General features: G+C 71.5%; 51 protein-coding genes, 1 pseudogene and 1 riboswitch (2 of these 53 cut by a window edge). Of the genes and pseudogenes, 16 read left to right on the top strand and 36 right to left on the bottom strand.

Annotated features, from left to right (window positions below; genetic code table 11):
- The 4 genes from recA to ACIBF5_RS10665 all read right to left on the bottom strand — a co-directional run.
- Nucleotides 1–68 carry the start of a recombinase RecA gene (recA, locus tag ACIBF5_RS10680; protein ID WP_396810239.1) on the bottom strand. The gene continues 979 nt to the left of window position 1, outside the view, so only the first 68 of its 1047 coding nucleotides appear in the window; the start codon lies at nt 66–68; its stop codon lies off the left edge, out of view.
- Between the two features lie 184 nt (nt 69–252).
- A complete protein-coding gene (locus ACIBF5_RS10675; protein WP_121159082.1) occupies nt 253–453 on the bottom strand; it encodes a DUF3046 domain-containing protein in 201 nt (66 codons plus the stop codon).
- A 161-nt stretch (nt 454–614) separates the two neighbouring features.
- Nucleotides 615–1316 carry a UdgX family uracil-DNA binding protein gene (locus ACIBF5_RS10670; protein WP_396810237.1) on the bottom strand — a complete coding sequence of 234 codons (702 nt, stop codon included), beginning with the start codon at nt 1314–1316 and terminating at the stop codon, nt 615–617.
- A gap of 163 nt (nt 1317–1479) precedes the next feature.
- Nucleotides 1480–2820 (bottom strand): aminotransferase class I/II-fold pyridoxal phosphate-dependent enzyme, encoded by a 1341-nt coding sequence (locus ACIBF5_RS10665; protein WP_396810235.1) that lies wholly within the window; start codon nt 2818–2820, stop codon nt 1480–1482.
- A 39-nt stretch (nt 2821–2859) separates the two neighbouring features.
- On the opposite strand from ACIBF5_RS10665, the gene ACIBF5_RS10660 reads away from it, so the two are divergent.
- Together ACIBF5_RS10660 and leuE are read left to right on the top strand one after the other, a co-directional pair.
- Nucleotides 2860–4107 (top strand): bifunctional pyridoxamine 5'-phosphate oxidase family protein/GNAT family N-acetyltransferase, encoded by a 1248-nt coding sequence (locus ACIBF5_RS10660; RefSeq protein WP_396810233.1) that lies wholly within the window; start codon nt 2860–2862, stop codon nt 4105–4107.
- Entirely contained in the window at nt 4104–4775 is a 672-nt protein-coding gene (leuE, locus tag ACIBF5_RS10655) for a leucine efflux protein LeuE (RefSeq protein WP_396810230.1), read from the top strand. The genes ACIBF5_RS10660 and leuE overlap by 4 nt, the downstream gene beginning before the upstream one ends.
- Before the next feature lie 105 nt (nt 4776–4880).
- Here leuE and ACIBF5_RS10650 read toward each other — a convergent pair whose 3' ends face one another.
- From ACIBF5_RS10650 to ACIBF5_RS10595, 12 genes are all read right to left on the bottom strand, one after another.
- Nucleotides 4881–5756 (bottom strand): sporulation protein, encoded by an 876-nt coding sequence (locus ACIBF5_RS10650; RefSeq protein ID WP_396810229.1) that lies wholly within the window; start codon nt 5754–5756, stop codon nt 4881–4883.
- 110 nt (nt 5757–5866) lie between these two features.
- On the bottom strand, nt 5867–6931 hold the full coding sequence (locus ACIBF5_RS10645; protein WP_396810227.1) for a hemolysin family protein: 1065 nt from the start codon (nt 6929–6931) through the stop codon (nt 5867–5869).
- Entirely contained in the window at nt 6928–8301 is a 1374-nt protein-coding gene (locus tag ACIBF5_RS10640; RefSeq protein WP_396810225.1) for a hemolysin family protein, read from the bottom strand. Before ACIBF5_RS10640 ends, ACIBF5_RS10645 begins: the two co-directional genes overlap by 4 nt.
- A gap of 274 nt (nt 8302–8575) precedes the next feature.
- Nucleotides 8576–10132 (bottom strand): M28 family peptidase, encoded by a 1557-nt coding sequence (locus ACIBF5_RS10635; protein ID WP_396810224.1) that lies wholly within the window; start codon nt 10130–10132, stop codon nt 8576–8578.
- 258 nt (nt 10133–10390) lie between these two features.
- Nucleotides 10391–10723 (bottom strand): monovalent cation/H(+) antiporter subunit G, encoded by a 333-nt coding sequence (gene mnhG / locus ACIBF5_RS10630; protein WP_396810431.1) that lies wholly within the window; start codon nt 10721–10723, stop codon nt 10391–10393.
- Between the two features lie 11 nt (nt 10724–10734).
- Nucleotides 10735–10995 carry a monovalent cation/H+ antiporter complex subunit F gene (locus ACIBF5_RS10625; protein WP_396810223.1) on the bottom strand — a complete coding sequence of 87 codons (261 nt, stop codon included), beginning with the start codon at nt 10993–10995 and terminating at the stop codon, nt 10735–10737.
- A complete protein-coding gene (locus tag ACIBF5_RS10620; protein ID WP_396810221.1) occupies nt 10992–11672 on the bottom strand; it encodes a Na+/H+ antiporter subunit E in 681 nt (226 codons plus the stop codon). The genes ACIBF5_RS10625 and ACIBF5_RS10620 overlap by 4 nt, the downstream gene beginning before the upstream one ends.
- Complete coding sequence (locus tag ACIBF5_RS10615) at nt 11669–13174, bottom strand: Na+/H+ antiporter subunit D (RefSeq protein ID WP_396810219.1); 1506 nt, start codon at nt 13172–13174, stop codon at nt 11669–11671. The genes ACIBF5_RS10620 and ACIBF5_RS10615 overlap by 4 nt, the downstream gene beginning before the upstream one ends.
- Nucleotides 13171–13713, bottom strand: a complete 543-nt coding sequence (locus ACIBF5_RS10610; RefSeq protein ID WP_396810217.1) for a Na(+)/H(+) antiporter subunit C — start codon at nt 13711–13713, stop codon at nt 13171–13173. The genes ACIBF5_RS10615 and ACIBF5_RS10610 overlap by 4 nt, the downstream gene beginning before the upstream one ends.
- On the bottom strand, nt 13710–16559 hold the full coding sequence (locus tag ACIBF5_RS10605) for a Na+/H+ antiporter subunit A (RefSeq protein WP_396810215.1): 2850 nt from the start codon (nt 16557–16559) through the stop codon (nt 13710–13712). Before ACIBF5_RS10605 ends, ACIBF5_RS10610 begins: the two co-directional genes overlap by 4 nt.
- A 264-nt stretch (nt 16560–16823) precedes the next feature.
- Nucleotides 16824–17219: a hypothetical protein gene (locus tag ACIBF5_RS10600; RefSeq protein ID WP_396810214.1), complete on the bottom strand. Its 396-nt coding sequence runs from the start codon at nt 17217–17219 to the stop codon at nt 16824–16826.
- Between the two features lie 213 nt (nt 17220–17432).
- A complete protein-coding gene (locus ACIBF5_RS10595) occupies nt 17433–17795 on the bottom strand; it encodes a hypothetical protein (RefSeq protein ID WP_396810212.1) in 363 nt (120 codons plus the stop codon).
- Nucleotides 17796–17966: 171 nt separating this feature from the next.
- Here ACIBF5_RS10595 and ACIBF5_RS10590 point away from each other — a divergent pair, with 171 nt between their 5' ends.
- The gene (locus ACIBF5_RS10590; protein WP_396810210.1) at nt 17967–22568 is read left to right on the top strand and encodes an ATP-dependent helicase; all 4602 of its coding nucleotides are present in this window, start codon (nt 17967–17969) and stop codon (nt 22566–22568) included.
- A 58-nt stretch (nt 22569–22626) separates the two neighbouring features.
- On the opposite strand, the gene ACIBF5_RS10585 is transcribed toward ACIBF5_RS10590, so the two are convergent.
- The 3 genes from ACIBF5_RS10585 to ACIBF5_RS10575 form a co-directional block, all read right to left on the bottom strand.
- Nucleotides 22627–25539, bottom strand: a complete 2913-nt coding sequence (locus ACIBF5_RS10585; RefSeq protein WP_396810208.1) for a hypothetical protein — start codon at nt 25537–25539, stop codon at nt 22627–22629.
- A 161-nt stretch (nt 25540–25700) separates the two neighbouring features.
- A complete protein-coding gene (locus tag ACIBF5_RS10580; RefSeq protein WP_396810206.1) occupies nt 25701–26438 on the bottom strand; it encodes an ABC transporter permease in 738 nt (245 codons plus the stop codon).
- A complete protein-coding gene (locus ACIBF5_RS10575) occupies nt 26419–27360 on the bottom strand; it encodes an ATP-binding cassette domain-containing protein (RefSeq protein WP_396810204.1) in 942 nt (313 codons plus the stop codon). The genes ACIBF5_RS10580 and ACIBF5_RS10575 overlap by 20 nt, the downstream gene beginning before the upstream one ends.
- A gap of 99 nt (nt 27361–27459) precedes the next feature.
- On the opposite strand from ACIBF5_RS10575, the gene ACIBF5_RS10570 reads away from it, so the two are divergent.
- Nucleotides 27460–28119: a TetR/AcrR family transcriptional regulator gene (locus ACIBF5_RS10570; RefSeq protein ID WP_396810202.1), complete on the top strand. Its 660-nt coding sequence runs from the start codon at nt 27460–27462 to the stop codon at nt 28117–28119.
- A gap of 116 nt (nt 28120–28235) precedes the next feature.
- Here ACIBF5_RS10570 and ACIBF5_RS10565 read toward each other — a convergent pair whose 3' ends face one another.
- Both ACIBF5_RS10565 and ACIBF5_RS10560 read right to left on the bottom strand, forming a co-directional pair.
- The gene (locus ACIBF5_RS10565; RefSeq protein ID WP_396810200.1) at nt 28236–28598 is read right to left on the bottom strand and encodes a hypothetical protein; all 363 of its coding nucleotides are present in this window, start codon (nt 28596–28598) and stop codon (nt 28236–28238) included.
- Nucleotides 28599–28860: 262 nt separating this feature from the next.
- Nucleotides 28861–29805: a diacylglycerol/lipid kinase family protein gene (locus ACIBF5_RS10560; RefSeq protein ID WP_396810198.1), complete on the bottom strand. Its 945-nt coding sequence runs from the start codon at nt 29803–29805 to the stop codon at nt 28861–28863.
- 161 nt (nt 29806–29966) lie between these two features.
- On the opposite strand from ACIBF5_RS10560, the gene ACIBF5_RS10555 reads away from it, so the two are divergent.
- Nucleotides 29967–30683, top strand: coding sequence for a pentapeptide repeat-containing protein (locus tag ACIBF5_RS10555; RefSeq protein WP_396810197.1), 717 nt, complete (start codon nt 29967–29969; stop codon nt 30681–30683).
- 21 nt (nt 30684–30704) lie between these two features.
- On the opposite strand, the gene ACIBF5_RS10550 is transcribed toward ACIBF5_RS10555, so the two are convergent.
- Complete coding sequence (locus ACIBF5_RS10550; protein ID WP_396810195.1) at nt 30705–31127, bottom strand: VOC family protein; 423 nt, start codon at nt 31125–31127, stop codon at nt 30705–30707.
- A gap of 194 nt (nt 31128–31321) precedes the next feature.
- On the opposite strand from ACIBF5_RS10550, the gene ACIBF5_RS10545 reads away from it, so the two are divergent.
- On the top strand, nt 31322–32002 hold the full coding sequence (locus tag ACIBF5_RS10545) for a hypothetical protein (RefSeq protein WP_396810193.1): 681 nt from the start codon (nt 31322–31324) through the stop codon (nt 32000–32002).
- 35 nt (nt 32003–32037) lie between these two features.
- Nucleotides 32038–33261, top strand: a complete 1224-nt coding sequence (locus ACIBF5_RS10540; RefSeq protein WP_396810191.1) for a hypothetical protein — start codon at nt 32038–32040, stop codon at nt 33259–33261.
- Nucleotides 33262–33328: 67 nt separating this feature from the next.
- Here ACIBF5_RS10540 and ACIBF5_RS10535 read toward each other — a convergent pair whose 3' ends face one another.
- Nucleotides 33329–34267, bottom strand: coding sequence for an LLM class F420-dependent oxidoreductase (locus tag ACIBF5_RS10535; RefSeq protein ID WP_396810189.1), 939 nt, complete (start codon nt 34265–34267; stop codon nt 33329–33331).
- Between the two features lie 87 nt (nt 34268–34354).
- Here ACIBF5_RS10535 and ACIBF5_RS10530 point away from each other — a divergent pair, with 87 nt between their 5' ends.
- From ACIBF5_RS10530 to ACIBF5_RS10515, 4 genes are all read left to right on the top strand, one after another.
- Nucleotides 34355–35143, top strand: coding sequence for an S-adenosyl-l-methionine hydroxide adenosyltransferase family protein (locus tag ACIBF5_RS10530; protein ID WP_396810187.1), 789 nt, complete (start codon nt 34355–34357; stop codon nt 35141–35143).
- Nucleotides 35088–35453: a CPCC family cysteine-rich protein gene (locus ACIBF5_RS10525; RefSeq protein WP_396810185.1), complete on the top strand. Its 366-nt coding sequence runs from the start codon at nt 35088–35090 to the stop codon at nt 35451–35453. Before ACIBF5_RS10530 ends, ACIBF5_RS10525 begins: the two co-directional genes overlap by 56 nt.
- 27 nt (nt 35454–35480) lie before the next feature.
- On the top strand, nt 35481–36284 hold the full coding sequence (locus ACIBF5_RS10520) for a zinc finger domain-containing protein (RefSeq protein ID WP_396810183.1): 804 nt from the start codon (nt 35481–35483) through the stop codon (nt 36282–36284).
- Between the two features lie 133 nt (nt 36285–36417).
- On the top strand, nt 36418–40053 hold the full coding sequence (locus ACIBF5_RS10515; protein WP_396810181.1) for a fibronectin type III domain-containing protein: 3636 nt from the start codon (nt 36418–36420) through the stop codon (nt 40051–40053).
- A gap of 7 nt (nt 40054–40060) precedes the next feature.
- On the opposite strand, the gene ACIBF5_RS10510 is transcribed toward ACIBF5_RS10515, so the two are convergent.
- The 7 genes from ACIBF5_RS10510 to ACIBF5_RS10480 all read right to left on the bottom strand — a co-directional run bounded on the left by ACIBF5_RS10510 (nt 40061) and on the right by ACIBF5_RS10480 (nt 46382).
- Entirely contained in the window at nt 40061–40843 is a 783-nt protein-coding gene (locus tag ACIBF5_RS10510) for a hypothetical protein (protein WP_396810180.1), read from the bottom strand.
- Between the two features lie 36 nt (nt 40844–40879).
- Nucleotides 40880–41740: a PspA/IM30 family protein gene (locus ACIBF5_RS10505; protein WP_396810178.1), complete on the bottom strand. Its 861-nt coding sequence runs from the start codon at nt 41738–41740 to the stop codon at nt 40880–40882.
- A gap of 257 nt (nt 41741–41997) precedes the next feature.
- On the bottom strand, nt 41998–42471 hold the full coding sequence (locus ACIBF5_RS10500) for a helix-turn-helix domain-containing protein (protein WP_396810176.1): 474 nt from the start codon (nt 42469–42471) through the stop codon (nt 41998–42000).
- A gap of 193 nt (nt 42472–42664) precedes the next feature.
- Nucleotides 42665–43186 carry a CinA family protein gene (locus tag ACIBF5_RS10495; protein WP_396810174.1) on the bottom strand — a complete coding sequence of 174 codons (522 nt, stop codon included), beginning with the start codon at nt 43184–43186 and terminating at the stop codon, nt 42665–42667.
- Between the two features lie 94 nt (nt 43187–43280).
- The gene (gene pgsA / locus ACIBF5_RS10490; RefSeq protein ID WP_396810172.1) at nt 43281–43874 is read right to left on the bottom strand and encodes a CDP-diacylglycerol--glycerol-3-phosphate 3-phosphatidyltransferase; all 594 of its coding nucleotides are present in this window, start codon (nt 43872–43874) and stop codon (nt 43281–43283) included.
- A 4-nt stretch (nt 43875–43878) separates the two neighbouring features.
- Entirely contained in the window at nt 43879–45393 is a 1515-nt protein-coding gene (rimO, locus tag ACIBF5_RS10485; protein ID WP_396810170.1) for a 30S ribosomal protein S12 methylthiotransferase RimO, read from the bottom strand.
- Nucleotides 45394–45458: 65 nt separating this feature from the next.
- Nucleotides 45459–46382, bottom strand: a complete 924-nt coding sequence (locus tag ACIBF5_RS10480; protein ID WP_396810430.1) for an ornithine cyclodeaminase family protein — start codon at nt 46380–46382, stop codon at nt 45459–45461.
- Nucleotides 46383–46485: 103 nt separating this feature from the next.
- A riboswitch (guanidine-III (ykkC-III) riboswitch) is annotated at nt 46486–46552 on the top strand.
- A 7-nt stretch (nt 46553–46559) separates the two neighbouring features.
- Between ACIBF5_RS10480 and ACIBF5_RS10475 the strand changes: the two genes are divergently transcribed.
- Nucleotides 46560–46823 carry a hypothetical protein gene (locus tag ACIBF5_RS10475; RefSeq protein WP_396810168.1) on the top strand — a complete coding sequence of 88 codons (264 nt, stop codon included), beginning with the start codon at nt 46560–46562 and terminating at the stop codon, nt 46821–46823.
- A 34-nt stretch (nt 46824–46857) separates the two neighbouring features.
- On the opposite strand, the pseudogene ACIBF5_RS10470 reads toward ACIBF5_RS10475, so the two are convergent.
- Nucleotides 46858–49035: pseudogene (locus ACIBF5_RS10470) on the bottom strand (DNA translocase FtsK 4TM domain-containing protein); the annotation flags it as partial.
- 459 nt (nt 49036–49494) lie between these two features.
- Between ACIBF5_RS10470 and ACIBF5_RS10465 the strand changes: the two are divergent.
- From ACIBF5_RS10465 to ACIBF5_RS10455, 3 genes are read left to right on the top strand one after another with little or no spacing between them, the layout of a single operon-like run.
- Nucleotides 49495–49965: a YbjN domain-containing protein gene (locus ACIBF5_RS10465; RefSeq protein WP_396810166.1), complete on the top strand. Its 471-nt coding sequence runs from the start codon at nt 49495–49497 to the stop codon at nt 49963–49965.
- A 17-nt stretch (nt 49966–49982) separates the two neighbouring features.
- Nucleotides 49983–51821 carry an HSP90 family protein gene (locus tag ACIBF5_RS10460; RefSeq protein WP_396810164.1) on the top strand — a complete coding sequence of 613 codons (1839 nt, stop codon included), beginning with the start codon at nt 49983–49985 and terminating at the stop codon, nt 51819–51821.
- Complete coding sequence (locus ACIBF5_RS10455; protein ID WP_396810162.1) at nt 51818–53392, top strand: YbjN domain-containing protein; 1575 nt, start codon at nt 51818–51820, stop codon at nt 53390–53392. Before ACIBF5_RS10460 ends, ACIBF5_RS10455 begins: the two co-directional genes overlap by 4 nt.
- A 63-nt stretch (nt 53393–53455) precedes the next feature.
- Here ACIBF5_RS10455 and ACIBF5_RS10450 read toward each other — a convergent pair whose 3' ends face one another.
- Genes ACIBF5_RS10450 through ACIBF5_RS10440 form a run of 3 tightly spaced genes read right to left on the bottom strand, consistent with a single transcriptional unit; the run spans nt 53456 to nt 54998 of the window.
- Nucleotides 53456–53845 (bottom strand): DUF2784 domain-containing protein, encoded by a 390-nt coding sequence (locus ACIBF5_RS10450; protein ID WP_396810161.1) that lies wholly within the window; start codon nt 53843–53845, stop codon nt 53456–53458.
- Between the two features lie 59 nt (nt 53846–53904).
- A complete protein-coding gene (locus tag ACIBF5_RS10445) occupies nt 53905–54618 on the bottom strand; it encodes a hypothetical protein (RefSeq protein ID WP_396810160.1) in 714 nt (237 codons plus the stop codon).
- Between the two features lie 2 nt (nt 54619–54620).
- A complete protein-coding gene (locus ACIBF5_RS10440) occupies nt 54621–54998 on the bottom strand; it encodes a PadR family transcriptional regulator (RefSeq protein ID WP_396810158.1) in 378 nt (125 codons plus the stop codon).
- Nucleotides 54999–55096: 98 nt separating this feature from the next.
- On the opposite strand from ACIBF5_RS10440, the gene ACIBF5_RS10435 reads away from it, so the two are divergent.
- Nucleotides 55097–56095, top strand: coding sequence for a DUF5954 family protein (locus tag ACIBF5_RS10435; RefSeq protein WP_396810156.1), 999 nt, complete (start codon nt 55097–55099; stop codon nt 56093–56095).
- A 12-nt stretch (nt 56096–56107) separates the two neighbouring features.
- Here the strand turns inward: ACIBF5_RS10435 and ACIBF5_RS10430 are convergent, their stop codons facing one another.
- On the bottom strand, nt 56108–56521 hold the full coding sequence (locus ACIBF5_RS10430; RefSeq protein ID WP_396810154.1) for a VOC family protein: 414 nt from the start codon (nt 56519–56521) through the stop codon (nt 56108–56110).
- A 10-nt stretch (nt 56522–56531) separates the two neighbouring features.
- Nucleotides 56532–56759 carry the 3' portion of a helix-turn-helix domain-containing protein gene (locus ACIBF5_RS10425; RefSeq protein ID WP_396810428.1) on the bottom strand. Its footprint extends 204 nt past the window's final position, so 228 of the gene's 432 nt are visible here — the last part of the coding sequence; the start codon falls outside the window, past its right edge; it ends in the stop codon at nt 56532–56534.

Genomic DNA, 56759 nt, shown 5'->3' with positions numbered 1-56759 from the left:
CCGAACTGCTTGTCGATCTGAGCGAGAGCAAGGTCTAGTGCCTTCTCCCGGTCAGGTCCTGGCGCCATGGTTGCCACCCCTGCCTTCGCCGGCGTCTTTGCTGAACTTTTCGTCACGCGGACACGCTAGGCGCTAGGTCCGACAGAAAACAGCCGACCGGCCGTGAGCTGTGGACGAGCACCCCAGCTGTGGACAATAGCCGAACATGTGTACGACAGCATGCACGACACGCCGCATTGGCATAACGGCAGCTCAGCGTAGTCGGGCCGGCACTCGATCGGGGTACGCGGCGACCACCGCGCGCCACACGACCACCGTCTCCTCGCCCTCGGCGAGCGCCTGCCGAACCGTTCGGCCGCCCAACTGGGACAGCACCTGATCAGCGGCGATGCTGGTCGCGTACGCCCGGCCGAACACCTGCTCCAGACGCTCCCAGAAGTCTGTCAGCCGCACCGGTCCAACCCCCTCGCGTCCAGGCCCGGCTCCACCGCCGGCACCACCGCGCCACCATCGGACGCGGTCGCCAACGCTAGCGCCATCGGCACCGTCACCGCGAACGGACGCGGCGACGACGACCAGGCCCCGCCCGGATGCCCCGGACCGGCCGGCGTACGTCAGGCGGCCAACGCCCGGGCGACCACGGTCAGGTCGGCGACCAGACCGGCGTACGCCTCCTCCCGGTCGTCGGCGCGCAGCACGGCCGACGGGTGGATGGTGGCCAGCAGCCGGGTGGGTTCCACCGGCCCGACCCGGCCGTTCGCGGCGGCCGGCGGCCGGGTGAAGTCGGCCGGGCGCTGGGCCGACTCGGGCCACGGCAGCAGCACCCCGCGCTCCCTGGTCACCCGGAACGACGGGCCGAGCAGTGCCTTCGCCGCGATCGCCCCGAGCACCACGATCACCCGTGGGCGCAGCAGGGCGAACTCGGCGACCAACCAGGGCCGGCAGGCGACGATGTGCACCTGGTCCGGGGTCTGGTGCAGCCGCCGTTTACCCCGCACCGTGTGCCGAAAGTGCTTCACCGCGTTGCTGAGGTAGAGCTGGCGCGGCTCCAGTCCGGCGTCGTCGACCGCCCGACGCAGCACCTTCCCGGCCGGGCCGACGAACGGCACCCCCTCCCGGTCCTCGACGTCGCCGGGCTGCTCGCCGATCATCACCACCGGAGCGCGTGCGGCACCCCGACCGAAGACCGTCTGGGTGGTGTCGGCGTACAGCTCGCAGCCCCGACAGGAGGCGGCGGCCTCGCGCAGTGCGGTCAGGCTGCGTACGCCGGGCGGGACGAACTCCTGTGCGCCGGGGGCGGTCCGGGTCTGCGCCATGGGTGCTCTCCTACCCCGTTGCGCCGCAGTCACGCCCACATCCGCCTCGCCGTCCCCCACCGGCCGACCGGACCGCCGCCCGGTCCCCCGCTCACCGATCCCCCGCTCACCGATCCCCCGCTCACTGGTCCCGACGCCCGCCGGTCACCGGCACGACCGCGCCTCAGGCGCCGAAGGGGGACGGTGCGTCGACGGCGGTCGCCCGCAGCAGCGCGTCGGCGAGCGGCTCGATGTCGTCGTCGGTGAGCGGGCTGATGGTGATCCTGACGGCCGGTCCGGTGCCGAGCCGGTAGAGCGCACCGGGAGCGACCGCGTACCCGGCGTCCCGGAGCCCGGCGACCGCGCGGGTCTCGTCCGGCACCGGCAACCAGACGTTGATTCCGGTCTCGCCGTGGCTGGTCACGCCGCGCCGCGCCAGCGCCGCCCGGAGTGCCTGGCGGCGGCGCTGGTAGCTCTCCCCCGCAGCCCGCACCTGGGCGTCCACCGCCGGGTCCCGCCAGAGCCGGATCGCGAGCCGTTGCAGCAGGGTGGAGACCCAGCCCGCACCGACCCGCATTCGGCCGGCCACCCGGGCGACGGTTGCCTCGTCCCCGGCGAGCACGGCCAGGCGCAGGTCCGGGCCGTACGGCTTGCTGACCGACCGGACGAAGGCCCAACTCCGGGTCGTCGCGGCGAGGCTGTGCAGTGGCACCTGGGCGAGTTCGGCGGCGTGGTCGTCTTCGACCAGCAGCAGGTCGGGCCGGGTCCGGAGCAGTTCGCGCAGTTCCGTCGCCCGGTCGGCGGTGACGGTCGCACCGGTCGGGTTCTGCGCCCGGCTGGTGACCACGAGGGCGCGTACGCCGACGGCGAGCGCGGCCCGTACGCCGTGCGGGGTGGGTCCGTGGTCGTCGACCGGCACCCCGACCGGTCGCAGCCCCAGCGCGGCGACCAGGTCGAGCAGGTTGGCCCAGCCGGGATCCTCGACCCCGACCGGGTCGCCGGGACGTAGGTGGGCGGTGAGCAGCCGCTCGATCCCGTCGAGGGCCCCGTTGGTCGCGGTGACCGCGTCCGTCGGCACGCCGTCGGCCGCGAGTCGCCGGCTGGCGAGCCGGACCAACTCGGGCAGCACGCCCGCGTCGGCGTAGCCGATCGGGTCGCCGGTGGTGGCGGCGAGGTCGGCGAGGTGCGGGCCGAGTGAGGGGAGCAGCCGGTGGTCGGGTTCGCCGGTGGAGAGGTCAAGTGCGCCGGCTGCGGGTGGCACCCGCAGCGCCGAGCGGGCTGCGGCGACTGGTGGGCGGTGCCGTATCCGGGTGCCGTGCCGTCCGGCGGTCTCCACCAGTCCGCGCTGGCGCAGCGCCTGGTACGCCTTGGCCACGGTGGCCGGGCTGACGGCGAGGCGTTCGGCGAGAGCCCGCACCGACGGCAGGACGGCGCCCGGGGGGAGCGCGCCGGTGCGTACGCCGGTTTCCACGCTGGCTGAAATCTCGGCTGCCGTACCACCCTCGACCTGATAATGTGCTGCCACAGTTAGCAGATTGTACTAGAACAATGGGGGAGGCGCCAGGTGTACCAGCAGACGGAACGGACCACCGCCAGCCGAGGCCGAAACCGGATGGACTATCAGCGGGCCGCCGCGCACGAGATCCTGGACGAGGCGTACCACTGCGCACTGGCCTTCACCGTGGACGGCGAACCCCGGGTGCTGCCGACCCTGCACGTCCGCGTCGACGAGACGGTCTACCTGCACGGCTCCACCGGCAGCCGGCCACTGCTCGCCGCCCGGGGACCGGACGGGCTCCCGGTCTGCCTCAGCGTCACGCTGCTGGACGGACTGGTCTACGGCCGCTCCCAGTTCCACCACAGCGCCAACTACCGCTCGGTCATCGCGCACGGCACCGCACACCTGGTCACCGACGAGGCGGAGAAGCGGGCCGCGATGACGGCGCTGGTCGAGAAGGTGGGCCGGGGCCGGGCGGCGCAGAGCCGACCTCCGACCCGGAAAGAACTCGCCGAGACCGCGGTGCTCGCCCTGCCGCTGCGCGAGGTCTCGGTCCGGGCCCGGGTCGGCCCGGTGGTCGACGAACCCGAGGACTACGCCCTGCCGTACTGGGCCGGGGTGGTGCCGCTGCGGATGGTGTCCGGCCCACCCGAGCCGGACACGGGAGTCAGCGCCCCGATCCCCGACTACCTGCGCCCTCCCCGTTCGCCCTGGCACACCCCGACCATCATGACCGGCGCACACGTCCGGCTGGAACCGCTCGACCCGGCCCACACGGACGAGCTCCACGCGGCCACCGACGACGAAGAGGTCTGGCGCCACCTCGCACACCCACGCCCCCGACACCGCGACGAACTGGCCGCGATCGTCGCGGAAGCGCTCCGCGCCCACCACACCGGCCAGCGGGTGCCGTGGGTGCAGCGCTGCGCCCGGACCGGCGCGATCGTCGGCAGCACCTCCTACTACGAGATCGACGAGGCCCGCCGGACGGTCGCGATCGGGCACACCTTCCTGGGCCGGGCGCACTGGCGTACCGGGATCAACACCGAGGCCAAGCTGCTGCTGCTCACCCGCGCCTTCGAGGAACTGGGAGCGGAACGGGTCGCCTGGCACACCGACATCCGCAACGCCCGCTCCCAGCAGGCGATCGCACGACTCGGCGCCCAGCGCGAAGGGGTGCTGCGGCGCCACCGGCAACGGCCCGACGGCTCGTGGCGGGACACCGTGCTCTATGCGATGACCGCCGACGAGTGGCCGAAGGCACAGATCACGCTCCAGGAAATGCTTCGCCGGAAAGCACCGGAGGCGCGATGATGGCGCCCGTGCTGGGGATCACCGACATCTGGACGTACGTGCTGGGCACCGTCGCCATCGTGCTGCTGCCCGGGCCGAACTCGCTCTTCGTGCTCTCCACCGCCGCCAAAAGCGGCGTACGGGTCGGCTACCAGGCGGCGACGGGGGTGTTCCTCGGCGACACCGTGCTGATGGTGCTCTCCGCCGCCGGTGTGGCCTCGCTGCTCCAGGCGTACCCACCGATCTTCATGGTGATCAAGTACGGCGGTGCCGCGTACCTCGGTTATGTCGGGTTGACCATGCTGCGCGGCGCGTGGCGGCGCTGGCGGTCCCGCAACGACCCGTCGGCGCCCCGGCTGATCGACGCGGCCGAACCGACCGCGGCCCGCAGCCCGTTCCGGCGGGCCGCCGTGATCAGCCTGCTCAACCCGAAGGCGATCCTCTTCTTCATCTCGTTCTTCATCCAGTTCGTCGACCCGACCTACTCCTACCCGGCGTTGTCGTTCCTGGTGCTCGGGCTGATCGCGCAGGTCGCCAGCGTGCTCTACCTGACCGTGCTGATCCTCACCGGCACCTACCTGGCGGCCCAGTTCCGCAGGCGGCGGCGATTGGCGGCGGCGGTGACCAGCGGCGTCGGGGTGCTCTTCCTCGGCTTCGGCCTGAAACTCGCCACCGCCAGCGCGGGCTGAACCACCGCCAGCGCGGGCTGAGTCCGCACGGGCAGGCTGAGTCCGCACGGGCAGGCTGAGTCCGCACGGGCAGGCTGGGTCCGCGCGGCGGCCTGCGAGGGTGGGTCAGATGCCGCTCCCGCCGCCGGCGGTGCCGGAGATGCCCTCGCCCTCCGGCGGAAGGTCCGGCGGCCGGGAAGTGTCGACCGACTCGGGTAGCGGCGGGCCATCCTTGGCTCCAGAGCGGACCGCGGCGTGTCGGGCCGCTGCGTGCCGGACCCAACTGTCCACCACCCTGACCCAGTTGAGCTGGTCCACGTCGGCGTGCCGGACCCGGAACCGGGTCACGCTCACATGGCTCGCCCCGGCAAGCGCGAGCCGGCGGTCCAGGACGAATACCACCTGCAATTCCTCGGCGCCGGCCAGGAAGGTCAGTTCGATCTCGGAGAACGGACCACCGTAGAGCGGTGCCGCCCAGTAGCCGATCTTCTGGTGGAACGGCAGGGTCTGCTCGACCCCGGGCAGGTTCCCCTGCTGCAACCCGACCTGACGCAGCGTGAAACCCAGTTCACCGAACATCTCCAGGATGCGCTCCTGGGCCGGCAGCGGATGGACGAAGATCCGGCTCAGCCCGCCCCGGTCCAGGCACCGGCCGAGGGCCACCTCCGTCCGCAGATCCATCGGCAGGTTGAGCCGGGGACGGCCGTCGACCACGGTGACCGGCAGTTCCCAGGGCATGGGTACGGCGAAGGTGACCGCCCGGCACTCCCCCGGTGCCAGCACCACCGCCCCGGCAACCGGCACCCGACCGAACTCCACGTCGACGTAACCGTCGCCGCCGTCGGCCGGTTCGACCCGGGTCACCAGGCCGAGCACCACGTGGTCGACCGGCACCGCCTCGCTGCCGCCGACGATGGTGACCTGTCCCGACAGGAGCAGCCCGGGACGGGTGCTCGGATTGGTCAGCACGGTACGGACGGCGAACCCCGCATCCGGTGGCACATCCCCGATCCTCCCCCAGCGGGTAAGGAAGGGCCCCTTGTTATCGGATTCCGATGTACAAGGGGCCCTTCCTAACGCCGTGCCGGGCGAGCGGGGTCAGCCGGAGCCGGTCAGCGGAGTCGGCGGCCTCGGGGGACCGGATCGGTCTCGTCGTCGAACTCCCCGATGACCTCCTCCAGGAGGTCCTCCAGAGCCACGAAGCCGACCGGCCGACCCACCCCGGCCCGATCGGTGACCAACGCCAGTTGCGCCTGGCGGGCCCGCATGGCGGCCACCGCCTCGGTCACCGTCGCGGTGGCGGCGAGGCTGAACACCGGCGTCATCAGCTCCCCCGCCGTCGCCGGCCGGCCGGCCGTGGTGGCCCGTACCGCCTCGCGGACGTGCACCATTCCGGCCACCACACCCGGCCGGTCCAGTACGGCCAGCCGGGACCGGCCACTGTCCCGGCTCACCGCCTCGATCCGGTCCGCGCTGTCGTCCCGGCGTACCGAGACGATCCGGTCGACCGGCTCCATCACGTCGGCCACCGTGGTGCCCTGCAACTCCAGCATGCTGGTGAGCAGTTGCTGCTGGTCGGCGGCGAGCAGCCCGTGCTCGGCCGACTGTTCCAGCAGCATCCGCAGTTCCTCCGGCCCGTGCACCTGGGCCAACTGGTCCTGCGGCCGTACCTTCGCCAGCCGCAGAGTCGCGTTGGCGAGCCCGTTCAGCGCGGTGAGCACCGGGCGGGCCACCCGGGCGAAGCCCCGGAACGGCAGCGCCAGCAGCACCGCCGAGCGCTCGGCATCGGTGATCGCCCACGACTTCGGCGCCATCTCACCGACGACCAGGTGCAGGAACGTGACCAGCAGCAGCGCGAAGAGCAGGGCGATCACGTGACTCGGCGCCTCGGGCAGACCGACCGCGCCGAGCACCGGGCTGACCAGGTGTTCGATCGCGGGTTCGGCGAGCGCACCGAGTCCCAGCGTGCAGACGGTGATGCCGAGCTGTGCCCCGGCGAGCATCAGGCCCAGTTCGCGTACCCCGTCCAGGGCCGCCTTGGCGGCGCGGCCACCGGAGGCGGCGGCCTGTTCCAGTCGGTAGCGCTTGCTCGCGACCAGCGCGAACTCGGCCGCCACGAAGAAGCCGTTCAGCGCGAGCAACAGGATGGAGATGAGCAGTGCCCAGGTCGTACTCATGCCTTCACCTCGGGCTGCTCGGACCCGGCGCCGAGCGCGCCGACCACCGCCAGGCGGACCGAGTCGGCGACGTGCCGGTCGACCGCGAGCACCTCGACCAGTGCCTTGGGCTGCTGCGGACGCGGGTGGTCGGACTCGGCCGACAGGTTGATCTCCAGCCGGTCACCGACCTCCGGCACCCGACCCAGCTCCCGCATCACCAACCCGGAGAGGGTGTCGTATTCGGGGGCCTCGGGCAGGGCGATGCCAGTGCTGTCGGCGACCTCGTCGATCCGCCAACGGGCGGGCACCACCCAGGAGCCGTCCGGCTGCCGGGTGGGGGTCGGCTCGGGCGGGTCGTCCTCGTCCCGGATCGGCCCGACCAGCTCCTCGGCGATGTCCTCCAGCGTGATCACGCCGGCGAAGCCGCCGTACTCGTCGACCACGCAGGCGAGCTGGCGGTGCCCGGACCGGAGCCGGTCCAGCACCGTCGGCAGCGGCAGCGTGGTGGGGACCAACAACGGGGGTACGGCGACCTCGGCGACCGTGGTGGTGGCCCGCCGCTCCGGTGGCACCCCGAGTACGTCGGAGATGCCGGCGACTCCGACCACGTCGTCCACACCCTCGGTGCCGCGTACGGGGAACCGGGAGTGGCCGGTGTCGAGCAGCTCGACCAGGCGGCTGACCGGTTCGTTGGCCTGTACGGTGTGCACCGCCACCCGGGGCACCATCGCCTCGGCGGCGGTGAGCTGGCGGAAGTCCAGTCCCCGGTCGAGCAGGGTCGACATGGCCACGTCGAGCTGCCCCTCCTCGCGCGACTCGGCGATGATCTGTTCGAGGTCCTCCGGGGTCGCGCCGCTGGGCAGTTCCTCGATCGGTTCGATGCCGACCCGGCGCAGCAGTCGGGTGGCGGCGGCGTCGAAGAGCCGGATCGCCGGTCCGGCAATGGTCAGGTAGATCAGGGTCGAGCGGCTGAGCCCCATCGCCAGCGCCTCGGCACGGGCAATGGCGAGGTTCTTCGGCGCCAGCTCGCCGAGGACCATCTGCACGACGGTGGCGATGACCAGGGCGAGCACGACGGAGAGCGGCATGCTGATGCCCTCCGGTACGCCGGTGACCCCGAACAGGTCGGCGAGTCCGTCGCCGAGGAAGGGCTCGGCGACGTAACCGACGAGCAGGGCGGTCAGGGTGATGCCGAGTTGGGCGCCGGAGAGCATGAAGGAGAGCCGTCCGGTGACCTTGAGGGCGCGGGCCGCCGAGGCGTCGCCCGCGTCGGCGAGTTGTTTGAGTTTGCCGCGGTCGACCGCGACGTAGCCGAACTCCTGGGCGACGAAGTAACCCGTCGCGGCAGTGAGCACGATGATCAGAAGAAGGCCGATCGCGATCAACACGGAGGGCTCAGGGCTCCCCGGTTCGCCGGTCGGTATGAGAAATGCCGGGTCTGTCCCGGCTGGCTACTACTGCCCTCCTGGGCAGAGGAGTCGATCATGCCGACAGTTTATCGGGGTGGGCTGGGTATTCGGACGAACCCCTGCCACTCGGCCCGGTGCATAAGACACGATAAACGGCAGAATGCCGGAGAACGGGCCACACCGGGCGCCCGGATCCGTACGGTGTCCGGGCACCCGGTGCCGGGGTCAGCTCTGGACGATCTTCGTGCCGGGGTCAGCTCTGGACGATCTTCACGTCGTCCACGGCCGCCTCGACCAGGCTCGCACCGCTGGCGTCCGCCGCGTCGACCAGGATCCGTACGCTCTGCCCGGCGAAACCCGAGACGTTGACGCTGGCGCTCTGCCACGCGGCAGCCCGGTTGGTGGCCGCACCGGTCACGTTCAGCACCGTCGACGTACTCCCGCCGACCACCCGTACCCGCAGGTAGTCCGCACTGCTGGCGTTGTTGAGGTGAGCCAGGTACCAGGAGAACGAGAGCGTCAGGGTGCCGCTGCCCGGCAGGCTGATCGGCGGCGACTGGATGCTGCTGACCCCGCCGTCCAGGTCGTGATCCCCCGCGCTGGCGCCGGCGAGCGGGCCGGTCACCAGGTCGAGCGTGCCACTGACCGTGGTGCCGAGCTGGGTGGCGACACCGGAGCTGGTCGCCGCCGGGTCGGCACGTACCCACTGGCCGAGGGTGGCGGTGTCCGTACCGGCCGGGTTCACGGTCCAGCCGGTCGCGGTCTCGAAGGTGTCGCCGTAGACCGTGGTCCCCGGCGGTGGGGCGGTCGCGGCCAGTTCCCAGACCGCGTACGCGATCGCGTCGGCGTTCCGGTCCAGCGCGGTGTCGTTGATGTTGGTGGTGGTGTCACAGGAACGGTGGTAGCAGGGATCGAACGCGCTGCCCGCGGTCCCGCCCCAGAGCGTGGCCTGGGCGCTGGACTTGACGCCCTCGGCGCCGGTGAAGGTACCGCCGGCCGGAATGCCGACGGCGATGAACGGTCCGTAGTCACTGCGCCCGTCGAAGTCGGTGCCCCGGGTCGGCACCCCGATGGAGGTGAAGTACGCCTGGATGGTCTGCTCGATCTGCGCCGAGCCGGTCGGCCCGGGGCCCGAGCCGACACCGTCGGAGTTGTCCCCGTCGTACACGAAGTAGCCGGCGTTCGGCGAGCCGACCATGTCGAAGTTGAGGTACTGCTTGATCCGCGTACGTTCCGCCGCCGGCAGGTTGTTGACGTAGTACTGCGACCCGCGCAGCCCCAACTCCTCCGCACCCCACCAGCCGAAGCGCAGATGCTTCGCCGGGGTGAGGTTCGCCCGCGCCACCGCGAGCGCCACCTCCAGAATCGCCGCCGAACCCGAGCCGTTGTCGTTGATGCCCGGTCCCGCGGTGACGCTGTCCAGGTGCGCCCCGGTCATCAGTACGTTGTTCGGGTCACCGCCGGGCCAGTCCGCGATCAGGTTGTAGCCGGTCGCCCCGCTGTACGTGAACGACTGCACCGAGGTGGTGAAGCCGACCGCGTCCAGTTGCGCCCGGACGTAGTTGACCGAGGCGAGGTACCCGGGGCGCCCGTGCGCCCGGTTGCCGCCGTTGGCGGTGGCGATCGACTGGAGTTGGGTCAGGTGTGCCTTCACGTTGGCCAGCGGGATGTCCGGGGCGGCGAGCACGCCGACCGGGTCCCCGACACCGGCCGGGGTCGCCGACGCGTACGGGGCGGCACTGGTCGACGCGAACGCGGCGGCGACGACCAGTGCGGGAATGCCGACGGCTCGGAGCAGGCGGGATCTCACATGTCCTCCAGGGCTGAGGGGGTGGCTCGCTCCGGCGACGCCGGTGGGCCGACACCGGAGCCGATCGCCTCGCTACATCGACGATCACCACTGGATAGGTTCGCGATCCGGTCGCACGGCGGCAATACGTCCTCGCCCAAATCCCCACCTGCCCCAAATTGGGACGCTCCCTCGTCCCACCCACGCACCGCCCGGCAAGCCCCTCCCGGTTAAGAAGGGCCCCTTCCTCTACCGAATCCGATAACAGGGGGCCCTTCCTTACGAGTCGGGGGTGGTGGGGGCGGCGGCGGCGAGTTCGTCCACCACGAGCAGGTCCGGACGGTGGCGACCGGAGCGGTAGGCCGCCCGCCCCACCATCTGCGCGGCCACCGGCGCGGTCGCCAACTGGAACACGCCGACCAGGACCAGGGTGGCGACCTCCGCGCCGCTACGCAGCCGCAACCCCACCCCGATCAGGATCAGCAGCAGCCCGAGGATCTGCGGCTTGGTCGCCGCGTGCATCCGGGAGAGCACGTCCGGGAAACGCACCACGCCGATACCCGCGGCGAGGCTGAGCAGCGCCCCGGCGACCATGAAGACTCCGGAGAGCATGTCCACGGCGGTCACGAGTTCTCCCGGGCGGCGAACCGGACCACGCCGACCGAGGTGGCGAAGCCGAGGATGGCGAGCACCACCAGGATCGGCAGGGTGGTCGCGTGCCGGTTGACCGCGGCCTCGGTGCCGACCGCGCCGACGATGATGGCCAGCAGCAGGTCGGTCGCGACCACCCGGTCGAGCAGGGACGGTCCGCGCACGATCCGGAACAGGGCCAGCAACGCCGCGGCGCTGAGCAGCACGGTGACGATCATGACGACGACGGTCATTCGGACGCTCCTTCATCGGTACGTGTGGTCGGTGGTGCGCCGGAAGCCGGCCCATCCGGTGACGGGCCGGAAGCGGGCGGGTCCGAAGCGGGCGGGTCGGAGAAGGGACCGGGTGCGTTCACCAGGCGCAGTTCGGCGGCGGACCCGGTGGCCCGGATGATCCTTCGTTCCAGGGCGAGGACGTCACGCCGTGCCCGCTCGACGTCGACGGTGTCGCGTACGTCGAGCACGTGTACGTAGAGCGTGCCGGTGTCGCGTACCGCCTCGACGATGAGGGTGCCCGGCACCAGGGAGAGCGCCTCGGCGGTGAGGGCCAGGTTCAGGTCCGATCCGACCCGCAGCGGTACGGCGAGGATCGCGCTGCGCGGTGGCGCACCCGGCCGTACCGCGACGAAAGCGACCTGGCAGCTCGCGGTGACCAGTTCGACGAGGAACCGGCCGGCGAACCGGAGCACCGCGACGGGCCGGATCCGCCCATCGAAGGTCACCCGGGGCAGCGGGAAGAAGAGCAGTACGACCAGCGCCACCAGCGTGCCGCCGAGCACGTTCCCCCAGGTGAACTCCCCCCACAGCAGGTTCCAGACCAGCACCAGCCAGATCACGGTGACGAGTTGGTCGCGCCACCGGCCCCGGCTCGTCATCGTCCGGCCGGTGGTGGTCGGAGGTGGGCCGCTCATCGGACGCTCACCGGGAAGACCGCCTCCACGTACGGCGTACGTTGTCTCAGGTCGTCCGCCGCGTCGGTGCTGATCCGGTAGAGCGGCCCGGCGACCACGGTGAGTCCGATGCCGAGCGCGACCAGGGCGAGGGTGGCCCCCACCATGATCGGCGACAGCCCGGCCGGTGCGTCCGGGTCGGCCAGCCGGGGCGCCCGCCAGAAGGCGAGGTTCCAGACCTTCATCGTCGCGTAGAGGGTCAGCAGACTGGTGAGGGTGCCACCGATCACCAGCAGCCAGGGCAGCAGACCCCCGGCGGCGATTCCGGCCTGGAGCAGGCCGAGCTTGCCGAGGAAGCCGGAGAAGGGCGGGATGCCGGCGAGGTTGAGCGCGGGTACGAGGAACAGGATGCCGAGCAGTGGCGCCACCCGGGCCAGTCCGCCCAGCCGGTCGAGGTTGGTGCTGCCGCCGCGTCGTTCGACCAGGCCGGTGGCGAGGAAGAGGGTCGTCTGCACGGTGATGTGGTGCACCACGTAGAAGATCGCCCCGGAGAGCCCGGCCAGCGAGGTCAGCGCCACCCCGAAGATCATGTAGCCGATGTGGCTGAGCAGGGTGAACGAGAGCAGCCGTTTGATGTCCGACTGGGCCACCGCGCCGAGGATGCCGATCACCATGGTGAGGAGCGCGACGATCAGCAGCAGGTCGTCCACCTGCCCGTCGGGGAAGAGCAGCGTCTCGGTACGGATGATCGCGTAGACACCGACCTTGGTGAGCAGGCCGGCGAAGACCGCGGTGACCGGGGCCGGCGCGGTCGGGTAGCTGTCCGGCAACCAGGCCGACAGCGGGAAGACGGCCGCCTTGATCCCGAAGGCGAGCAGCAGCATCAGGTGCAGGACCAGCCGGAGTTCCGCCGGGAGGGCGTCGAGCCGGCCGGCGAGCTGGGCCAGGTTGAGCGTGCCGGTGGCGGCGTAGATCAACCCGATCGCGCTGAGGAAGATCATCGAGGAGAGGAGGCTGACCACCACGTACGTCGTACCGCCACGGATCCGGACCCCGGTCCCGCTCAACGTGATGAGTACGTAGCTCGCGGCCAGCAGCATCTCGAAGCCCACGAAGAGGTTGAACAGGTCGCCGGAGAGGAAGGCGTTGGTCACGCCGGCGGTCAGGACCAGGTAGGTCGGGTGGTAGATGGCCACCGGGCTCGCCTCGTGCCCGTCCGCCCGACCCTCGCCGATGGAGTAGAGCAGCACGCAGAGGGTCACCGCCGCGGAGACCACCAGCATCAGCGCGGAGAGCTGGTCGGCGACGAGCACAATGCCGACCGGCGCCGGCCAGCCGCCGACGTACACCACCAGCGGGCCGTCCCGGGTGGCGAGCGCCAGCAACGCGATCGCGACGGCGAGCGTACCGGCGAGGGCGGTGACGCTGACCATCCGCTGGACGACCGGGTAGCGGGCCAGGACCAGGGTCAACGCGGCGGCCAGCAGCGGGATGACCACCGGCAACGGAACCAGGTGCCTCATCGGGCACCTCCGGGGCGGCGGTGTGGACCGGCCGGCGGTTGACCGTCAGACGGGACGGGACCGGGGCCGCCGGGGGCGGCGGGGTCCGGGCGGGTGAACGGACCGGCCGGACCAGGTACCTGTTCCGGATCGGGGCCGTCGTCCGCACCGGCGACCCGCTCGTCCGCACCGGTCACCTCGTCCCGCTCGGCGAGCACCATGATCCGCTGGTCCTCCAGGTCGTCCTGGACCTCGTCGTGCCCGAACAACTGCCAGCTTCGGTACGCGACCGCCAGCAGGAACGCGGTGATGCCGAGGGTGATCACGATCGCGGTGAGCACCATCGCCTGGGGCAACGGATCACTCATCGCCGCCTCCGGCGTGACCCCGACGATCGGCGGTTCCCCCGACCGACCGCCGAGCAGGATGAGCAGGTTGACCCCGTTGCCGAGCATGATGACGCCGAGCAGCACCCGGGTCAGGCTGCGTTCGAGCAGGAGGGTCACGCCGGCACCGACGAGCACGCCGACGGCCAACGCCTGCACCAGGTTGGGGATCATGTCAGCTCCCGCTCACGCAAGGGTTCCAGCTCCGTTTCCGGTCCGATTCCGGCCTCGATCTGCCGGTCCACCTCGGCGCCGAGGCTGCGCAGGACATCCAGCACCAGGCCGACCACGATCAGATAGACGCCGAGGTCGAAGAAGAGCGACGTGACCAGGTGCACCTCGCCGACCACCGGCAGGACCAGGTCGACCACGGCGCTCTGCAACACGTCGACGCCGAGCAGCAGGGCCAGGACGCCGGCGCCGACCGAGACGAAGAGCCCGGCGCCGAGCACCATGCCGGCGTCGACCGGTGCCGCCTCGTCCAACTCGAAGCGCCCCCCGGCGAAGTAGCGCACGGCGAGGGCCAGCCCAGCGACCAACCCGCCGCTGAACCCGCCGCCGGGTGCGTTGTGCCCGGAGAAGACCAGGTACAGCGAGAAGAGCACGATGGTGTGGAAGATCAGCCGGGTGACCACCTCGAAGACGATCGAACGACGACGGTCCCGCAGGGTCGGTCCGGCCCGCAGCCAGACCCGTTCCCGCCGTCGGTCGGAGCGGCTGTGCGCACGTCGACCCACATTCGGCCGACGCGGGCCGGGGCCGGCCCGAGGTCGCTGGAAGATCAGGCTCGCCACCCCGGTCGCCGCCACCACCAGCACCGCGATCTCTCCCATCGTGTCCCAGGCCCGGATGTCGACCAGGGTCACGTTGACGATGTTGCGGCCGTGACCGTACGAGACGGCGAGTTCAGCGAAGTCGACCGAGATCGGCACCGCCTTCCGGCCACCCGCCGCGACGAGCGCGAGTCCGGTCATGACCAGCCCGACCGCCGTACCGATGGCGACCCGCAGCCACCGGCTGCGACGCAGCGGCCGGGCCGAGAAGTTGGCCGGGAACCGGCGCAGGACCAGAACGAACATCACGATCGAGACGGTCTCGACGAGGAACTGGGTGAGCGCCAGATCGGGAGCGCCGTTGAGGACGAACATCATCGCCGTGCCGTAACCGGTGACCCCGACCAGGATCATCGCGGTGAGCCGGCGACGGGCCCGGACGGTGAGTACGGCGGCGGTGATGAGCACTCCTGCGATCATCAACTGCACCGGGCTCTGCCAGAGCGTGATCCGTTCCGGCCAGGGACGGCCGAGCAGCAGCGCACCGCCCGGCACGACCACCAGGACCACCAGGATGGTGCCGAGGTACTGCGGCAGCGAGCCGCGCTGGGTGGCGCCGGTGACCTCCACCGCGACCCGGTCGAGCCAGTACGTGGTCCGCTCGTAGGCGACCCCGCCGTCGAACGGGGCGCGCAGCCGGGCGACGATCGGCGCGAACCGGTCGCGCAGCGCGAAGAGCAGCCCGCCCGCGGCGAGCGCGACCAGGGAGAGAGCGACCGCCAGGCCGGGTCCGTGCCAGATCCCGAGGTGGTACTTTCCCGGACCGAACCGCCCGGCGTACGGGACGAGCAGGACGTCGACCGGCCCGGCCAGTACCCCCGTCACCAGCCCGGCCAGGGCGAGCACTGCGACCGGGGCGAGCATGGTCGGCGCCACCGGTCGGGTCGGGGTCGGCGGCTGGCCGGTCTTGCCGGCGAACGCGCCCCAGAGGAAACGCAGGCTGTAGGCAACGGTCAGGGTCGCGCCGGCGACCAGGACGGCAAGCAGGAGCGGATCGTGCCGGAACGCCTCGAACAACGCCTCCTTGCCGACGAAGCCGAGCAGCGGCGGCACCCCGGCCATCGACGCGGCGGCGAGTACGGCGGCGGCGCAGACCAGCGGCATCCGTCGCCAGAGCCCGGAGAGCGAAGGCAGCTCACGGGTGCCGGCGCTGTGGTCGACGATGCCGACGACGAGGAAGAGCGCCGACTTGAACAGGGCGTGGGCGAGCAGCATGGCGGTGCCGGCGAGAGCGGCGTCCCTGGTCCCCTCACCGGTCAGGACGAACAGCAGCCCCAGTTGGCTGACCGTGCCGTACGCCAGCAGCAGCTTCAGGTCGGTCTGGCGCAGCGCGGCCCAGCCACCGGCGAGCATGGTGACCACCCCGGCGACGAGCGTCATCGGCCGCCAGGGCGTGGCGGTGGCCAACAGCGGGGCGAGCAGAGCCACCAGATAGACGCCGGCCTTGACCATGGCCGCCGCGTGCAGGTAGGCGCTGACCGGGGTGGGGGCGGCCATCGCGGCCGGCAGCCAGAAGCTGACCGGGAAGATCGCCGACTTGGTCAACGCGCCGACCAGGATCAGCACCACGACGGCGGTGAGGGCGCCGCCGGTCGGCAGCGGCGCGTCGCCCAGTTCGGAGATTCGGTACGTGCCGGCGTGCTCGCCGAGCATGATCAGGCCGATCAGCATGGCGAGTCCGCCGGCGCTGGTGACGACGAGCGCCTGGGACGCGGCCCGGCGGCTGGCCCACTTCTCCGGGTGCTGACCGATCAGGAGGTAGGAGCAGACCGTGGTCAGTTCCCAGAAGACGTAGAGCAGGACCAGGTTGTCGGTGACGACCAGGCCGAGCATGGCACCGGCGAAGCCGACGAAGGTGGCGGCGAACCGGCCGAGTCCCGGGGAGTCGGCGGCGAAGTAGTGGGCGCAGTAGACCAGCACCAGGGCGCCGACCCCACCGACCAGGAGGAGCATCAGCCAGGAGAGGGTGTCGACGCGCAGCGCCAGCTCCAGGTGGAGTTGGCTGACCCAGCCGTACGTCTCGGTCACCGAGCCGCCGCCACGGACCGTACCGGTCTGGGCCACCGCCCAGCCGAAGGTGGCCGCCGGGGCGAGCGCCAGCGGGTAGCAGGCGCGGCGACCCCACCAACGGACGAGCAGTGGCGCGATCAGCGCCAGCGCGAGGTGGAGGCTCAGCAGCACCAGCATGCGTTCTCCAGGTAGAGGTCATCGCAGGCCCTTGTCCAAGGGTCTGTGGCTACAGGGGGTCAGACGGTCGAAACAGCGATAATGCCGGCGAATAACGAATCTCGGCTCAAAGTTCACGTACGGGTAGAGCGCCGGGCCACTCGGGGGTGGGTGCCCCCGGGCGGAGCGACGTACCCGGAAGAGAAAGAAGGGTGAGCCGGTGCGGACCGGGCCCGCCAGGCGGCGATCAGCCGGGGGACGCGGTCGCGGTGGTGCCGGTCGGGATCAGGCCGGCGGGGCGCGGCTGGACGGCCCCGGTACGGTCCGTGCCCGCGGCTCGGCCTGGTCCACCCCGCGCGGCGCCTCGGCGACCGCCGAAACGTTCGGCGCGGTGACCGCCGCGACGGCCACGGCGAACAACTCCGGGGCGGGCGGCGGCAGGTCCCGCAGATTCACCCCGGGTACGGCGGACCGGCGGGAGCCGGTCTCCTGGTCCTCCCGGCCGAGCGCCGAGTGGGCCTGGTGCAGCGCGGCACCGATCGAGGCGTGCGGGGTGGCCAGCGCGCCGGCCGGGGTGTCGGCCGAACCCGCGCCGTGAACCGCGACCAGTGACAGGAGGGTGACCAGGACGGCGACGAGCAACCGGCCGACCGGCCGGTGCGTCAGGCGCCCGTCCCACATGGCGTGCGTCTCCCCGTCCGGTCGCTGTTCGGATCGATCCCCATCCGATCGATCGTCGGCGTGTCCGGGCCCGGGCGATCGTCGGCGCGTGCAGTCTACCGGGTGCGCCCACCACCGCCCGGCGCCGCCAACGCGGCCGGTCGTCGTCACTCACGCGCCACCGGTCGTCGTCACTCACGCGCCACCGGCCGTCCGGTCGTCACCCGCGCCCGGTCAGTCCGATGTGGAGCCGACCAGGAGGTCGGGTCGGCCGAGTTGGAGCACGACCCGGTTGACCAGGTGCTGCGCCGCGGTCAGGGAGCGGACCGGGACGAGGGGGCCACGCCCCTCGCGGCGCAGGACGAAGTAGTGCACCGCGGCGCGTACCTGGGCCCGGTCGGCCGCACTGGCCTGGGCGGTGTCGAGCACCAGTACGCGCAGACAGGCGCCGACCCGCTCGGCGAGTTCGAGATCGGCGCCGCGCAACCCGAGCCGGAGCGCGGCCAGGTGGCCGTCGACCTTACGGATCAGCACATCGGTTCCGCGCTGCGTGGCACGCTCGGCATCCTGCCTGGTGCCGTGCTGTTCGGCGGTCATCCGGCCCCTCCCGTACCGACCTCGGGTTGCCGGAGAAATTACTTTATGTCGCAGTCCGCCAGCAAGCAGTTAAGTGACACTTAACGTAGGAACCATCCTTTAAGTGCATAACTCCGACAACTCGCCACCGCCAGGCGTCGATTGTCGTAACGAGCGGGCAGGATTGGCCGCATGGCCGAGGTGCTGGAACAGTTCGGGGTGGCGACGCGGGAATGGTTCGCCGCCGCGTTCGCCGCACCCACCGCCGCCCAGGCCGGAGCCTGGCGTTCGATCGGCGCCGGCCGCAACGCCCTCGTCGTCGCGCCGACCGGATCCGGCAAGACCCTCGCCGCCTTCCTCTGGTCCCTGGACCAACTGGCCCGTGACCCACTCCCGGACGATCCCCGGCACCGCTGCCGTGTGCTCTACGTCAGCCCGTTGAAGGCGCTCGCCGTCGACGTCGAGCGCAACCTGCGCACCCCACTCGCCGGCATCCGGCAGGCCGCCACCCGACTCGGACTCCCCCCACCCGAGATCACCGTAGGGATGCGTACCGGCGACACCCCGGCCGACGAACGACGCGCGTTCGCGCGTGTCCCACCGGACATCCTCATCACCACGCCCGAGTCGCTCTTCCTGCTGCTCACCTCGGCCGCCCGGGACTCCCTGCGCGGCGTGCGGACGGTGATCGTCGACGAGGTGCACGCGGTCGCCGCCACCAAACGCGGCGCCCACCTGGCGCTCTCCCTCGAACGCCTCGACGCGCTGCTGCCCCAACCGGCCCAGCGGATCGGGCTCTCCGCCACGGTCCGCCCGATCGACGCCACCGCCCGCTTCCTCGCCGGAGCCCGACCCGTGGACGTGGTGCAGCCCCGCACCCCGAAGACCATCGAGGTGACCGTCGAGGTGCCGGTCGAGGACATGACCCGGCTCGACGAACGGGATCCGCAGCCCGACGACGAACTCGGCACCCCGCGCCGCGCCTCGATCTGGCCAGCGGTCGAGGAACGGGTCTTCGCACTGATCCGGGCACACCGCTCGACCATCGTCTTCACCAACTCCCGGCGCGGCGCGGAACGCTTCTGCGCCCGACTCAACGAACTCGCCGCCGAGCAGGTCGACGCGCCACCCACCCCGTCCGACGGACCGACCGCCGACGCACCCGCCCTCGCCGCCGGGCCGCCCCGCACCACCCCGGCCGCGCCGGCCGAGCGGCTGCCAGCGGAAATCATGGCCCAGTCCGGCGCCGCCACCGGTGCCCCACCGGTGATCGCCCGCGCCCACCACGGCAGCGTCTCGCGCGAGGAACGCAAGCACATCGAGGAGGCGCTCAAGAGCGGCCAACTGCCGGCCGTGGTCGCCACCTCCAGCCTGGAACTCGGCATCGACATGGGCGCCGTCGACCTCGTGGTGCAGATCGAGGCACCGCCGAGCGTCGCCGCCGGCCTGCAACGGGTCGGCCGAGCCGGACACCAGGTCGGTGCGGTCTCCCGGGGAGTCGTCTTCCCCAAACACCGCGGCGACCTGATCTCCTGCGCGGTGGTCGCGCAACGGATGGGCGACGGGGCGATCGAGGAACTGCACTACCCACGCAACCCGCTGGACGTACTGGCCCAGCAGATCATCGCGATGGTCGCGCTGGACGAGTGGCGGCTGCCCGACCTCGCCGCCCTGGTCCGCCGCGCCGCCCCCTTCGCCGAACTGCCCGACTCCGCCCTGCACGCGGTGCTGGACATGCTCTCCGGGCGCTACCCGTCGACCGCCTTCGCCGAACTGCGTCCCCGGCTGGTCTGGGACCGCGGCACCGACCTGCTCACCGGCCGCCCCGGCGCCCAGCGACTCGCCGTCACCAGCGGTGGCACCATCCCCGACCGGGGCCTGTTCGGGGTCTTCCTCGCCGGGGCCGAACGGGCCGCCCGGGTCGGCGAACTGGACGAGGAGATGGTCTACGAGTCGCGGATCGGTGACGTCTTCCTGCTCGGCTCCTCCTCCTGGCGGATCGAGGACATCACCCCGGACCGGGTGCTGGTCTCCCCCGCCCCCGGCCAGGCAGCCCGGATGCCGTTCTGGAAGGGCGACAGCCTCGGCCGCCCGATCGAGCTGGGCCGGGCCATCGGCGCCCGACTACGCGCCCTCGTACGCCAGGACGACGAGGCGGCCACCGCGAGCCTGCGCGACGGCGGGCTGGACGCCTGGGCGGCCGGCAACCTCATCGCGTACCTGCGCGAACAACGCGAGGCGACCCGGGCGCTGCCCGACGACCGGACCGTGGTGGTCGAGCGCTTCCGCGACGAACTCGGCGACTGGCGGCTGACCGTGCACTCCGTCCTCGGCGCACGGGTCAACGGCCCCTGGGCGCTCGCCATCGGCCGCCGGCTGGCCGAACGATACGGCGTGGACGCCCAGGTCGTACCGAGCGACGACGGCATCGTGGTGCGGCTGCCCGACACCGCCGACGAGCCGCCCGGCGCGGACCTGGTCGGCTTCGACCCGGACGAGATCGGGCAACTGGTGCAGGAGGCGGTGGGCGGCTCGGCCATGTTCGCCGCCCGGTTCCGGGAGTGCGCCGCCCGGGCACTCCTGCTGCCCCGACGCGACCCGCGCCGCCGGCAACCCCTCTGGCAGCAGCGGCAACGCGCCGCGCAACTACTCGACGTGGCCCGCGAGTACGCCGACTTCCCGATCACCCTGGAAGCGGCCCGCGAATGCCTCCAGGACATCTTCGACGTACCGGCACTGGTCGGGCTGATGCGCGACCTGGCCGCCCGGAAGATCCGACTGGTCGAGGTGGAGACCACCCAACCGTCGCCGTTCGCCCGCTCACTGCTCTTCGGCTACGTCGGCGCCTTCCTCTACGAGGGCGACGCGCCACTGGCCGAACGCCGGGCCGCCGCGCTCGCCCTCGACTCGGCTCTGCTCGGTGAACTGCTCGGCCGTGTCGACCTACGGGAACTGCTGGACCCCGGGGTGGTCGCCGAAACCGAACGACAACTGCAGTGGCTGACCGAGCAACGCCGGCCCCGCGACGCCGAGGACGTGGTCGAACTGCTCCGGCTCCTCGGCGACCGCAGCGAAGCCGAACTGGTCGAACGCGGTGCCTTGCCGCAGTGGCTGACCGACCTGGAGGCGAGTCGCCGAATCCTGCGGGTGCGGATCGCCGGTACGGAACGCTGGATCGGGGTCGAGGACGCCGGCCGTTTCCGGGACGCGCTCGGCGTGGCGCTCCCGGTCGGTGTCGCGCAGGCGTACCTGGAGCCGGTCGTCGACCCGCTCGGTGACCTGGTCGCCCGGTTCGCCCGTACGCACGGTCCGTTCGCGGCGGCCACCTGCGCCGCCCGGTTCGGACTCGGGGTCTTCGTGGTGGAACAGGCGCTGCGCCGACTCGCGGCGACCGGTCAGGTCGTCTCCGGCGAGTTCTCGCCCAACGGCACCGGCACCGAGTGGTGCGGAGCCGAGGTGCTGCGGCTGCTCCGGCGCCGCTCCCTGGCCGCGTTGCGGCGGGAGATCGAACCGGTGCCGCCCCGGACCCTGGCCACCTTCCTGCCCCGTTGGCAGCAGGTCGGTGGCAACGCCCGAGGCGTGGAGGCGGTCGCCGCCGCCATCGAGCAGTTGCAGGGCGTCGCCGTGCCCGCCTCCGCCCTGGAGAGCCTGATCCTGCCCGCCCGGGTCGCCGACTACTCCCCGGCGTACCTGGACGAACTCTGCGCCAGCGGCGAGGTGACCTGGGCCGGAACCGGGGCGATCGGTGGCGCCGACGGCTGGGTCAGCCTCGCGTACGCCGATGCCGCGCCGCTGCTGCTGCCGGCACCCGACGCGTCACTCGCCCTCACCCCGCTGCACCAGGCGGTGCTCGACGCACTCGGCGACGGGCAGGCGCTCTTCTTCCGGGCGTTGGCCGACCGGGTTGGCGCCACGGACGACGATCCGCTGGTCGCCGCCGTCTGGGAACTCGCCTGGGCCGGCTGGCTCACCAACGACACCATCGCCCCGCTGCGGTCCCTGCTCGGCGGCCGGGGTGCGCACCGGGCCCGCCCCGGTGCGCCCCGCACCCGCTACCGGCGCCCCGGGCGGCCGGTGCTGCCGGCGCGGGGCGGCCCACCTGCGGTCGCCGGCCGCTGGTCTCGGCTCCCTGACCGGGACACCGACCCGACTCGGCGGGCCGCGGCCCTGGCCGACCTGCTCCTGGAACGGCACGGGCTGGTGACCCGGGGCGCGGTCGCGGCCGAGGGGGTGACCGGTGGCTTCGCGGCCGTCTACCCGGTGCTGGTGGCGATGGAGGAACGGGGTGCCGCCCGGCGCGGCTACTTCGTCGAGGGACTCGGAGCGGCCCAGTTCGCCGTACCGGGGGCGGTGGACCGGCTGCGTGCGCTGGCCGAGCCGGACGACGGCCGCCGCCGGTCGGGGGCGGCGGTGGTGCTCGCCGCGACCGACCCGGCCAACCCGTACGGGGCGGCCCTGCCCTGGCCGGAACGGGTGGTCGACACCGGTGACGGTGAGCGCGGTACGAGTGGGCACCGGGCCGGGCGCAAGGCCGGTGCGCTGGTCATCCTGGTCGCTGGTGGACTGGCCCTGTACGTCGAACGCGGTGGCCGTACCCTGCTCTCCTTCACCGACGACGAGGAGTCGCTGCGCCTGGCGGCGAAGGCGCTCGCCGACGCGGTGCACTCCGGGGCACTCGGCGCCCTGTCGGTCGAGCGGGCCGACGGCGAGGCGGTGCACTCGTCACCGCTGGCGGCGGCGCTCACCGACGCCGGTTTCCGTGCCACCCCACGCGGTCTGCGCCTGCGGGGCTGACCCGGCCGGTACGTGACGGGGCCCGGCCGCCGTCGGCGACCGGGCCCCGTCCGCGCTGCTACAGGTTCACCAGGAACATGAACTGGCTCTCGTCGGTGGTGCTGCCGTCGGCCTTCTTACCCGACACGTACAGGTAGTGCACGCTGGAGGTGGTCGGGGTGTAGACGACCGAGGCCCTGCCCTCGGCGTCGGCGGGCACGGTGATGGGCTCCTCGCCGTCCACCCGGTAGGTGAACTCGACGATCCCGGGAGTGCCGTCACTGAACACGAACGTGCCCGGTACGCCGACACCGCCGGCCCAGACGTTGCTGGGGTAGTCGGTGGACGTGACCAGCGGCGCGGTGCCGACCAGGAACCGGTACTCGGTCACCGGGGAGAACTGTCCGGCGGCGGTCACGCTCCGGACCCGGAGCAGGTTCTCGCCGTTACGGTCCGGGGTGATGCTGAAGTGCGTCGTCACCCCGTCAATGGCCGCCGCCAGGGTTTGCTCCGCACCGTCGTTGATCTGGTAGCGGTACTCGACCACCTCGGGGAAGAGCTGGGTGCTGAAGGACATGGAGCCCGGCACCCCGATCCCGCCCCAGGTGCGCCAGTCGGCGTACTGACCGCTGACCCAGACCAGCGGGTCGCGCACGATGAAGGAGAACATCCGGGTCTCGGACACGGTGCCGTCCGCGCTGACGCTGGTCACGTCAAGCGGTTGGTATCCGGGGTTGGTGGGCGTGTACGTGACCGTGGCGATGCCGTCGGCACCGGCCGCGACGGTCTGCTCCTCACCGTAGGAGAACGTGTAGCGGTACTCCACGGTCTCCGGAAGTCCCGGTTGGAAGCGGAAGGTGGCGAGTTGGCCGGTCTGCCCACCGTCCCCGTCCGGTTCCTCGATCCAGGTCACGATCGGGCCGGAGCTGATCTGGAAGGGCCATTCCCGGGCCGGTGACAGGGTGCCGTCGAGGTGGCGGCTCTGTACGACCACCGTGTGGTCCCCCGCACGCTGCGGGGTGTAGGTGACCCGGGCGGAACCGAACTCGGCGGGCGTGCTCAGCTCGGGACCGTCGTCCACCTTGTACACGAAGCCCGCCACGTCCGGCATCCGGGTGTCGAACTGCAGCTCGATCGGTTGACCGACGCCGTCGCGCCGGGGCCAGCTCACCAGGTCGTGCGAGTAGACCCCCGGTCGGGGGTCGATGACGCCGAAGCTGTACCCGGTGCTCTCCGAGACGGCACCATCGGCCCTGACCGCCCGCACCCAGAGGGTCTGGTAACCCGCCTCGACCGGGGTCCAGGTCAGCACGGCGCTTCCGTCGCCGGCCGCGTCGATCCGCTGCTGCTCGCCGTGGTCGAACGAGTAGGTGTACGCGGTGATCTCGGTGTTGCGGGGCCGGAAGGTGAAGGTCCCGGCACGTCCGACCACCCCTTCGCGGTCGAAGGAGAAGTCAGCCGATTCGACATTCGGTGCGTCGTCCACCCGGATCGTGGTGGTGGTCACCCCGATCACCTTGTTCCGCGCGTACGTGCGGGCGGTCAACTGGGGGTACCCGGACTCGGTGAAGGTCACCTCCGCCTGACCCGCACCGTTGACGGCGGGGAACCGGACCTCCGGCCCACCGTCGAACTGGTAGCTGAAGCCGGTGGCCTCCGGCGCCGACGACTGCATCTTCACCGTGCTCGGCAGGTGCAGACCGGCGACGTCGACCGTCACGCCCGGTGCCGTCCGCCGGACGTAGAACTCGTACTCGCGCTCCGGTCCGGCGTTGCCGGCGGCGTCGAGCGCGGTGACCCGGAACCAGATGGGGCCGTCCCGCCTCGGGGTGTAGGTGATCGTCGCGGGGCCGCCGGGCCGACGCGCGGCGACGCGCTCGACGATGCCCGAACCGTCGCTCCAGCGGTACGCGACCACGTCCCGGTCACCCTCGGCGTCGAAACGGAACTTGCCCGGTACGCCCGGTCCGCCGCCGTCGACGGGCGACGACGGGTCGACCGTCTCCGGGTACGTGGTGGAGATGACCACCGGCGCCTTGGTCGGTGCCTCCCGGTCGATCTCCAGGTAGCAGGGCTTGGTCCAGGCGGAGTAGTCCTGGTTGTCGTAGCCCCGGGCCGCCCAGGCGAGCACTGTCCCGTGCGGATGGGCGCTCAGGTCCGGGTTGCCGCGCACCGTGCCGTCACCGTAGGACGAGCCGCCGATCTCCTGACGCTGCTGCGGATCGGTCACCGGCCAGGTCGCGAACTGTCCGGACAGGAACGCGAACTGGTCCCGGTCGGACACCTTGGCGGCGAGTGTCGAGTAGTGGTTCACCTTCGAGGGGCGGTTGCGGGTGCCACAGCCGGCGTCCGGCGACTCCAGACGCGCGTCGGCGATCGTCGGCGGGTGGTTCGACGAGATGGTGAGCGACGGGCGGTTACGGAAGGTGCGTCCGAGCGCCGGGTCCGTCTCACGGGCCTGCGGGATGCGCAGCTCGAAGGTGATCTTGGCGTCGCGGCGGGCGAGCGCGGCGTTGACGGCCGGCACGACGTCGTAGCCGAACCCGGACGGGCACTCGCCGACCCCGCCGAGTGTCTGTTCGCCGATCCGCTCCAGTTCGGCCGGCGCCCGCTTCCACGAGGTCTGTTCCTTGATCGGACCGGTACGCCACAGCTCGACCGGGGCCTCGACGGCGCAGTCCGTCACGGATCGCTCCGGGGCGTAGACGGTGGCCTGGTGGACGACCTGACCCTTCAGGCTGGTCAGGTCGTAGGTGAAGTAGAACCGGGAGGTGTGCGCGTTTCCGTCGGCGTCCCTGCGGGTGCCGACCGGAACGTCCACCGACGGGTTGACGAAGCTGGCCTTCGGTTGGTGGGAGTCCGTGTACGCCCAGGTGGTCGGGGCGAGGGTGGCGTAGGCGGCGGACGCCGCCGGGGCCTCGACCACGACGGCGCAGCCGAGGGCGAGGCCGATCACGATCGACCGGGTGACAAGTTTTCGCACAGGAATCACTCGCTACCTCCGTAGCATCGACTGTCCTGAGGGGATTGCGGCGAACGGATCCTACGAACGAGTGTGCGACAGGCGCGCACGTCTTTCGATCAGTGCGGCCAGCACCGGCATCGATCCCCGACGGACGTGCCGTCGCCGGACGACTGCGGGCGTGGGGCCGCTCACCCCCGCCGGGTCATGATCCGCACGGTGACGGCCAGGCCGAGCAGGCACCAGACGGCGAGTACGGCGAACGGCGCCGCGCCGATCCCGTCGGCGGGTACGGCGAGGGTGTCCCGTACCGCTTCGGCCATGTACTGGAACGGCAGCACTTGGTGCACGGCTCGCAGCCATTCGGGCAGTCGTTCGGCCGGGAAGTTGACCGGGGAGAACATCAGGGACACGAAGACGATCAGTTGGGCGATCAGGTTCGCGACCGTCGGGGAGGTGCCGTAGGCGATCGCGTACCCGATCGCGGTCGCGGTCAGGGCGACGAGGAGGACCGCCACCACGACCAGCGGGCTGACGTCGAGCGTGATGTCGAACCGGAGCGTAGCGGTGAACAGCGCCAGGACCAGGCCGGGCAGGGCGCTGAGCAGCCAGATGCTGAGATCTGCGGCGAGGATCGCCGAGCGTGGCACCGGGAGCGTGCGGTTGTGGTCGAAGGTGCCGGCCGTCTTCGCCTCCGCGACGAGCTGCGGGGCGAGCACCATGCCGACGGTGATCAGTCCGAGGGTGGGCGCCCCGGTCGACAGGTAGAGCGCGGTTTGCTGGTCCATCGCGGGCACCAGGAAGGAGAAGCCGATCACGATGCCGACCGCGAGCATGGTCTGGATGATCACCATCAACGGCAGGGTGTGCCGGAGCCGGATCGCGCTCCAGCGCAGCAGGAGCAGATAGCTACGCGACCAGTGCCGCATGGTCGGCCTCCTCACTGGAACTGGTCAGACCCACGTAGACGTCTTCGAGGCTGACCGGGTGCAGGGCGAACTGGGCGATGGTGCCGGCGGCGCGCAGGCGCAGCGCCCAGGCAACCGCGGGTTCGGTGTGCTCCGTGGCGATCGGGAGCAGGAGACGGCGGCCGGTCACGGTGCCGACGCCGGCCCAGCCGGGCGACTCGGGGGGTGGCAACCCGGGGGTGAGGGTCAGTTCCAGCCGCAGCTCGGCGGCGGACCGGTCGCGTAGTTCGGTGGGGGTGCCGGTGGCCAGGGCCCGCCCGTGGTCGAGGACGACCACCCGGTCCACGCTCCGCTCGGCCTCGGCGACGTTGTGGGTGACCAGGATGACCGCGCAGCCGTTGTCGGCGAGGACGCGTACTTGCTGCCAGAGCAGGCGGCGGCGGACCGGGTCGACGTCGTTCGTCGGCTCGTCGAGCATCACCAGGCGGCCCGGCTCGACCACCGCCATGCAGAACGCGGTGAGCCGACGGATGCCCCCGGAGAGCCGCTCCCCTGGTACGTCCGCCCACTCGGCGAGGTCGAGCGCGTCGAGGAGCGCGGCGGTGCGCTGCCGTACGTGGTGCCGCGCTCCGCCACGGATACGCCCCAGGAGCTCGATCGCCTGGCGTGGACTGACACCGGTCAGCGGTGCCTGTGACTGGAGTTGGACGGAGCAGACCTGGCGTGCGTACGCCGGGTGGGCGACCGGGTCGCGTCCCGCCAGCAGCAGCGTCCCCGAGGTCGGCCGGACCAGGCCGGCGACCTGACCGAGCAGGGTGGTCTTGCCGGCTCCGTTGTGCCCGAGCAGGCCGAGTACCTCCCCTTCGCCCACGTCGAGGGAGAGGTCGTCGTTGGCGCGGATTCCACCTCGGTAGATCTTCGTCAGGTGTGTGACGTGCAGCATCGACACCACTCCTTCAGATACCATTCGGTACTCGGATACCGATGAGTATCCGGATACCGCTAAGTATGTCAACTAACGGAGGTGTGGCAGGATCAGGACATGAGCGATCGACTGACCCGGGCGCAGCAGCAACAACGCACCCGCCAGCAACTGCTCGACGCGGCGGAGACGCTCTTCGGCGAGCGCGGCATCCACCGGACCTCACTCGACGAGGTGGCCACCGAGGCAGGGCTGACCAAGGGCGCCATCTACGCCAACTTCGAGGGCAAGAGCGGCCTCGTGGCGGCGATCCTCGAACGACGACTCAGCGACGACCACCCGGCGTACGCCGGGTCGCCGGTGGAACCGGACGTCTCGTTCGCCGGCTGGCTGCACCACCTCGGCACCGACTACGACGCCAACCTGCCGCTGCCGGAGGTGAGGCGTTTCGCGATGGCGGTGGTCGAGTTCTGGCTCTACGGAATGCGTACCCCGCAGGCCCGCGAGTCGATCGCGCAGTGGCTGCGCGCGGTCCGGCAGGCCAACGCCAAGGAGATCACCGAACGGCTCGCCGGCCAGCCGCCGATCCCCGCCGAGCAGCTCGCCGCCCTGATGACCGCGCTCGACGTCGGGGTCGCCTTCCAGCACCTGATCGATCCCGAGGCGGTTCCCCCCGAGGTCTACAGCCACGGCCTCACCGCGATCCTCGGCCCCCACGCGACCCCACCCGACACCGGGGAGACCCCGACGCCGAACCCGAGACCGGGCGCACGAGAGTGAGCCGCTCGGCCCAGCCCCCACATCCGGCGCCCGCCAGCCGCTCCGCGTCGCCCAGCCGGGCGACCGCGACGGCCGACGGCAAGCGTCCAGCGCGGCGTGCGCCCCTTCGCCCGGGGTTACAGGTCGTGAGTGCTGTGGTGCTGCCAGGTGCGGTCGGCGGCGGCTTCGAGGACGTGGAACTGTTCGGTGGCCGAGTTGGCCAGGTAGAGCCATCGGTCCTGCTCGGCGGGGACGATGGTACGCAGGTCGGCGCGGACACGTGGCGGCATCGCGTGGTGACGGTGATCGGGGTCCGGCGGCGGATTGTCCGGAAGCCGGTACCGGTCAAGGTTGTCCGGGTCAACGGTACGCATCCAGCGAAATATGCTCCGTACGAGCGCGACCGTGGTGTCCGGGTTCAGGGACAGCTCCACCCGCCGGTAGTGGATGGTGGTGCCATCTTCGTCGAGAATGCCGACCAGGCTGAACGAGCCCTCCATACCCCACCTTCACAAGGCTGATTAGGTTCGGGCGACACTATCGCGTCCCTGCTCACCACCCCGCGTGCCCGAGCTGGCAATACTCGGTCGGCCCGGCGTACCCCGATTACCGACGCCGCACGTCCAGCCGAACGCGCCCCCTCCAGTGCCCCGTCATGCGGCGTCGACCGGGTGATCCGGCGGTCGATTGGAGTTGACGGCGAACCCGGACTTCGACTGAGCGCGGTGGTTGCGCCATCGGATGTAGTCGCCGGAGTCCGCGTCAAACGTCACCGGTAGCGGTAGCGGTAGCGGTAGCGGTAGCGGTAGCGTCACCGCATCCCGGAGCGTCCGGACCCGGTACGCAGACCGTGATCGCACCCGGCACCACCCGAGCCTTCAACCGCTTACTGGTGCCGACCGCGCCGCCGTCCAGCTCGTACGTCATCGGCTCCTCGAAACGGATCTCGACCCGGCGCGCCTGGACGGTCTCCACCAGCGGGGATCGATCGGTTCGACCGACCGCCATCCGGCCGAGGGTACGGGCCCAGTCGAGCATCCCCTCCCCGGTCGCCACACCGACCTCCAGCCGACCGTTGTCCGGCCGGGCGTCGTCGAACGCCTCGATCCCACCGGTGATGGTGCCGACGTTGCCGAGCAGCACACAGCTCGCCGTACCGTCGAACCACTTCTCTCCGTCGACTCGGATCCGCACCGGCACCGCCTTGTCCCGTACGTGCCGCAGACCGGTCCAGACGTAGGCGAGCTTGCCCATCTCGTCCTTGAGCTTCCGGTCGGCATCCGAGATCATCTCCGCGTCGAATCCGGCACCGGCCATCACCGCGAAGTGCTCCCCGTTGACCCGACCGAGGTCGAGCCGACGACGCTCGCCGTGCAGTGCGATCCGGACCGCCCGCTCAAGATCCTGCGGCACACCGAGGTTGGTGGCGAGCAGGTTCGCCGTACCGGCGGGAATGATGGCGACGGCCCCGTCCCACCCGGCGAGCGCGTCGACGCAGTGCTGGACCATGCCGTCCCCGCCCCAGACGAGCACCAGCTCCGCGCCCTCGCGTACCGCCTTGCGGACCTTCTTCGGCGCCTTACGGCTCTTCGGCACCTCGTACCAGAGCAGGTCCTCGGCACCGGAGTCGGTGAGGCGCCGACGCAGTTCGCCGAGCCCGCCGTCGAGGGTCTTCTTCCGGTGGGCGATCACCGCGACCCTGGTCACCGCGGCACCGCCGGCCGGGCGGGCAGGGCTACGTCGCGGCCCGACCGGACCGGCACACCACCAACGGAGTACGTCATGCGTCGGGTCTTACCCGGTCGACGGCCGGCCGTACCCTCCCCGCCGAGGTGGGTGTGCCGGACCGGCTGGGTTAGCGTGCCTGGATGCCCACACAGTCGGTACGCCGCGCCAACGGCCCGTCCCGGGAACGTGCCCCGGTGCAGCCGAGGCGCCCGGCCTCGCTCGAACTGGCCACCGTCGCCGACCACGACCTCGACCACGAGGCGTCCTTCCGCCGGCTGGGTTTCCTGGACCTGGACCTCTCCGACCGGTCGGCGGAGGCGGTCGAGTTCGAGCAGTGCCGGTTCAAGGGCACCAGCCTGAGCGGGACCCGGCTCGACGCGGCGAGGTTCGGCGACTGCCTGGTGGAGAGTGCGAACCTGGCGAACCTGCGGGCGGAGCGGTCAGCCCTGCTCCGGGTCCGGTTCGAGACCGCGCGGATGACCGGTGTGCACTGGGTCAACGGCTCGCTGCGAGACGTGACGTTCTCCCAGTGCCGGCTGGACCTCTCGTCGTTCCGGTTCACCGACTTCCACGCGGTGGCGTTCGAGGGGTGCAACCTGGCCCGCGCGGACTTCCAGAACGCGGACCTGAGCGGCGTACGGTTCACCGACTGCGACCTGACCGGTGCGCAGTTCAGCCAGGCGAAGCTCGCCGGCACCCGGTTCGCGAACTGCTCGCTGGCCGGGATCGGCGGGGTGACCAGCCTGGCCGGTGCGATCGTCGCGCGGCAGGATCTGATCGCGTTGTCGTACACCCTCGCGGGAGCGCTCGGCATCCGGATCGAGGACGAGGAGGGTGAGCCGACCGACCGGCGCTGAACCGGCCCGGCGCCGGACGGCTCAGCTCACGCAGAGTTCGTTGCCCTCGGGGTCGTGCAGGGTGGTGGTGGTCGGCCCCCGGTCGGACGTGGTCCAGGCGACCGTGGCACCGAGGGCGACCAGGCGTTCGACTTCGGCCGGCGCCTGCGCCGCACCGACCTGCAGGTCGAGGTGGACCCGGTTCTTGGCGGTCTTCGGCTCGGGCACCCGTTGGAAGAAGAGCCGGGGGCGGGTGCCGTCGACGTCGACGCAGGTCGCCACGTCCCGGAACGCCTGCCGGCCGTCGATCTCGATCACCTCGTCCTCCTTCAGCATGCCGCTGGCGAGCAGTTGCGTGACCAGCGCGCTGTGGTCCTCCTGCTGGTACCGCAGCGCCTCGGCCCAGAACCGGGCCAGCGCGTGCGGGTCGGTCGCGTCGAAGGCCACCTGGATTCGCGTACTCATGCCGCCTCCATCCGTGTTACGGGTTCGATCCGTGTAACCGGTTCAAGTGGTTTCTCAGGGACCATAGCAGCGCCGGACCCGACCGGTCGCCCCGTCACGGCGGCGGCGCGCCGGTCCAACCCGACACAGCGGGCATGTCCCCGGTGCTCACGGGAGACTGGTGACGACATCGACGCGCGAAGGAGTGAACCAGGATGACCCGACACCGGTACGCCATCCACAGTGTCCGGCTGGCCGGCGCGACCACCGTCATGTCGATCCTGCTCAGCGGATGTGGCGCCGGCACACCCCGCAACCGGCCGACGCCGACGCCCCGGCCAACCACCCCGGCGGTCGGTCAGGTGGGCGGCGTCGACGGCGAACCGATGGCGAGCAGTACCCCACCGGGGGGCCTGCCCGGCGCCGACCGACAGGTCATGGTGGTGGGTGTGGCACCGGGCAGGGAAGAGCCGGCACTGAGCGTCTCCGCCGACGACACCATCGGGGCCTACCCGGCCAGCGCCGACACCGGCGACTGGGAATTCTTCGTGCTCGTCCCGGTGGACACCGCGAAAACCCGCCACCACCTGCGTACGGCGGTCTCGGCCGACGGCGGCGAGCCGTTCTGTGTCGCCGCCGACCGGCGCGACGCCCGACTGGTGCTGGCCCCCTGTGACGCCGGAAATCCCGCCCAGGACGTCCGGACCGCGTTCGCCGGTGCCGACCCTCAGGGGCGGCCGACATTCGGGCTCACCGTGGCCGACCGTGCCATCGCGGTCAGCGCCGAACCCGGCCGTGCCCCCGGCTTCACCCTGACCCCACGGGGCACACCGAGCACCGGCACCGCGTTCGTCTTCGTCGACGCCGGCCCGGCACCCGCCCCGGTCGGCGACTGAGCACCCCCGAGCGCGGGTCTGGCAGGATCAGCCGGGTGCCGATCACCGCCTCCCGCGCCCTGGTACGCCAGGCCGAGCGCTGGTTCGTACGCCACGGCGTGCCGCAGATGATCGCCGGCTACGACTTCGACCGGCACATCCTCCCCCGGATGCTGCCCTTCCTCGCCGTGGTCGTGGTGGCCGACCTCGGTTGGGTGATCCTCTGGGCGCTCGACGGGACCGTCGCCTGGGTCCTCCTCTCGGCACTGGTCGCGGCGGGCCTGGCCGGCTGGTCCGCACTGACCCGGTTCGGCCGCCGCCTGCCGCACTTCTCCCGCCCCGCCATGATCACGGTCTTGGTGGCGTACGCGGTCGTACCGGTCGCCGTACCGCCGCTGGCGCTCTGGCTGCACGACGGCCGAGCCAGCATCACGATCACCTCGGTGACCGCGTTCGCCCTGCTGCTGGTCGCCTCCTGGCTGGCCACCAGCTACGGCGTGGTGCCACTGCTGCGCCGGGCCGTCCGGCACGCGGTCGAGGACATGCGCAACAGCGTCCGGTTGCAGGGGCGAGCGTTGCCACTGCTGCTCTTCGTGACCCTGTTCTTCTTCTTCACCGGCGAACTCTGGCAGGCGATGAACCGCCTGCCCTGGTACCGGCTGGGGCTGGTGCTCACCCTCTTCACGGCGGTGACCGTCCTGGCCGCCGCCGGGCGGCTGCGCGACGAGATCGGCCGGGTGGAACAGGACCTGAGCCGGGAACGGCTCTCCTCCTCCTGCCAGCGCACACCGCTGGCGAGCCTGCCAATCGAGGAGGTCGCCCCGGACGGGCCGCTGCGACCGGTGCCGCTGCACGGTCGCCAGGTCGGCAACCTGCTACTCATGCTCGCCACCCGGCAACTCGTGCAGGCGCTGGTCGTCGGGGTCGGACTCTTCGTCTTCTTCCTCCTGCTCGGCCTGATCGTGGTGCAGCCGGAAACCGCCGAGCAGTGGATCGGCGAGCCACCGGCCATGCTCGCCGACGGGCTCCCGGTGCCGCTCGCCCTGCTGCGAAACGCCGCCCTGCTCGCCGGCTTCGGCAGCATGTACTTCGCGGTCACCTCGATGAGCGACGTCGAGCACCGCCGACAGTTCTTCGCCCCGATCCTGGACGAGGTCGAGCGGACGCTCGCCGTACGGGCGGTCTATCTCGCCGTACGCGAGATCGTGCTGCCGGGCCAGACCGCCCCGCAGGTCCCGCTCGCCACCGACGAGGTCGCCGGTACGCCGACCGGTCACTGACATCCGTCCACCGACCGCCGAGCCGTGACCGACTCGGCAGTCGGTGGACGGATGTGGGCCGGTGGGCTCAGAGCTGCGGGGCGACCTCGGCGGCGATCAGGTCCAACTGGTCCAGGTCGCCGAGGTCGAGGAACTGGAGGAAGAAGCGGGAGGCGCCGCCCTTGGCGTACTCCTGTAGTTGCTCGACCACGTCGCCGGGCGTGCCGACCACGCCGGGGCCGTCGCGCAGCTCGTCCAGGTTCCGGCCGATCGCGTCGGCCCGGCGCCGCACCTCGGCGTCGTTGCGCCCGCAGACCACGGTGACCGCCGCGGAAAGGTTCAGTGGCGCCCGTCCGGTGGCGTCCCGACCGATCCGCTCACACGCCTCGACCGCCGCCGCGAAGTGCTTCGCCGCCACCTCGGCCGAGGCGAACGGCACGTTGTACTCGTCCGCGAAGCGGGCGGCGAGCAGCGGCGTCCGCTTCGGGCCGGTGCCGCCGACGATGATCGGCGGACCCGGCTGCTGCACCGGCTTCGGCAACGCGGGCGAGTCGTAGACGTCGTAGTAGCCGCCCCGGTAGGTGAAGGTCTCCCCCACCGGTGTCCCCCAGAGTCCGGTGATCACCTCGAATTGTTCGGTGAGCCGGTCGAACCGCTCGCGCAGCGGTGGGAACGGGATGCCGTACGCGCGGTGCTCGGCCTCGAACCAGCCGGCGCCCAGGCCCAGCTCCACCCGGCCGCCGCTCATCTCGTCCACCTGGGCAACCGAGATCGCCAGCGGTCCGGGCAGCCGGAAGGTGGCCGAGGTGACCAGGGTGCCGAGCCGGATCCGCTCGGTCTGCACGGCGAGCCCGGCCAGGGTCAGCCAGGCGTCGGTCGGGCCGGGCAGCCCGTCCCCGTTCATGACCAGGTAGTGGTCGGACCGGAAGAAGCCGTCGTAGCCACAGTCGGACGTGTGCCGCGCCACCCGGAGCACGTCCTGGTACGACGCGCCCTCCTGCGGCTCGGTGAAGATGACCAATCGCATGAGCCCAGCTTGCCAGCCCCACCGCATGTCCGGTGGGCGGACCACCGGGTCGGGACCGGGCACCGGGGGACGGCTAACGTGCTGGTCATGCGCGGCTATGGATGGATCAGCCTGACCACGGACTACGGACTCACGGACGGTTTCGTGGCCGCCTGTCACGGGACGATCGCCCGGCTCGCGCCCGCCGTACGAGTGCTCGACGTGACCCACCTGGTGCCACCGGGGGACATCGGGCGGGGCGCCACGGTGCTGGCCCAGACGGTCGGGGCGCTGCCGGCAGCGGTGCACGTGGCGGTGGTCGACCCGGGCGTGGGCACCAACCGGCGCGGGGTCGCCCTGCGCTGCCCCGACGGGTTGCTGGTGGGTCCCGACAACGGACTCCTGCCCTGGGCGGCGCAGGCGCTCGGCGGCATCGAGGGCGCCGTGGAGTTGACCAACCCGGAGTGGTTGGCTCCCCGGGTCTGCGCCACCTTCCACGGCCGGGACGTCTTCGCCCCGGTCGCCGCCCGGCTGGCGCTCGGTGCCGACCCCGACGAGGCCGGGCCGGCGATCGACCCGGCCGAGCTGGTACGGCTCCCGGAACCGGTAGTCGCCGCCGGACCGGGCTGGCTCACCGCCGAGATCCTCTCGATCGACCACTTCGGCAACGTGCAGCTCGCCGCGCCGGCCGCCGCGCTCGCCGCGCTCGGGACGCGACTGCGGGTGCAGGGCCTTCCCGCCCACCGGGCGGCGACCTTCGGTGATGTCCCGGTCGGGAATCTGGTGGTGTTCGAGGACTCCGCTGGTCAGGCCGCCGTGGCGGTGAACGGCGGTCGGGCCGATGCCATGCTTTCGCTGGTTAAGGGGCAGGTGCTACGGATTACGGACGCTAGCTGATCTACTTCCGCATCGCGGACACAGAGCTGCAACGGGTGGGCCATTGTGGAATGCTTGCCCGGTGGGGAAGCATTCAATCGACGTAAAAGCATGTCCGTGCTGTGGCTTTTTCACCGGAGAAGGTGGGACTTGTCCGGTCTGCTTCTGGACGAACGACGGCCAACACGAGTCCGATGACGCCGTGGTGCCGGACGGGCCCAACGGTGACCTGAGCCTCTCCCACGCCAGGCTGAACTTCGCCATCTACGGCGCCAGCCACCCCCGCTACCAGGACATGGTGCGCGCTCCCCGGCCGGAAGAGCAGCCCTGACCCGGCACTGAGGGGCAGGATGCAGGAGTGCCCGAAGGCGACACCGTCTGGAACACCGCCCGCGCGCTGCACCGCGCGCTGAGCGGCGGTCGGCTCACCGCCACCGACTTCCGGGTGCCGCAACTCGCCGGCACCGACCTGGTCGGCTGGACCGTCCGGGACGTGGTGAGCCGGGGCAAACACATCCTGCTCCGGCTGGCCGACCCCACCAACGCACAGCGGCTCACCCTGCACTCGCACCTGCGGATGGACGGCGCCTGGCGGGTCTACCCGCCAGGCGCACGCTGGGCCGCCCGCCCGGCGCACCTGATCCGACTGGTGCTGCGTACCACCGACGCGATCGCCGTCGGATATCACCTGCACGAGGTCGCCCTGGCCCCCACCGCACGCGAGGACGAGCTGGTCGGGCGGCTCGGCCCCGATCTGCTCGGCCCGGACTGGGACCCGACCGAGGCGGTACGTCGACTCGCCGCCCACCCCGACACGAGCATCGCCGAGGCGCTGCTCGATCAGTCCAGCCTCGCCGGAGTGGGCAACCTCTACAAGTCGGAGGTGCTCTTCCTACGCGGCGTGCACCCGTGGACGCCGGTGAACGCCGTACCGAACCTGCCCTCGGTGGTGGCCCTGGCCCAGCGGCTGCTCGCCGCGAACCGTGGCCGGTGGGTGCAGAGCACCACCGGTTCGTTGCACCGCGGACAAACCACCTACGTCTACGGTCGCCGGGGGCAACCCTGTCGCCGCTGCGGCATGCTGGTAGAGAAGGCCGAGCAGGATGAACGGGTCACCTACTGGTGTCCCCGTTGCCAACCCGCTCCGGACCGGACGCACTGAACCCTGACGCTGAGCTGGCCGTATCCAACCATCGCCGAGTGAGGTTAGTTGCTTACGGATCGTCAGCGATGACCATCTGATCGGCTCGACCGGACCCTGCGATCCCGGCCGGGCAGGCATCCGGGGAGGGAGCATGGTCATGTTCAAAAAACTCGCGGCGCACCGTCTGGCCCGCCGGGCGAAACAGGCCGAGAACACTCCGGCCGAGACGCCCGACCCGGCCACCGAGGAGACCCGGCCAGGCATCCCACAGCAGGCACCGGCACCGGCTACGGCACTGCTCCCCGCACCGCTGCCCACCCCGGACTACTTCGGCTTCGTCCCCAACTACGCGAACAGCCCACTGCCCCGGCTCGACCCCGCCGGACGCGTCGTACCCGGCACCGGGATGCGAAAATTCGTCGACTCGCTGCCCGGCGTCGGCGCCGCCCGCCCCAACGACCTCGGCAACTTCCTGCCGGTGGCGACACCCGACACGGTCAGCTACCCCGGCTGCGACTACTACGAGATCGGACTGGAGCAGTTCTCCCAACAACTGCACCGGGACCTCGGCCCGACCCGGCTACGCGGCTACCGGCAGCTCAACAACGGCACCGACGCGTTCGGCCGCAACACCATCCACCCGCCGAGCCGGCCGTACCACCTGGGACCGGTGATCGTCGCCCAGCGGGACCGGCCGGTCCGGGTGAAGTTCGTCAACCGGCTCCCGACCGGGGCGGCGGGACTGCTGCCGCTGCCGGTGGACCCGACCGTACGCGGCGCCGGAACCGGCCCGCTCGGCGGCGCCGAACGGTACCCGCAGAACCGGGCGGCCCTGCACCTGCACGGCGCCGCCACCCCGTGGACCAGCAACGGTGGACCGGACCAGTGGCTGACCCCGGCCGGGGAGACGACCTCGTACCCGATCGGTACCAGCCTGGCGAACGTGCCGGACATGGCAGAACCGGAGCCGGGGGCGGTGACGCTGTACTACCCGAACCAGGCCGCCGCACGGATGCTCTGGTACCACGACCACACCCTCGGCATCGCCCGGCTGACCGTCTACTCCGGTCAACTCGGCCTCTACCTGCTCCGGGACGAGGTGGAGCGGCAACTCGTCGACGAGGGGGTCGTCCCCGCCGACGAGATCCCCCTGGTGATCCAGGACAAGACCTTCGTACCCGGCAGCGCCCAACTGGAGGCGGAGGACCCCACCTGGGACCGGGAACACTGGGGCGGGCGCGGCAGCCTCTGGTACCCGCACGTCTACATGCCCAACCAGAACCCGTACAACGAGTCCGGCACCAACCCGATGGGGCGCTGGGACTACGGGCCGTGGTTCTGGCCGCCGTACACCGGCACCGTCCACGGACCGGTGCCGAACCCGCACTACGCCCCGGAGACCTCGCCGTGGCAGCCCCCGGTGATGCCGGGTACGCCGAACCCGTCGGTGGTCCCGGAGGCGTTCCTGGACACGCCGCTCGTCAACGGCTGCGCCTACCCGTACCTGCGGGTCGAACCGAAGGCGTACCGGTTCCGGATTCTGAACGCCTGCAACGACCGCAGCCTCAACCTCCAGCTCTACCACGCGGCCTCGGACGCCCCGATGTGGCACACCGACGGCAGCCTCGCCGACCCCGGCTCCGGTGAGGTGCCGATGGTCGAGGCGATCCCGAACCCGGACCACCCGCCGACCTGGCCCACGGACGGGCGGGCCGGCGGTGTGCCGGACCCGAACCGGGTCGGGCCCGACTGGATCCAGATCGGCACCGAGGGCGGGTTGCTGCCCGAGGTGGCGGTGGTGCCGAACCAGCCGATCAACTACGTCTACAACCGGCGGGACATCGCCGCGCTCAACGTCTCCGCGCACGCGCTGCTGCTCGGTCCGGGCGAGCGGGCCGACGTGATCGTCGACTTCTCCGCCGTACCACCCGGGTCGAAGATCATCCTCTACAACGACTGTCCGGCGCCGATGCCGGCCTTCGACAGCCGGTACGACTACTACACCGGCGCCCCGGACCGGACCTCGGCCGGCGGCGCCCCGAGCACCCAGCCCGGCTACGGACCGAACACCCGTACCCTGCTCCAGTTCCAGGTCGACGGCGTCCCGGAGCCGCCCTACGACCTGGACGCCCTGCGGGCACGCCTGCCCCGGGCGTACGGCGACAGCCAGCCGCCGCCGATCGTGCCGCAACCGGCGTACGACAACGCGTTCGGCACCCGTACGGCGAAGAACACGCACGTGCCGATCCACAGCAACACCGTCACGTTCACCCCTGCCGGGCGGACCGGTCCGATAACGCTCCCGCTGCGGGCCAAGGCGATCCAGGAACTCTTCGAGCCCGAGTACGGCCGGATGAACGCGACCCTCGGGGTGGAACTGCCGAAGGTCAGCTCGCTGGTCCAGACCACCACGCCGCTGGCGTACGTCGACCCGCCGACCGAGATCCTGACGCCGGCCGACCCGTCGGTCCCGATCGGCGCCCCCGGTGACGGCACCCAGATCTGGAAGGTCACCCACAACGGCGCCAGCACCCACGTCATCCACTTCCACCACCTGGTGGTGCAAGTGATCAACCGGGTCGGCTGGGACGGCGCGATCCGCCCCCCGGACCCGAACGAGCTGGGCTGGAAGGAGACGGTCCGGATGAACCCGCTGGAGGACACCATCGTGGCCCTGCGACCGGTCCTGCCGGACCCGCTGCCGTTCAAGGTCGGCGACAGCGTACGGCTGCTCGACCCCACCCGCCCGGCCGGTACGACCACCGGGTTCACCCAGGTCAATCCGCGTACCGGCGAGCCTGCGGTGGTGACCAACCAGGTCGTCAACTTCGGTTGGGAGTACGCCTGGCAGGGTCACCTGGTCGGCCACGAGGGCAGCGAACTGAGCCGTCCGCTGGTGCTGCGGGTCTCCCCTGCCCAGCCGACCGGGCTCACCGCGACGGCCGCACCCGGGTCGCCGACCGTACCGCCGTCGATCACGCTCGCCTGGACCAACAACGCGACCCGCCCGGCGGCCACGAACCATCTCGTCGAGCGGGCCACCAACGCCGCCTTCACCAGCGGCGTCACCACGTTCGCGCTGCCCGCCGGGGTCAGCACCAGCGGCGACTCCACGGTCACGCCGGGGACGACGTACTACTACCGGGTCCGTACCGAAACGGCGGTCGGCTACTCCGGCTGGTCGAACACGGCCTCGGCGGTGGTACGCCTGATCGCCCCGAGCGGCCTGACCGCCTCGGTCGCCCCGTCCGCCCCGGTCCGGGTCGACCTGGCCTGGCGGAACCGGTCGTTCGCCACCGAGATCGAGGTCCAACGTGCCGTGAACCCAACCTTCACCAGCGGCCTCGTCACCGCTTCCGGGCCGGTGACCAGTGCTTACACCGACGGCACGGTGACTCCCAACACCACCTACTACCACCGGGTCCGGACCAGTTACCTGGGTGCTCCGTCACCGTGGTCGACGGTGTCCGTGGTGACCGTACCGACCACGCCGGCGGTGCCGCACAGCCTGACCGCGACCGCGAGCATGCCGGCGCCGGACTCGGTCAGCGTGAAGGTGAGCTGGTTCGAGAGCGCCGGCAGCGTGGTCAGCGGTTTCACCCTGCAACGGGCCACCGATCCGTCCTTCGGCACCGGATTGACCAGCTTCACCATTGCCGGTACGGCCCGTTCGTTCACGAACACCGGGCTCGCCCCCGGGACCGTCTACCACTGGCGGATACAGGCGTTCAACGCGGTCGGCGCCTCCGCGTTCACCCCACCGGTGGTGGTCACGCCGCCGGACTGACGCCCGCTCAGTACGGCGCGCGGCTCGGGTCGCCCATGCCCCGTAGCTGGGCCAGACCGGCGGCGATGCCGTGCAGCAGGTCGGTCGCCTCGGTGAGCCGGGTGGCGGCCGGATGCTCGCCGGCTGACCGGAAGTCCTCGGCGAGGTAACCGGCTGCCGCCACGACCAGCGCCTCGTACGCGCCGACTCCCCGGTCGAGCTGCTGGCGGAGGTTCCGGTGCACCGCTTCGAGTCCCGGGCGGGACTCCTCCGGCGCGAACCGGGTGGTCTTCTCCAGGCTCGCCACCCGGTGGGCGAGGTCGAGCAGCGACTGCTCGGCAGCGGTCGCCTCGACCACTGCCGGCTCGGCCGACGCCGGCAGCCGTCCGGCGAGCCCGGTCATCGCCGACGACGCCCGGTTCAGCCGCTCCCAGGGGGCTGCCGCCGCCGAACCGCGCAGCGCCATCCGGGTCCTCTGCCGGCGTACCTCGGCCAGTGCCCCGCGTCCGGCGGGTAGCCGCTCCACGGCGGCGACCAGCCGGACGCGGGCCCGCTCGGCCGCGAGCGCGGGATCGGACGGTGCCGGTGCCGGTTGGGCCCTCAGCGTCCGCAGGTCGGACCAGCGCCAGAGGGCCAGCGCCGCGGCGGCGCCGCTACCGGCGACCCAGGCGGCGTCCGGCAGACCCAGCCCCTGGTACGGGGTGAGGATGACCGCCGCGCCGCCCAAACCGCTGGCGAAGACGCTCCAGGAGCGGGCGGAGCGGCGCAGCCTGCGCAGTCGCCGGAAGTAACGAGCTCGCTGGTCAGCCATCCCTGCCCTTTCCGTGCCTGGCCCCCGGGACAGGTGTCAGCCGGCGTTGCTCTGGTCCCCGGCGGACTTCTCGCGGGCCAGGCTCGCCCGGATCTCGTCGAGCCGGGCCACCCCGGCGTCGTCCGCCGCCCGGGTGTTCTGGTCGATCGCGGGCTGCGGCTTGCCGCCGAGCTGCTCGCCGGCCATGCTGGCCCGGATCTGCTCCAGCCGGGCCGAGCCGGCCATGTCGAGGCTGCTCTTCTGCACCTCCAGCATCCGGCCCTCGACCGAGTTGCCGGCGAGTTCGGCGCGGCCCATGGCGTTCGCGTACCGCCGTTCGATCTTCTCCCGGACCTCGTCCAGCGAGGGCGTGGCGCCCGGCGCGGTGAGGTTCGTCATCGACTCGATCGACTTGGCGACGCTCTCCTGCATCTTGGCCTGCTCAAGCTGGCTGAGCAGCTTGGTCCGCTCGGCCAGCCTCTGCTGGAGGATCATGCTGTTATTCTCGACCGCCCGACGGGCCTGGCCGGCGGCGCCCAGCGCCTGGTCGTGCAGGGTCTTCAGGTCCTCGGTCGCCTGCTCGGCGGAGACCAGTTGGGCGGCGAGGGTCTGCGCGGTCTGCTCGTACTTCACCGCTTCCGACTCGTCACCGGCGGCCCGGGAGCGGTCGGCGAGGACCAGCGCCTGGCGGGCCATCCCCTGCAACCGCTCGACCTCGGACATCTGCCGGGAGAGCCGCATCTCAAGCTGGTGCTGGTTGCCGATGACCGCCGCGGCCTGCTGGACCAGCGCCTGATGCTGACGCTGGGCCTCCTCGATGGCCTGCTGGATCTGCACCTTCGGGTCGGCGTGCTCATCGATCTTGGCGCCGAACAGCGCCATCAGGTAGCGCCATCCCTTGACGAACGGGCTCGCCATCTTCGCGTTATCCCCTCGGTGTCATCGGCTACGGTCGGCGGCCGGGCCGCCGACCGGTCTGCACCGGCCGACCACGCGGCACGATCCCCATCGTCCCAGTCCGGCGCCACACCGGCAGACAACCGCTGGGGGCACCGGCCGGAGACACCGCTGAAACTGCAACCCTACGCCGAGGAAAGCGCACCGAGCACCACACGGCCGCACAGATCACCGGGTGTGGGGCGGACGGGTGCCGAGATACTGGGCTGCGGCGACGCTCAGGCGGCGCGGACGACCTCGCGACCCCGGTCGGTGTTGGACCGGACCCGACGAGTGGTCCGCAGGGTGGCCTTGAGCGGCGAGTCCTGCCGGACCGAGACCGACACGTTGCCGTCGGTCGCCACCTGCCGCACGCCGGAGTCGGTCACCGTGCGCACCGCCGAATCAGTCAGTACGGTACGGGCCGGTACGTCGACGGTCGACCGTTCCTGGACCGGAGCGAGCACCCCGGAGACCTGCTCGCCGAGCGCGACGGTGTCGCTGACCTCGCGCAGCAGTTCGGAGAGGCGGGCGCCGAGGGCGTCACAGATCGCGGCGAGCAGCTCGCTCGACGCCTCCTTCTGGCCCCGCTCGATCTCGGAGAGATATCCGAGGCTCACGTTGGCCGCTGAGGAGACCTCGCGCAGAGTGCGGTGTTGTCCCTGCCGGCGAGCACGCAGTGCGTCACCGATCACCCGGCGTAGTAGGACCATCGCACCTCCCCCTGACGTGGGACCGTACCTCCGGCGGCAGTCAGCGTGTTGCCGCGTGGAGCGACTCCGACCCCCGACCCCGACCGCTGCCGGAGCCTTCCCGCAACCGTACCCGTTGCCGGCCCGCGCGACATCCCACCCCGCCGGTCCGGATTCCGGACGACCCGCGTAACCGGAGCGGCGGTGACCCCGGTCACCCGCGTACCGCCGGTGGTTGCACGCCCTGCAACTCCTCCGCGAGGAGCCGCAGCGCCCCGGTTACCGCGTTGCTCCGGATCTGGGTACGGCCACCGTCGAGCCGCAGTTCGCGTACGCGTGCGCCGTCCGGCCCGGCGAGCGCGACGTAGACGAGCCCCACCGGCCGACCGTTCTGCGGCTCCGGACCGGCCACTCCGGTGGTGGCCAGGCACCAGTCGGCCATGCAGCGCCGACGGCCGCCCTCGGCCAGTGCCAGCGCCACGTCCGGGTCCACCGGCCCCCGATCAGCCAGCAGGTCCCCCGGTACGCCCACCAGGGCCGCCTTGAGGTCGGTGGCGTAGACCACCAGGCCGCCCCGGAAGACGCTGCTCACACCGGCGATGTCGACGATCGTGGCGGCCAGCAGGCCACCGGTGAGCGACTCGACCACGGCCAGGGTCTGGCCCCGTTCGGAGAGCGGGTGCACGACCGCCGCCGCCTCGGTGGGCGCGACCCATGCGTCGACACCGTCCGTCATCCCGCCTCCTCGCTCACTGCCCCGCCCAACCTCCGCCGGGCGGCTCCGGTGACGGCAGGTCCGCTCGCCGGAACCCGCCCGGGCCCGGCGACGATCAGCCGGTCCGGCGCCGCAGACGCAGCGCCCGTACCACGTAGTCGAGACCGGTGACCACTGTCACCACCAGCGCGATACCCATGATCCACGGACCGACCCAGGTCACCCCGGACGGCACCGGCCAGAGGTACCAGACGATGGCGAGGATCTGCAGCGCGGTCTTCGCCTTGCCGCCCCGGCTGGCCGCGATCACCCCGAACCGGATCACCCAGAACCGGATCAGCGTCACCCCGAACTCCCGGGCCAGGATGAGCAGCGTCACCCACCAGGGAAGCAGGTCGTACCAGGAGAGCAGGACCAGGGCGGCACCGGTCAACGCCTTGTCGGCGATCGGGTCGGCCACCTTGCCGACCGCCGTGACCAGCTTGAACCGGCGGGCGATCCACCCGTCCAGCAGATCCGTCGCGGAGGCGAAGGCGAAGGTGAGGGTGGCGGCTATCCGCCAGGCCGGGTGCGTCATCGCGGAGGCGATCACCAGCGCCACGAAGACCGGCACCAGGGCCAGTCGCAGCGCAGTGAGCGCGTTGGCGGCGTTGACGACGGGCACCGGCTTCGCCATGGCGGCCGGGGCGGGCTCCGACGCCTCGGTCACGCGGTCACCTCGCGCCGTTGCGCGGGCCAGCCGCCGCCGAGATCAGTTCGACCGGTACGGCGAGCAGGTCCACCCCCTCGGTCCCGGTGACGGTGGCGCGGACCAGGTCGCCGGGGCGCAGGGCGGCGAGGTCGACGTCGCCGTCCTCCGGTGCCACCAGGGTGGTCGAACCGTCCACCTCGGGAGCCTGGTGTTCGGCGCGTCCCTCCACCAGACCACCGTCGATCGAGTCGACCAGCACCTCCACGGTCGAGCCGAGCCGTTCCTCGGCCCGCTGGGAGCAGAGTTCGTCGGCGAGCGCGCTCAGCCGGTCGTACCGGCGCTTGATCGTGGCGGCCGAGACCTTGCCGGGCAGGCCGGCGGCCTCGGTGCCGTCCTCGTCGCTGTAGTCGAACATGCCGATCGCGTCGAGCCGGGCCTCGGAGAGGAAGCGGACCAGCTCGTCGACGTCGCCCCGGGTCTCACCGGGGAAGCCGACGATGAAGTTGCTCCGGGCACCGGCCGCCGGGGCCAGTTCCCGGGCCGAGCCGAGCAGCTCCAGGAATCGGGCGGTGGACCCGAAACGTCGCATCCGGCGCAGCACCGGCTCGCTGGAGTGCTGGAACGAGAGGTCGAAGTAGGCGGCGACACCGGGGGTGGTGGCGATCGTCTCGACCAGGCCGGGGCGGGTCTCCGCCGGCTGGAGGTAGCTCGCGCGGACCCGGACGATCCCGGTGACCGCGGCGAGCTGCGGCAGCAGCTTCTCCAGCAGCCGGGGGTCGCCGAGATCCTTGCCGTACGAGGTGGAGTTCTCGCTGACCAGGACCAGCTCACGTACGCCCGTGCTGGCCAGCCACTCCGCCTCGGCGAGCAGCTCTTCCGGTGGACGGGAGACGAACGCGCCCCGGAACGCCGGAATCGCGCAGAACGCGCAACGGCGGTCGCAGCCGCTGGCGAGCTTCAGCGAGGCGACCGGACCGCTGGCGAGCCGGTGGCGCAGCACCGGACGCAGGTGTGCGGGGGTGTGCTCGTCGGCGACCAGGGCGCCGCCGGCCGGGCGGGTCTGCGCGTGGCCGGGGACCGAGATGCCGCTACCGTGCCGGGCGACCGGGGTCAGCGGCAGCAGTTCACGCCGGTCCCTGGGGGTGTGCGCGGTGACCTGCTCACCGGCGAGCACCGCGTTGAGCCGGGCCGAGATGTCCGGATAGTCGTCGAAGCTGAGCACCGCGCCCGCCTCCGGCAGGCTGTCGGCGAGTTCGCGGCCGTACCGCTCGGCCATGCAGCCGGCGGCGACGACCTTCGCACCGGTGTCGGCGGCGGCGAGCAGGGTCTCGATCGAATCCTGCTTGGCCTTCTCCACGAAGCCGCAGGTGTTGACGAGGACCACGTCGGCGCCCTCGCCGTCGGTGGTCACCTGCCAGCCGTCGGCGTCCAGCCGGGCCGCCAACTCCTCCGAGTCGACCTCGTTACGGGCACAGCCGAGAGTGAGCAACGCGACCCGACGGCCGGCGGTCGAGGAAGGGGAAGTAGCAGACACCATCCGAGGGTACCGGGCCGCTCCGCCAAGCCGGCGAGCGCTACACCCGCCGACGCCCGCCACGGGGGCTACGGCCGCCGGGCCGCGACCCGGGCCAGCCGATCGAGCAGGAGAACTTCCGTGCCGGCGAGTCCCACCAGACAGAAGAGCGTCACCTGGTCGGCAGCGTTCCGGCCGGGAACCACACCGGCAAGCACCGCGCCGAGGTGGTGCAGCCGTTCGACGTACGGCGCGACGGCGGCGAGCATCGGCGGCTGGTAGTCCACCGCCTGCGCCGGCGAGTCCGTGACCAGCACCTCGGCCCGGTCGAGCAGGTCGGAGCCGAACTCCGCGCGACCCTGCTGTTTGAAGCCGACGACGTTGACGTGGGCACCGGGGGCCAGGTCGGCCGGGTCGAGCACCGGAGTGGCGCTGTCGGTGGCGACCAGCACCACGTCGCGTCCGCGTACGGCCACTGAGGCGCTGCTCACTCCGGTCGCGCTGATCCCGAGTTCCGCCTCCACCCGGGCGGCGAAGGCGTCCCGGGCCGAGGGCGTACGGCAGTAGACGGCCACCTCGCGTAACGGGCGTACCGCCGCGGTCGCCCAGAGCTGGGTCCATGCCTGTCGCCCGGCGCCGAGCACCCCGACCGTGGCGGCGTCGGGGCGGGCCAGCGCGTCCACCGCCAGCCCACCGATCGCGCCGGTACGCCGGGACCCGATCTCCTCGCCGACCGCGATCGCCCGGATCTGCCCCGAACGGCCGTCGTGCAGGACCACGAGCTGCTCCGACTCGGGGTGGCCGAAGGTGTCGTAGGAGCGGAACCCGTACCACTCGTCGTCGAGCTGCCCGGCGGTGGTGACCAGGCGACCGCCGCGCAGGGGTGCGGAAGCCCGGGGTGGTGCGACCAGCCGACCCGCGTACGCGGCGAGCAGTGCCTCGCGCATCGCCTCGACCGCTGTGGGCGCGTCGAGCCGGGCGGCCACCTCGGTGTCGGTGAAGAGCAGAGTCATGATCTGCATCCTGATAGTTGAACCCCGGTTGAGGTCAAGTCCGGCTGGGAGAGGTGTACCACACACTCTGGTCACCCCAACCCGGCTCGCTAGACTGAGCCGCAGGTGGGCGCGGTGGCGTCCCCCCGGACGAGCGCGTGCCGTACCCGGCCCGGCAAAGACGGCGCGCAGACGGTGATGACGACAACTGATCTGATCGAGGTTCTCGGCGCCCTGCTGATCCTGGCCGCCTTCGCTGGCGGCCAACTGCGCCGGATGGACCCGCACTCCGTCCGCTATCTCCTCCTCAACACCGTGGGCGCCGGCATCCTGGCGGTGCTCGCCGCGGCCGAACGCTCCTGGGGATTCCTGCTGCTGGAGGGGACCTGGACGATCGTCTCGGTGATCTCGCTGGCCCAGGCGCTGCGTCGACGCCCCGACCACCCGTCCGAGGCGGGCTGACCCGGTCGGTCCGACGGTCGGCGGGGGGCGCGGCTCAGTCGTCGTCCCCGCCGCCCCGGATCCCGACCAGCGCCTCTTCCAGCTCGTCCGGTTTGACCAGCACGTCCCGGGCCTTGGAGCCCTCCGACGGGCCGACGATCCCCCGGGTCTCCATCAGGTCCATCAGCCGACCGGCCTTGGCGAAACCGACCCGGAGCTTGCGCTGCAACATCGAGGTGGAGCCGAACTGCGAGGTGACCACCAACTCGATCGCCTGGACCAGCAACTCCAGGTCGTCGCCGATCTCCTCGTCGACCTTCTTCTTCGGGTCCTTCGCCGGGGCCAGCACGTCCGACCGGAACTCCGGTTCGCGCTGGTCCTTGCAGAACTTGACCATGTCGCTGATCTCGGACTCGTTGACCCAGGCGCCCTGGATCCGGACCGGTTTCGAGGCACCCATCGGCAGGAAGAGCCCGTCGCCCCGCCCGATCAGCTTCTCTGCCCCGGGCTGGTCCAGGATGACCCGGGAGTCAGCCAGCGAGGAGGTGGCGAAGGCAAGCCGGGACGGCACGTTCGCCTTGATCAGACCGGTCACCACGTCGACCGACGGGCGCTGGGTGGCGAGCACCAGGTGGATGCCGGCGGCGCGGGCGAGCTGGGTGATCCGGACCACCGAGTCCTCGACGTCGCGGGGCGCCACCATCATCAGGTCGGCCAGCTCGTCCACGATCACCAGCAGATACGGGTACGGGCGGATCTCCCGCTCACTGCCGGGCGGCGGCTTGATCTGCCCGGCCCGCACCTTGCGGTTGTAGTCGTCGATGTGGCGTACCCCGGCGGCGGCGAGGTCGTCGTAGCGCATGTCCATCTCGCGGACGACCCACTCCAGCGAGTCGGCCGCCTTCTTCGGGTTGGTCACGATCGGCGTGACCAGGTGCGGGATTCCCTCGTAGCTGGTCATCTCGACCCGCTTCGGGTCGATCAGCAGCAGCCGCACCTCGTCCGGGGTGGCCCGGCTGAGGATGGAGACGAGCAGCGAGTTGAGGCAGGAGGACTTGCCCGCACCGGTCGCCCCGGCGATCAGGATGTGCGGCATCTTGGCCAGGTTGGCCACCACGTAGCCACCCTCGATGTCCTTGCCGAGCGCGACCACCATCGGGTGGTGGTCGCTGGTCGCGGCCCGCGAGCGGAGTACGTCGCCGAGCGCCACGTCCTCCCGGTCGCTGTTCGGGATCTCCACCCCGACCGCGCTCTTGCCCGGGATGGGGCTCAGGATCCGTACGTCCGGGGACTTCACCGCGTACGCGATGTTCCGGGAGAGCTGGGTGATCCGCTCGACCTTCACCCCGTGCCCGAGTTCGACCTCGTAACGGGTGACGGTCGGCCCCCGGGTGAACCCGGTCACCGCGGCGTCCACATCGAACTGGTCGAAGACGCCGGTGAGCGCGGCGATCACCTCGTCGTTGGCCTTGCTCCGGGTCTTCGGCGCACTGCCGCCGCGCAGCAGGTTCGCGGGCGGCAGGATGTAGTCCCCGGCCAGGCCGGTGATGGCCAGTTGCTCGGCCCGGGTCGGTACGGGCGAATGTTCGGGCGGCTCGGCGGCCTTGCGCGCGGCGGGCACCTTCGCGGGCGGCTTGCGCGGCAGCGGCGGCAACTCCTCGGCGAACTCATCCTCGCCGTGACCGTCCGGGTCCTGGACCGACCCCGCACGGCTGCCGGTACGACGCCGTGCCGCCGGGCGGCGACGGGCCGGCGTCTCCTCCTCGTCGGCCTCTTCCTCGTCGGCGTCGCTGGTGGACCGGCCGGTGACCACCTCGGCGAGCAGCCCCAACCGTTCGGGGATCTTGTTGATCGGTGTCGCGGTGACCACCAGCAGCCCGAAGAGGACCAGCAGGACCAGGAGCGGGACCGCCACCCAGGGGGTGACGGCGTCCTCCAGGGTCCGCCCGATGGCGGCACCGATCAGCCCACCGGCGTAGTCACGTTCGAGGTTGTTCACCGGGTGGTGACCGATGTGCAGCAGCCCGCCGGTGCCCAGGATCAGCGCCGACCAGCCGACCAGCCCCCGGCCCTGGTGTTCGGACTCATTGGGCGTACGCATCAGCCGGACCGCGCCGATCAGCAGCAGGATCGGCAGCACCACGGAGATCGCACCGAGGAAGAGGCGGATGGTGTCGGCCAGCCGGGCGCCGAGCGGGCCGGCGGAGGAGAACCAGACCGCGACGGCGGTGAGGATGGAGAGTCCCAGCAGGAACAGGCCGGCACCGTCGCGCCGGTGTTCCGGGTCGAGGTCGCGGGCGGTGGCCGCCTGCCGGCCGGCGGCACGGACCGCCCAGCCGACGCTGTGCGCCAGCCCCATCCACATCGCGTTGACCGCCCGGCCCAGGTAGACCGTCGGTGGGGTGCGAGCCGGGCGTCGGCTCGCCGCACGACCCTTCGCCGGCTGCCGGGAGGCGGCCGTCTGACGGGTACGACTGTTGGCGGCGCCGCGCGTGGACGACCCGCTTCGGCGCCGATTCGCCTGAGGGGTACGGCCCGCCATAAGGACACACGTTAGCCCTGCCGTCGCGGATATCCGCGCTTTTACCGGTCGTGTCCGCACACGGTCCGGCCCTGTTATGCCGAGACGCGTGACCCGCCTAACATCACGGGCAGACCGACCAGCCCATCTCGCCGTACGGGAGGACGTCGCATGTCATCGCCGGGATCCGGCCACAGCGCGGAGGACGCCGTCGTGGCGGGTCAGTTGCAGACACTGCAACCGCTGACCAACGACCTCATCGCGGCGGTGCTGAGCGCCCGCGACTTCTCCTTCTACAGCGACAGCGACGGTGACCTGGTCGGACGCTGGGAGGAAAACGTCATCTACTTCTTCCGGGCCGGTCCGGAGGGGCAGGTGCTCCAGGTCCGCACGATGGCGGCGACGGCGTTCCCGATCGAACAGGTGCCCCAGCTCTACGCCTTCTGTAACACCTGGAACCACGAACACCTGTGGCCCAAGACGTACGTGCACGTCGACGACGACGGCAGCGCCCGGGTCTGCGGCGAGGTGACCGCGAGCCTGACCCAGGGTGTCACGGTGCACCAGCTCGACCAGCTCATCAGCTGCGGCATCTCGACCGGCTGCGCCATGTCCGAATCGGTCGCCAAACTGCGACCCTGAGCACGCGGGATCCCCTCATGGAACAACGGTTCCGGGTCGACCTGCGCGGTGTGGTCGACCTGCTCAGCCAGCATCTCTACAGCAGCCCCCGGGTGTACGCCCGCGAGCTGCTGCAGAACGCGGCGGACGCGATCACCGCGCGGCGGACGTCGGCCCCGGAGACGGAGCCGGGTCGGGTGGTGTTCGAGATCGACGCCGACGGCACGCTCCGGGTCCACGACAACGGGATCGGGCTGACCGAACCCGAGGTACACACCTTCCTGGCCAGCGTCGGACGTACCTCCAAACGGGACGAACTCGGCTTCACCCGGCAGGACTTCCTCGGCCAGTTCGGCATCGGCCTGCTCTCCTGCTTCATGGTGGCGGACACCATCGAGGTGCTCACCCGCTCGGTCACCGGCACCCCTGCGGTCCGCTGGACCGGTCACGCCGACGGGCGCTACCGGGTCGAGGTCGACGACGACGCCCGGTCGTCGATCGGCACCACGGTGGTGCTGCGCCCCCGGGCCGGCAGCGCGCACTGGTTCGCCCCCGACCAGGTCCGCGACCTGGTCCGGACGTACGGGCACCTGCTCGACGTGGAGGTGGTGCGGCAGGCCCCGGGGACCGCCGAGTTGCGGCTGACCGAGCCGCGGGCGCCCTGGGAGATCGACGACGACCCGGAGGTACGCCGCCTCGCACTGCTCGACCACGGCACTCAACTACTCGGCAGTCGGCCGATGGACGTGATCGACCTGCGGGTGCCGGAGGCCGGGCTGGTCGGTGTCGGCTTCGTACTGCCGACCGCGAGCGGGGTCGGGCCGGCCGGGCACCGGGTCTACCTGAAACGGATGCTGCTCAGTGAGAACGCCACCGGACTGGTGCCGGAGTGGGCGTTCTTCGTCCGGTGCGTGGTGGACACCTCGGTACTGCGTCCGACCGCCAGCCGGGAGGGGCTCTACGACGACGACCTCCTCGCCCGCGTACGGGAGTCGCTCGGCGCGCAGATCCGGGACTGGTTGCTGGACCTCTCGGTGCGGCACCCGGACCGGCTCGCCGCCTTCCTGCGGGTGCACCACCTCGGGGTGAAGGCGCTCGCGGTCCGCGACGACGAGATGCTGCGGCTGGTTGACGTCGGGCTGCCGTTCGAGACCAGCCGGGGCACGATGACCCTGCACGCGTTCCGGCGGGGCGCACCGGTGCTGCGCTACGCGGAGACCGTCGACGAGTTCCGGGCCCTGGCCGCGATCGCCAGCGCCGCCGGCACCCCGCTCGTGAACGCCGGGTACGCGTACGACACGGAGATCCTCGAACGGCTGCCCCGGATCGACCGGTCGATCACCGTACGGCGCCTCGATCCCGGTGAGCTGGCCGCCCGGCTGGAACCGTTGCCGGCGGAACTGGAGGCGGAACTCGCCGGCTTCCTCCGGGTGGCGCGGGACGTCCTCGTCGAGTTCGGCTGCGTACCGCTGATCCGGCAGTTCGACCCGGTCACCGTACCGGCGCTCTATGTGATGAGCCGGCAGGCCCACGACCAGGACAGGGTCGCGCGCGACCTGGCCCAGGCGGACGACCTCTGGTCCGACGTGCTCTCCGCCTTCGCCGAGGTGGAGATCGAGCACCGGCCGGAACTCGTCCTGAACTGGCGGCACCCGCTGATCCGGCGGATCAGTGCCGGGCCGCCCGGCGCCACCCTGCGGCACGGCATCGAGGCGCTGTACGGGCATGCACTGCTCGCCGGCCACCACCCGCTGCGCGCGGTCGACACCGCCGCCCTGAACCGCTCGTTTCTCGCGCTGCTCGACCGCGCGTTCGCCGGCCCGCCGGCCGGCGGCGGCACCGGAGCGGCGGACCCACCCCCCGAGGAGATGCCATGAGCGAGCAGAGCGAGTTGGTCGAGGCACTGGACGAGGCTCGCGAGCTGCCCGACGGCGACGGCAAGATCGCCGAGTTGGAGCGGATCGTGGCGCACGCGGACGCCGCCGCGGACGTACGGCTCGGCTTCGACGCCCGGTTCGCGCTGATCGACGCGTACAACAACCACACCGAACGGTGGCGGATGCTGCCGCCGTTCGGCTGGTGCCTGGCCGCCTTCGACCGCGACCCGTCGCTCTTCGACGACTGGGACGCGGAGATGCTGCGCTGGTACCACAAGTGGGCGATCGCCGCCCTGCGCAGCACACCGAGGGTCGGACTCGCCCAGACCCAGGCGGCCATGGACGACCTGGAGCGGCGGTTCCGTACGCAGGGACGCAGCCTCCAGGCCGTGTACAACCTGCGCTGCCGGATCGCCGACCACCTCGGCGACGAGGCGCAGGCCCGTCAGTGGCTGACCCGCTGGCAGGGTGCCCGCCGGGACGAGAACAGCGACTGCGCCGGGTGTGACCCGTCCCGCCAGGCCGAACTGCTGGCCGGTTGGGGCGAGTGGGAGGAGGCGGTACGCACCGTCGAACCGGTGCTCACCGGCACGCTCGGCTGCGCGGAGCAACCGGAGAAGGCGCTGACCACGGTGCTCGTCGCGTACCTGCGGCTCGGCCGGTACGACGAGGCGGCACAGGCGCACGTGCGGGCGTACCGCCGGCACCGGCACGAACGGGACGCGTTCCCGTTCCTCGCCGAGCACCTGCGCTTCTGCGCGCTCTCCGGACAGCACGAGCGCGGGTTGGAGATCCTCGGCACCCACCTGGGATGGCTGGACCGGCCGTACGACGATTCGTCCGCGATGGAGTTCGCCGCCGCGGGTGCGCTGGTCTGCCGGCTCGCCGGCGAGGCCGGGCTGGAGGTGTCGATCCACCGTCCGGAGTACGGCGACCGACCCGCGACCGACCTTTCCGTCGCCGCGCTCGGCGCGCAACTGCTGACCACGGCACAGGAGCTCGCCGGCCGCTTCGACGCCCGCAACGGCTCCAGCCACCAGTCCGGCCGGATGGCCGCGTGGCTTGCCGAACGGCCGATCGACGCGGAGGTCACCCTGCCGGTGGACGAGCCGCCGGACGACTGGGCGATGCCTGACGCGCTGCCGTCGGGGTCGCGGCAGGACCTGGTGGAACCACTGCGGATGGGGGCGATCATCCGTGAGCTGGAAGGGCGTTTGGACCACTATCTGCTCTACGACGACGGCACGGTCGGCGTCCAGTGGGGCAGGACGCTGATCCAGTTCGAGCAACTCGGCGAGGCGAAGGAGATCCTGCACGCGAGGATCATCGTCGAGCGGCGGCTGCCGGCGGACCGGTTGGCCGAGGCGTACGAGTTCTGCAACTCCTGGAACCACGACCGCCTGCTGCCGAAGGCGTACGTGCACGACACCGGCGAGGGTGAGCTGATCATCGCCGGTGAGGTCACCACCGACCTGGAACACGGCGTCAGCGCGTCACAACTCGCCGCTCTGGTCAACGCCACCATCGGCCCCGGCGCCGCCCTCGCCGAAGCCGTCGCCGACCTGCCCTGACGCCACCGTTCCCGTTGATCGTGGAGTTGACGCCGAGATCCAGCCCCCTCGGCCGCACCAACTTCACGATCGACGGCGTGGCGGGCGTTCGGGTGAGGGGCGCAGGAGGGGGCGGAGGAAACCGGCCCAGGAGGCCACGACGGTGAGCGCGAGCAGCAGTTGGGCCAGGGCGGTGAGCTGTTCCGGGTAGATGACGCCTTCGACGTACCGGTCGATGAATCCCTGTGTGGTGGCGGCGCCGGCCTCACCGGCCTGCCGTCGCGACCAGTGCTCGGCGTAGGTGAGCGGGCAGACCACCTTGCCCACGACGACGGTCATTCCCCAGCCGGCGGCGGCCAGGTGCGGCCAGATCGTCCAGCGCCAACGCCAGGCCACGAACCCGCCGAGCAGCAGGTAGGCCAGGAACCCGAAGTGCACCACCAGGATCACCGTGGTCAGCAACCGATAGCCCATGTCCGCCTCCGCAGGCCAGGCTATGCGGCGAACGGCCCCGAAATCCTGGGTACGGGGACTCAGCCGGCGACCGGCCCTCGCCCGACCAGTCGTCCCGTTCTGGCACCGGCCGCGCCCCCTTCCCGCAGCGCCCACCAGCGGGCCAGCACGGTCGCCCCGGCCAGGGCGGACAGGACCATCGCCACTTCGATCAGCAGCACCGGCGCCGAGGAGGCGTAGTTGGTCAAGCTGGCGAATCCCATCGTGACCGGGGTGATCGCCACGCCGGCCAGCGGCAGCAGCACACTCATCGCCGCCAGGGTCCGGCCGATTCGCGGCACCTCCCGCATCCGCACCCGTACGGCCACGAGCGCCCCGCCGATCACCAGCGCGGCGGCGGTGCCGTAGTAGGCGAGGAGCCCGACCGCGAGCGGCACCTCCAGGTCACGTCGAAGGTCGAAGATCGACACGATCACCTGGTAGATCCCGAAAAGGAAGAGGTAGCCCGCCAGAACGCCCGGCACCGTGCCGGCCAGGGCGGTGAGAAGCAGCCTTTGGTAAGCGCGTGGAACGCCGGGCAGGCCCGCCTCGTCGGCGAGGCGTCGGGCGAAGCCGCGCACGTCGGGGCCGAGAAGCTGCTCGGGGGTGACGCCGTCGGCGGCAGCGGCCTCCAGGTCCTGCCGAAGGTCGGTGGCGAGGGCGATCCGGTCGCGCCGGTTGACGCCGCGCGCGCGCCACTCGCGGTCGGCGGTCGCCAGGGTCGCTTCCACACTGGGGCCGTTACTGCTCGACACGGTCAGCTCCTCGAACTCGGAGGGACGGCTTCGGTGAGGGTGGCGTTGACGGTCTGGACGAAGTCCGTCCACTGTCGGCTCCACGTGTGCAGCCGGGTTCGGCCCTCGTCGGTGAGTGCGTAGACCTTGCGCGGTGGCCCGCTCGGGCTCGTCTGCAACTCGTCGGCGACCAGGCCGAGACGCCGCATGCGGGTCAGCAGCGGGTAGATGGTGCCGTAGCCGACGGCGTCGAATCCCGCGTCGTCAATGCGCCGGACCAGTTCGTAGCCGTGGGCCGGCTCCTTTGCCAGCAACGCGAGCAGGCACATGTCGAGGGCACCGCGCAGCAGTTGGGTCTGCCGGTCGGCATCGCCGACTGTCGCTCTCCCATCCACTATCATGCGACACACAGTAGCAGCTATTAGGCGACACCGAATAGTGGTTGGTCGCGAAAAACAGGTGCTGGTGGCCGGCCCCCATCCACTACATACTGTGTTGCGTGCGTGACGATGAGGCGCGGACGGCGCGCGAAACAGTGATCAGGGTCGTGCGATCCGACGATCCGATCGCGGCGGTCACCGAGGACGACGCCGCCCGACGGGCCCGGACCTATCCGAACCTACGGCTGGGCGGACCCCTCTTCGGCCACGCCGAAGACCTCGGCGACGGCGGCTGGCGCATCAGCGGCCTTGAGGAGCACACCCCGCAGGCGGCCCGGGATGGCCTCGCGTACCGCTTCCGGGAGCGCCTCCTCGAAGGCGTCGACGCCGCCGAGGCCGAGGAACTCAGCGCCGCCGGGCAGATCCTGGACTGGGAGAAGGTCGACGAACTGTCGGTCGCCGGGCGCCACTACCGGATCATTCGGGCCGACACCTTCGCCGCGTTCGGATCGGACGGACCCGAGCCGCCCCGCCCGACCGACCCCGACCCGAAGGGACCCGGGGCGGCTCGCGAGGTGCCCCGGGGCAGCGAGGGACTGGTCGTCAACCCCCGAATGCCGACCGGGGTGGCACACGGTCTGCTCAAGGTGAACCTGCTCCCGTCGCACTACTCCAAGGCGAGTGTCCCCCCGGACGTCTACGCCGACAGCCGCCGTGCCGTACGCACCCACCCGGACGGAGTCTTCCTCCCCACCGAGTACGCGGTGGCCGAGTACGTCGACGGACACTGGCAACCGGACACCCGAGCGGTCGGCACCCCACAGGCCGCCCGTGACCTGATCACCTTCAACTTCCGTTACCTGATCCCGAGAATCGGCAGTCCCACCGAGGCGGAGGCCACCGCGTACGCGAAGGCCGCCGACGACCTCGACGCCAGTCGGACCAACGAGGTCTGCGTGCTCGGCCGCCGGTTCCGGGTCACCAGGATCGTGATCCTGCTCCGCTTCGGACCCGACGGGCCGGAGCCACCACGCCCGTCGGACTACGACCCGGACCCGCCGCCGGAGGCCCACTCCGCGCAACTTCGCGAAGAGGGCCTGCTCCCCGACCCGGACTAGCCGCGCGCCTACCTACCGATTCGGCTGCTGGTTGAAGCGCACGAGGTTGCCGGCCGGATCCCGGAAGGCGCAGTCGCGTACGCCGTACGGCTGGTCCATCGGCTCCTGAAGGACCTCGGCACCACTGGCCCGGATGCGCTCGAAGGTCGCGTCACAGTCGTCGACGGTGAACACGACCCCACGCATCAGTCCCTTGGCCATCAGGTCCGCGATCGTCTCCCGATCGGCCGGCGACGCGTCCGGGTCCATCCCCGGCGGCTCCAGCACGATCTGGGCATCCTGGCCCGGCGCGGCGACCGTGACCCAGCGCATGCCCTCGTAACCGACGTCGTTGCGCACCTCCAGACCAACCGCGTCCCGGTAGAACGCGAGCGCCTTCTCGTGGTCGTCAACGGCGATGAAGCAGTAGGTGAGTGCGATGCCCATGCGGGTCACGCTACGTGCCCGACAGTTGGGGTGCCTTCCCATCCCTGACCGGCCTGGTGGCGATCTTGACGAAACAGGCCGGGATGGACGCGGCGGCGCCGTGGTTACGGGCCCGGTAGGCGCTGGGCGTCTCCCCGACCAACTCGGTGAAGCGGGAGCTGAACGATCCGAGGGAGGAACAGCCGACCGCCATGCAGACCTCGGTGACGCTCAGGTCACCCCGGCGCAGCAGCGCCTT

The sequence above is a fragment of the Micromonospora sp. NPDC050417 genome, assembly GCF_044458865.1.
Lineage (GTDB): Bacteria > Actinomycetota > Actinomycetes > Mycobacteriales > Micromonosporaceae > Micromonospora_G.
The sequence above is the reverse complement of the archived record's forward strand: the minus strand, read 5'-3'. Positions and strand labels throughout refer to the sequence as shown.

Coding starts and splice junctions, on each gene's coding strand:
- ACIBF5_RS10670 (WP_396810237.1), bottom strand. CDS start 1,316: ATGGCGCAGACCCGGACCGCCCCCGGCGCACAGGAGTTCGTCCCGCCC.
- leuE (WP_396810230.1), top strand. CDS start 4,104: ATGATGGCGCCCGTGCTGGGGATCACCGACATCTGGACGTACGTGCTG.
- ACIBF5_RS10645 (WP_396810227.1), bottom strand. CDS start 6,931: ATGAGTACGACCTGGGCACTGCTCATCTCCATCCTGTTGCTCGCGCTG.
- mnhG (WP_396810431.1), bottom strand. CDS start 10,723: ATGCTCTCCGGAGTCTTCATGGTCGCCGGGGCGCTGCTCAGCCTCGCC.
- ACIBF5_RS10625 (WP_396810223.1), bottom strand. CDS start 10,995: ATGACCGTCGTCGTCATGATCGTCACCGTGCTGCTCAGCGCCGCGGCG.
- ACIBF5_RS10620 (WP_396810221.1), bottom strand. CDS start 11,672: ATGAGCGGCCCACCTCCGACCACCACCGGCCGGACGATGACGAGCCGG.
- ACIBF5_RS10615 (WP_396810219.1), bottom strand. CDS start 13,174: ATGAGGCACCTGGTTCCGTTGCCGGTGGTCATCCCGCTGCTGGCCGCC.
- ACIBF5_RS10610 (WP_396810217.1), bottom strand. CDS start 13,713: ATGATCCCCAACCTGGTGCAGGCGTTGGCCGTCGGCGTGCTCGTCGGT.
- ACIBF5_RS10605 (WP_396810215.1), bottom strand. CDS start 16,559: ATGCTGGTGCTGCTGAGCCTCCACCTCGCGCTGGCGCTGATCGCGCCA.
- ACIBF5_RS10600 (WP_396810214.1), bottom strand. CDS start 17,219: ATGTGGGACGGGCGCCTGACGCACCGGCCGGTCGGCCGGTTGCTCGTC.
- ACIBF5_RS10595 (WP_396810212.1), bottom strand. CDS start 17,795: ATGACCGCCGAACAGCACGGCACCAGGCAGGATGCCGAGCGTGCCACG.
- ACIBF5_RS10590 (WP_396810210.1), top strand. CDS start 17,967: ATGGCCGAGGTGCTGGAACAGTTCGGGGTGGCGACGCGGGAATGGTTC.
- ACIBF5_RS10580 (WP_396810206.1), bottom strand. CDS start 26,438: ATGCGGCACTGGTCGCGTAGCTATCTGCTCCTGCTGCGCTGGAGCGCG.
- ACIBF5_RS10575 (WP_396810204.1), bottom strand. CDS start 27,360: ATGCTGCACGTCACACACCTGACGAAGATCTACCGAGGTGGAATCCGC.
- ACIBF5_RS10570 (WP_396810202.1), top strand. CDS start 27,460: ATGAGCGATCGACTGACCCGGGCGCAGCAGCAACAACGCACCCGCCAG.
- ACIBF5_RS10565 (WP_396810200.1), bottom strand. CDS start 28,598: ATGGAGGGCTCGTTCAGCCTGGTCGGCATTCTCGACGAAGATGGCACC.
- ACIBF5_RS10555 (WP_396810197.1), top strand. CDS start 29,967: ATGCCCACACAGTCGGTACGCCGCGCCAACGGCCCGTCCCGGGAACGT.
- ACIBF5_RS10550 (WP_396810195.1), bottom strand. CDS start 31,127: ATGAGTACGCGAATCCAGGTGGCCTTCGACGCGACCGACCCGCACGCG.
- ACIBF5_RS10545 (WP_396810193.1), top strand. CDS start 31,322: ATGACCCGACACCGGTACGCCATCCACAGTGTCCGGCTGGCCGGCGCG.
- ACIBF5_RS10535 (WP_396810189.1), bottom strand. CDS start 34,267: ATGCGATTGGTCATCTTCACCGAGCCGCAGGAGGGCGCGTCGTACCAG.
- ACIBF5_RS10530 (WP_396810187.1), top strand. CDS start 34,355: ATGCGCGGCTATGGATGGATCAGCCTGACCACGGACTACGGACTCACG.
- ACIBF5_RS10525 (WP_396810185.1), top strand. CDS start 35,088: ATGCCATGCTTTCGCTGGTTAAGGGGCAGGTGCTACGGATTACGGACG.
- ACIBF5_RS10515 (WP_396810181.1), top strand. CDS start 36,418: ATGGTCATGTTCAAAAAACTCGCGGCGCACCGTCTGGCCCGCCGGGCG.
- ACIBF5_RS10510 (WP_396810180.1), bottom strand. CDS start 40,843: ATGGCTGACCAGCGAGCTCGTTACTTCCGGCGACTGCGCAGGCTGCGC.
- ACIBF5_RS10505 (WP_396810178.1), bottom strand. CDS start 41,740: ATGGCGAGCCCGTTCGTCAAGGGATGGCGCTACCTGATGGCGCTGTTC.
- ACIBF5_RS10500 (WP_396810176.1), bottom strand. CDS start 42,471: ATGGTCCTACTACGCCGGGTGATCGGTGACGCACTGCGTGCTCGCCGG.
- ACIBF5_RS10495 (WP_396810174.1), bottom strand. CDS start 43,186: ATGACGGACGGTGTCGACGCATGGGTCGCGCCCACCGAGGCGGCGGCG.
- rimO (WP_396810170.1), bottom strand. CDS start 45,393: ATGGTGTCTGCTACTTCCCCTTCCTCGACCGCCGGCCGTCGGGTCGCG.
- ACIBF5_RS10480 (WP_396810430.1), bottom strand. CDS start 46,382: ATGACTCTGCTCTTCACCGACACCGAGGTGGCCGCCCGGCTCGACGCG.
- ACIBF5_RS10475 (WP_396810168.1), top strand. CDS start 46,560: ATGACGACAACTGATCTGATCGAGGTTCTCGGCGCCCTGCTGATCCTG.
- ACIBF5_RS10465 (WP_396810166.1), top strand. CDS start 49,495: ATGTCATCGCCGGGATCCGGCCACAGCGCGGAGGACGCCGTCGTGGCG.
- ACIBF5_RS10460 (WP_396810164.1), top strand. CDS start 49,983: ATGGAACAACGGTTCCGGGTCGACCTGCGCGGTGTGGTCGACCTGCTC.
- ACIBF5_RS10455 (WP_396810162.1), top strand. CDS start 51,818: ATGAGCGAGCAGAGCGAGTTGGTCGAGGCACTGGACGAGGCTCGCGAG.
- ACIBF5_RS10450 (WP_396810161.1), bottom strand. CDS start 53,845: ATGGGCTATCGGTTGCTGACCACGGTGATCCTGGTGGTGCACTTCGGG.
- ACIBF5_RS10440 (WP_396810158.1), bottom strand. CDS start 54,998: ATGATAGTGGATGGGAGAGCGACAGTCGGCGATGCCGACCGGCAGACC.
- ACIBF5_RS10430 (WP_396810154.1), bottom strand. CDS start 56,521: ATGGGCATCGCACTCACCTACTGCTTCATCGCCGTTGACGACCACGAG.